This window comes from Streptomyces sp. NPDC050619 (assembly GCF_040654815.1).
Classification (GTDB): Bacteria; Actinomycetota; Actinomycetes; order Streptomycetales; family Streptomycetaceae; genus Streptomyces.
The window spans coordinates 227,496-282,312 of the sequence record NZ_JBFAIR010000004.1 but is presented as its reverse complement, the minus strand read 5'-3'; the positions used below and the strand labels follow the sequence as shown (position 1 = coordinate 282,312).

General features: G+C 69.9%; 55 protein-coding genes (1 of these 55 running past the window's edge). 33 read left to right on the top strand and 22 right to left on the bottom strand.

The features are described 5' to 3' along the window. Positions 1-10: 10 nt before the first annotated feature. Positions 11-427: an ATP-binding protein gene (locus AB0I77_RS09655; RefSeq protein WP_363281840.1), complete on the bottom strand. Its 417-nt coding sequence runs from the start codon at positions 425-427 to the stop codon at positions 11-13. Positions 428-562: 135 nt separating this feature from the next. Here AB0I77_RS09655 and AB0I77_RS09650 point away from each other — a divergent pair, with 135 nt between their 5' ends. Further along, positions 563-1,447 (top strand): helix-turn-helix transcriptional regulator, encoded by an 885-nt coding sequence (locus AB0I77_RS09650; protein WP_363281839.1) that lies wholly within the window; start codon positions 563-565, stop codon positions 1,445-1,447. An 11-nt stretch (positions 1,448-1,458) separates the two neighbouring features. Then, positions 1,459-1,674: a DUF397 domain-containing protein gene (locus tag AB0I77_RS09645; protein ID WP_363281838.1), complete on the top strand. Its 216-nt coding sequence runs from the start codon at positions 1,459-1,461 to the stop codon at positions 1,672-1,674. Positions 1,675-1,686: 12 nt separating this feature from the next. Here AB0I77_RS09645 and AB0I77_RS09640 read toward each other — a convergent pair whose 3' ends face one another. Further along, positions 1,687-2,172, bottom strand: coding sequence for a hypothetical protein (locus AB0I77_RS09640; RefSeq protein WP_363281837.1), 486 nt, complete (start codon positions 2,170-2,172; stop codon positions 1,687-1,689). Positions 2,173-2,315: 143 nt separating this feature from the next. On the opposite strand from AB0I77_RS09640, the gene AB0I77_RS09635 reads away from it, so the two are divergent. Further along, on the top strand, positions 2,316-2,678 hold the full coding sequence (locus tag AB0I77_RS09635; RefSeq protein WP_363281836.1) for a hypothetical protein: 363 nt from the start codon (positions 2,316-2,318) through the stop codon (positions 2,676-2,678). 96 nt (positions 2,679-2,774) lie between these two features. On the opposite strand, the gene AB0I77_RS09630 is transcribed toward AB0I77_RS09635, so the two are convergent. Then, positions 2,775-3,359, bottom strand: a complete 585-nt coding sequence (locus tag AB0I77_RS09630) for a Uma2 family endonuclease (RefSeq protein WP_363281835.1) — start codon at positions 3,357-3,359, stop codon at positions 2,775-2,777. A 97-nt stretch (positions 3,360-3,456) separates the two neighbouring features. Between AB0I77_RS09630 and AB0I77_RS09625 the strand changes: the two genes are divergently transcribed. Then, complete coding sequence (locus tag AB0I77_RS09625) at positions 3,457-3,714, top strand: hypothetical protein (RefSeq protein ID WP_363281834.1); 258 nt, start codon at positions 3,457-3,459, stop codon at positions 3,712-3,714. Then, the gene (locus AB0I77_RS09620; protein WP_363281833.1) at positions 3,711-4,091 is read left to right on the top strand and encodes a hypothetical protein; all 381 of its coding nucleotides are present in this window, start codon (positions 3,711-3,713) and stop codon (positions 4,089-4,091) included. Before AB0I77_RS09625 ends, AB0I77_RS09620 begins: the two co-directional genes overlap by 4 nt. Positions 4,092-4,268: 177 nt before the next feature. Here AB0I77_RS09620 and AB0I77_RS09615 read toward each other — a convergent pair whose 3' ends face one another. From AB0I77_RS09615 to AB0I77_RS09595, 5 genes are all read right to left on the bottom strand, one after another. After that, positions 4,269-5,315, bottom strand: a complete 1,047-nt coding sequence (locus AB0I77_RS09615) for a dipeptide ABC transporter ATP-binding protein (RefSeq protein ID WP_363281832.1) — start codon at positions 5,313-5,315, stop codon at positions 4,269-4,271. Between the two features lie 25 nt (positions 5,316-5,340). Next, the gene (locus tag AB0I77_RS09610) at positions 5,341-6,366 is read right to left on the bottom strand and encodes an ABC transporter ATP-binding protein (RefSeq protein ID WP_363281831.1); all 1,026 of its coding nucleotides are present in this window, start codon (positions 6,364-6,366) and stop codon (positions 5,341-5,343) included. Positions 6,367-6,375: 9 nt separating this feature from the next. Beyond that, positions 6,376-7,356 (bottom strand): ABC transporter permease subunit, encoded by a 981-nt coding sequence (locus tag AB0I77_RS09605; protein ID WP_363281830.1) that lies wholly within the window; start codon positions 7,354-7,356, stop codon positions 6,376-6,378. An 82-nt stretch (positions 7,357-7,438) separates the two neighbouring features. Next, positions 7,439-9,223 (bottom strand): ABC transporter substrate-binding protein, encoded by a 1,785-nt coding sequence (locus tag AB0I77_RS09600; protein WP_363281829.1) that lies wholly within the window; start codon positions 9,221-9,223, stop codon positions 7,439-7,441. 91 nt (positions 9,224-9,314) lie between these two features. After that, positions 9,315-10,343 carry an ABC transporter permease gene (locus tag AB0I77_RS09595; protein ID WP_363281828.1) on the bottom strand — a complete coding sequence of 343 codons (1,029 nt, stop codon included), beginning with the start codon at positions 10,341-10,343 and terminating at the stop codon, positions 9,315-9,317. 421 nt (positions 10,344-10,764) lie between these two features. Between AB0I77_RS09595 and AB0I77_RS09590 the strand changes: the two genes are divergently transcribed. Genes AB0I77_RS09590 through AB0I77_RS09570 form a run of 5 tightly spaced genes read left to right on the top strand, consistent with a single transcriptional unit; the run spans position 10,765 to position 16,281 of the window. Continuing rightward, positions 10,765-12,393 (top strand): ABC transporter substrate-binding protein, encoded by a 1,629-nt coding sequence (locus AB0I77_RS09590; RefSeq protein WP_363281827.1) that lies wholly within the window; start codon positions 10,765-10,767, stop codon positions 12,391-12,393. Between the two features lie 7 nt (positions 12,394-12,400). Beyond that, entirely contained in the window at positions 12,401-13,324 is a 924-nt protein-coding gene (locus AB0I77_RS09585) for an ABC transporter permease (RefSeq protein WP_363281826.1), read from the top strand. After that, positions 13,317-14,291 carry an ABC transporter permease gene (locus AB0I77_RS09580; RefSeq protein WP_363281825.1) on the top strand — a complete coding sequence of 325 codons (975 nt, stop codon included), beginning with the start codon at positions 13,317-13,319 and terminating at the stop codon, positions 14,289-14,291. Before AB0I77_RS09585 ends, AB0I77_RS09580 begins: the two co-directional genes overlap by 8 nt. Positions 14,292-14,300: 9 nt before the next feature. Further along, positions 14,301-15,275 carry an ABC transporter ATP-binding protein gene (locus tag AB0I77_RS09575; protein WP_363281824.1) on the top strand — a complete coding sequence of 325 codons (975 nt, stop codon included), beginning with the start codon at positions 14,301-14,303 and terminating at the stop codon, positions 15,273-15,275. Beyond that, on the top strand, positions 15,268-16,281 hold the full coding sequence (locus tag AB0I77_RS09570) for a dipeptide ABC transporter ATP-binding protein (protein WP_363281823.1): 1,014 nt from the start codon (positions 15,268-15,270) through the stop codon (positions 16,279-16,281). Before AB0I77_RS09575 ends, AB0I77_RS09570 begins: the two co-directional genes overlap by 8 nt. Positions 16,282-16,567: 286 nt before the next feature. On the opposite strand, the gene AB0I77_RS09565 is transcribed toward AB0I77_RS09570, so the two are convergent. Together AB0I77_RS09565 and AB0I77_RS09560 are read right to left on the bottom strand one after the other, a co-directional pair. Next, the gene (locus AB0I77_RS09565) at positions 16,568-17,974 is read right to left on the bottom strand and encodes an FG-GAP repeat protein (protein WP_363281822.1); all 1,407 of its coding nucleotides are present in this window, start codon (positions 17,972-17,974) and stop codon (positions 16,568-16,570) included. Between the two features lie 123 nt (positions 17,975-18,097). After that, the gene (locus AB0I77_RS09560; RefSeq protein WP_363281821.1) at positions 18,098-20,215 is read right to left on the bottom strand and encodes a prolyl oligopeptidase family serine peptidase; all 2,118 of its coding nucleotides are present in this window, start codon (positions 20,213-20,215) and stop codon (positions 18,098-18,100) included. A gap of 181 nt (positions 20,216-20,396) precedes the next feature. Between AB0I77_RS09560 and AB0I77_RS09555 the strand changes: the two genes are divergently transcribed. The 9 genes from AB0I77_RS09555 (at position 20,397) to AB0I77_RS09515 (ending at position 30,030) form a co-directional block, all read left to right on the top strand. Further along, positions 20,397-20,591: a hypothetical protein gene (locus AB0I77_RS09555; RefSeq protein WP_363281820.1), complete on the top strand. Its 195-nt coding sequence runs from the start codon at positions 20,397-20,399 to the stop codon at positions 20,589-20,591. Between the two features lie 148 nt (positions 20,592-20,739). Further along, positions 20,740-21,840 carry a hypothetical protein gene (locus AB0I77_RS09550; RefSeq protein ID WP_363281819.1) on the top strand — a complete coding sequence of 367 codons (1,101 nt, stop codon included), beginning with the start codon at positions 20,740-20,742 and terminating at the stop codon, positions 21,838-21,840. Between the two features lie 85 nt (positions 21,841-21,925). Then, the gene (gene mshB, locus AB0I77_RS09545) at positions 21,926-22,798 is read left to right on the top strand and encodes an N-acetyl-1-D-myo-inositol-2-amino-2-deoxy-alpha-D-glucopyranoside deacetylase (protein WP_363281818.1); all 873 of its coding nucleotides are present in this window, start codon (positions 21,926-21,928) and stop codon (positions 22,796-22,798) included. Further along, positions 22,795-23,208: a DUF6113 family protein gene (locus AB0I77_RS09540; protein ID WP_363281817.1), complete on the top strand. Its 414-nt coding sequence runs from the start codon at positions 22,795-22,797 to the stop codon at positions 23,206-23,208. Before mshB ends, AB0I77_RS09540 begins: the two co-directional genes overlap by 4 nt. A gap of 169 nt (positions 23,209-23,377) precedes the next feature. Further along, positions 23,378-26,503, top strand: a complete 3,126-nt coding sequence (locus AB0I77_RS09535; protein ID WP_363281816.1) for a hypothetical protein — start codon at positions 23,378-23,380, stop codon at positions 26,501-26,503. Positions 26,504-26,598: 95 nt separating this feature from the next. After that, positions 26,599-27,513, top strand: coding sequence for an ABC transporter ATP-binding protein (locus AB0I77_RS09530; RefSeq protein ID WP_363281815.1), 915 nt, complete (start codon positions 26,599-26,601; stop codon positions 27,511-27,513). Next, positions 27,510-28,250: an ABC transporter permease gene (locus AB0I77_RS09525; RefSeq protein WP_363281814.1), complete on the top strand. Its 741-nt coding sequence runs from the start codon at positions 27,510-27,512 to the stop codon at positions 28,248-28,250. The genes AB0I77_RS09530 and AB0I77_RS09525 overlap by 4 nt, the downstream gene beginning before the upstream one ends. Beyond that, complete coding sequence (locus tag AB0I77_RS09520; RefSeq protein ID WP_363281813.1) at positions 28,247-29,419, top strand: sensor histidine kinase; 1,173 nt, start codon at positions 28,247-28,249, stop codon at positions 29,417-29,419. The genes AB0I77_RS09525 and AB0I77_RS09520 overlap by 4 nt, the downstream gene beginning before the upstream one ends. Beyond that, positions 29,416-30,030 carry a response regulator transcription factor gene (locus tag AB0I77_RS09515; protein WP_363281812.1) on the top strand — a complete coding sequence of 205 codons (615 nt, stop codon included), beginning with the start codon at positions 29,416-29,418 and terminating at the stop codon, positions 30,028-30,030. Before AB0I77_RS09520 ends, AB0I77_RS09515 begins: the two co-directional genes overlap by 4 nt. Before the next feature lie 89 nt (positions 30,031-30,119). Here the strand turns inward: AB0I77_RS09515 and AB0I77_RS09510 are convergent, their stop codons facing one another. Both AB0I77_RS09510 and AB0I77_RS09505 read right to left on the bottom strand, forming a co-directional pair. Continuing rightward, positions 30,120-30,971: a transglutaminase-like domain-containing protein gene (locus AB0I77_RS09510; RefSeq protein ID WP_363281811.1), complete on the bottom strand. Its 852-nt coding sequence runs from the start codon at positions 30,969-30,971 to the stop codon at positions 30,120-30,122. Between the two features lie 29 nt (positions 30,972-31,000). Beyond that, on the bottom strand, positions 31,001-32,017 hold the full coding sequence (locus tag AB0I77_RS09505; protein WP_363282072.1) for a GNAT family N-acetyltransferase: 1,017 nt from the start codon (positions 32,015-32,017) through the stop codon (positions 31,001-31,003). 140 nt (positions 32,018-32,157) lie between these two features. Here AB0I77_RS09505 and fdxA point away from each other — a divergent pair, with 140 nt between their 5' ends. Continuing rightward, positions 32,158-32,478, top strand: coding sequence for a ferredoxin (gene fdxA, locus AB0I77_RS09500; protein WP_003985062.1), 321 nt, complete (start codon positions 32,158-32,160; stop codon positions 32,476-32,478). Between the two features lie 110 nt (positions 32,479-32,588). After that, entirely contained in the window at positions 32,589-33,683 is a 1,095-nt protein-coding gene (locus AB0I77_RS09495; protein WP_363281810.1) for a bifunctional succinyldiaminopimelate transaminase/glutamate-prephenate aminotransferase, read from the top strand. A gap of 74 nt (positions 33,684-33,757) precedes the next feature. Here AB0I77_RS09495 and AB0I77_RS09490 read toward each other — a convergent pair whose 3' ends face one another. Together AB0I77_RS09490 and AB0I77_RS09485 are read right to left on the bottom strand one after the other, a co-directional pair. After that, complete coding sequence (locus AB0I77_RS09490) at positions 33,758-34,207, bottom strand: ATP-binding protein (RefSeq protein ID WP_363281809.1); 450 nt, start codon at positions 34,205-34,207, stop codon at positions 33,758-33,760. A 328-nt stretch (positions 34,208-34,535) separates the two neighbouring features. Further along, on the bottom strand, positions 34,536-35,489 hold the full coding sequence (locus AB0I77_RS09485) for a heavy metal transporter (protein WP_363281808.1): 954 nt from the start codon (positions 35,487-35,489) through the stop codon (positions 34,536-34,538). 93 nt (positions 35,490-35,582) lie between these two features. On the opposite strand from AB0I77_RS09485, the gene dapE reads away from it, so the two are divergent. Beyond that, positions 35,583-36,662 carry a succinyl-diaminopimelate desuccinylase gene (gene dapE, locus AB0I77_RS09480; RefSeq protein WP_363281807.1) on the top strand — a complete coding sequence of 360 codons (1,080 nt, stop codon included), beginning with the start codon at positions 35,583-35,585 and terminating at the stop codon, positions 36,660-36,662. Positions 36,663-36,785: 123 nt separating this feature from the next. After that, positions 36,786-37,547, top strand: coding sequence for a TIGR00730 family Rossman fold protein (locus tag AB0I77_RS09475; protein ID WP_363281806.1), 762 nt, complete (start codon positions 36,786-36,788; stop codon positions 37,545-37,547). Between the two features lie 67 nt (positions 37,548-37,614). Here the strand turns inward: AB0I77_RS09475 and folP are convergent, their stop codons facing one another. Beyond that, positions 37,615-38,475: a dihydropteroate synthase gene (gene folP / locus AB0I77_RS09470; protein WP_363281805.1), complete on the bottom strand. Its 861-nt coding sequence runs from the start codon at positions 38,473-38,475 to the stop codon at positions 37,615-37,617. Positions 38,476-38,652: 177 nt separating this feature from the next. On the opposite strand from folP, the gene AB0I77_RS09465 reads away from it, so the two are divergent. Then, a complete protein-coding gene (locus AB0I77_RS09465) occupies positions 38,653-39,006 on the top strand; it encodes a DivIVA domain-containing protein (protein WP_363282071.1) in 354 nt (117 codons plus the stop codon). Continuing rightward, complete coding sequence (locus AB0I77_RS09460) at positions 39,003-39,587, top strand: DNA-3-methyladenine glycosylase I (RefSeq protein ID WP_363281804.1); 585 nt, start codon at positions 39,003-39,005, stop codon at positions 39,585-39,587. Before AB0I77_RS09465 ends, AB0I77_RS09460 begins: the two co-directional genes overlap by 4 nt. 30 nt (positions 39,588-39,617) lie before the next feature. Here AB0I77_RS09460 and AB0I77_RS09455 read toward each other — a convergent pair whose 3' ends face one another. After that, positions 39,618-40,421 (bottom strand): enoyl-CoA hydratase-related protein, encoded by an 804-nt coding sequence (locus AB0I77_RS09455; protein ID WP_363281803.1) that lies wholly within the window; start codon positions 40,419-40,421, stop codon positions 39,618-39,620. A gap of 388 nt (positions 40,422-40,809) precedes the next feature. On the opposite strand from AB0I77_RS09455, the gene AB0I77_RS09450 reads away from it, so the two are divergent. Then, positions 40,810-40,977, top strand: coding sequence for a DUF3117 domain-containing protein (locus tag AB0I77_RS09450; protein ID WP_003966491.1), 168 nt, complete (start codon positions 40,810-40,812; stop codon positions 40,975-40,977). Positions 40,978-41,141: 164 nt separating this feature from the next. Here AB0I77_RS09450 and AB0I77_RS09445 read toward each other — a convergent pair whose 3' ends face one another. Beyond that, positions 41,142-41,816, bottom strand: coding sequence for an O-methyltransferase (locus AB0I77_RS09445; RefSeq protein ID WP_363282070.1), 675 nt, complete (start codon positions 41,814-41,816; stop codon positions 41,142-41,144). Between the two features lie 188 nt (positions 41,817-42,004). Between AB0I77_RS09445 and sigE the strand changes: the two genes are divergently transcribed. The 5 genes from sigE to AB0I77_RS09420 all read left to right on the top strand — a co-directional run bounded on the left by sigE (position 42,005) and on the right by AB0I77_RS09420 (position 48,116). After that, entirely contained in the window at positions 42,005-42,778 is a 774-nt protein-coding gene (gene sigE, locus AB0I77_RS09440) for an RNA polymerase sigma factor SigE (RefSeq protein WP_363281802.1), read from the top strand. Further along, positions 42,775-43,749 carry a zf-HC2 domain-containing protein gene (locus AB0I77_RS09435; RefSeq protein ID WP_363281801.1) on the top strand — a complete coding sequence of 325 codons (975 nt, stop codon included), beginning with the start codon at positions 42,775-42,777 and terminating at the stop codon, positions 43,747-43,749. The genes sigE and AB0I77_RS09435 overlap by 4 nt, the downstream gene beginning before the upstream one ends. 662 nt (positions 43,750-44,411) lie before the next feature. Further along, a complete protein-coding gene (locus AB0I77_RS09430; protein ID WP_363282069.1) occupies positions 44,412-46,526 on the top strand; it encodes a trypsin-like peptidase domain-containing protein in 2,115 nt (704 codons plus the stop codon). A 216-nt stretch (positions 46,527-46,742) separates the two neighbouring features. Next, positions 46,743-47,189 carry a sec-independent translocase gene (locus AB0I77_RS09425; protein ID WP_363281800.1) on the top strand — a complete coding sequence of 149 codons (447 nt, stop codon included), beginning with the start codon at positions 46,743-46,745 and terminating at the stop codon, positions 47,187-47,189. 270 nt (positions 47,190-47,459) lie between these two features. Further along, positions 47,460-48,116, top strand: a complete 657-nt coding sequence (locus tag AB0I77_RS09420; RefSeq protein ID WP_363281799.1) for a hypothetical protein — start codon at positions 47,460-47,462, stop codon at positions 48,114-48,116. A 73-nt stretch (positions 48,117-48,189) separates the two neighbouring features. Here AB0I77_RS09420 and AB0I77_RS09415 read toward each other — a convergent pair whose 3' ends face one another. The 3 genes from AB0I77_RS09415 to AB0I77_RS09405 are packed head-to-tail and all read right to left on the bottom strand — an operon-like array spanning position 48,190 to position 51,274. Then, positions 48,190-49,323 carry an Mrp/NBP35 family ATP-binding protein gene (locus AB0I77_RS09415; protein ID WP_363281798.1) on the bottom strand — a complete coding sequence of 378 codons (1,134 nt, stop codon included), beginning with the start codon at positions 49,321-49,323 and terminating at the stop codon, positions 48,190-48,192. Between the two features lie 42 nt (positions 49,324-49,365). Continuing rightward, entirely contained in the window at positions 49,366-49,956 is a 591-nt protein-coding gene (locus AB0I77_RS09410) for a DUF1003 domain-containing protein (RefSeq protein WP_363281797.1), read from the bottom strand. After that, positions 49,946-51,274 carry a CBS domain-containing protein gene (locus AB0I77_RS09405; protein ID WP_363281796.1) on the bottom strand — a complete coding sequence of 443 codons (1,329 nt, stop codon included), beginning with the start codon at positions 51,272-51,274 and terminating at the stop codon, positions 49,946-49,948. The genes AB0I77_RS09410 and AB0I77_RS09405 overlap by 11 nt, the downstream gene beginning before the upstream one ends. Before the next feature lie 223 nt (positions 51,275-51,497). Here AB0I77_RS09405 and AB0I77_RS09400 point away from each other — a divergent pair, with 223 nt between their 5' ends. Continuing rightward, positions 51,498-52,247 (top strand): hypothetical protein, encoded by a 750-nt coding sequence (locus AB0I77_RS09400; protein ID WP_363281795.1) that lies wholly within the window; start codon positions 51,498-51,500, stop codon positions 52,245-52,247. A gap of 18 nt (positions 52,248-52,265) precedes the next feature. Here the strand turns inward: AB0I77_RS09400 and AB0I77_RS09395 are convergent, their stop codons facing one another. Beyond that, the gene (locus AB0I77_RS09395; protein ID WP_363281794.1) at positions 52,266-52,778 is read right to left on the bottom strand and encodes a hypothetical protein; all 513 of its coding nucleotides are present in this window, start codon (positions 52,776-52,778) and stop codon (positions 52,266-52,268) included. Positions 52,779-52,836: 58 nt separating this feature from the next. Next, complete coding sequence (locus AB0I77_RS09390) at positions 52,837-53,955, bottom strand: magnesium and cobalt transport protein CorA (protein WP_363281793.1); 1,119 nt, start codon at positions 53,953-53,955, stop codon at positions 52,837-52,839. A gap of 481 nt (positions 53,956-54,436) precedes the next feature. Here AB0I77_RS09390 and AB0I77_RS09385 point away from each other — a divergent pair, with 481 nt between their 5' ends. Continuing rightward, positions 54,437-54,817, top strand: partial view of a suppressor of fused domain protein gene (locus AB0I77_RS09385; protein ID WP_363281792.1) — the 5' portion only. Its footprint extends 204 nt past the window's final position; 381 of the gene's 585 nt are visible here — the first part of the coding sequence; its start codon is at positions 54,437-54,439; the stop codon falls past the right edge of the window.

The following is a 54,817-nucleotide window of genomic DNA, read 5'->3' as shown; positions in this document are numbered from 1 at the left end:
TGTGGACGGCTCACGCTTCGTCCCCGTTCGCTTTCGGCGCGACGCAGAACCACACCGCTTTGCCGTACGGGTAATCCCGTACGCCCCACCCGTCGGCGCACGCTTCGACGATGCCGAGCCCACGTCCGCGTTCGTCGTCGGTGGCGGGGGTGCGGGGTGTTGGTGTGCCGGGGGCGTGGTCCCAGACGGTGACCCGGAAGTCGTCCGGGGTGCGCTCCATGCTGACGTAGGTCTCCATGGCGGAGTGGCGGTAGGCGTTGGTGACGACTTCGGAGACCAGCAACTCGACTGTGTCGACGATGCAGTTGAGCTTCGCGGCGGCGAGGATGCTGCGGATGGTGGCTCGGACTACGCGGACGGCTCGGGGGTCGTGGGGGATGGTCAGGCCGTAGGTCCAGAGGGGGGTGGGGAGTTCGGGCGTGCGCATGTGGCAGCCTCCAGTTGTGTGCGTGCTGTGACTGGTGCCATACGTAAGGTAGCGAGTGATGTTGTGTATTTACAACCCTCTTGTTGAAGTGGGAGGTTGGGGGATACTGCTGAGTCGGAGAGTGAGGAGGGGCGCGTGGGGCTGAGGGTGAACCCGACGTACCGGCAGCGACGGTTCGGCGCCGAGGTGCGGACCATTCGTGAGCGCGCCGGATTGACCGCTGGTGAAGCGGCTGCGGTGATGAGGATGCAGGCATCGCACATCAGCAACGTGGAGACGGGCCGTACGTCGTTGTCGCCGGAGCGGTTGCGCTTACTGGCCGAAGCGTCGGCATGTAAAGACACAACCTACGTTGACGGGCTGGTGGACCTGGGGCATGCGTCAGGCAAGGGATGGTGGAGCGAGTACCGGGACCGCCTGCGCCCTTCCTTGCTGGACCTGGCGGAGCTGGAGGACGGCGCGCGCGACATCGTCTGCTACGAGCCGATGTTCATTCCGGGGCTGTTGCAGAGCGAGGAGTACGCGACCGCGGGCTATCGCGGCGGCTACACCGGGGCGTCCCACCCGGAACAGGACCTGGAGGTGGAGTTCCGGATGCGGCGTCAGACCGTACTGTCCGGCGAGAACGCACCCCGTCTGCACGCCGTGATCCATGAGGCTGCCCTGCACATGTCGTTCGGGGATCCGGCCATCAGGCGCGGCCAACTCGTACGGCTACTGGAGGTTGCGGAACTGCCCAACGTCACCCTCCAGATCCTCCCCTTCGACGGAGCTGTCGCGTTCGGTACGTCCTTCACGGTGCTGCGGCCACCTGTAAGGAAGTTGAGCACGGTGATCGTCGCGCACATCGAACGTTCTCTGTACCTGGGGGACGCCGACTCGCTCGCCAGGTACGACGACTGGTTCGCTAGGCTGTGCGAAGTGGCGCTGCCGCCGGTGAGCGGGGACAGTCGGCACAGCTCGCACACGATCAAAGACTCACGCGGGCTCATACAGCGCCTTCTGTACCCCTTGCTCTAGAGAAGGCGAGCATGTCGCAACTCGCATGGCAGAAGTCGACGTTCAGTGAACCAGGCTCCGACACCTGCGTTGAAGTCGCCCTAGACGACACCCGCACCGCCCACCTCCGCGAAAGCGACACCCCCGGCACCACCCTCACCTCCACCCCCTCCGCCCTCGCGGCGCTGTTCGACGGGATCAAAGGCGGGGCGTCGGCCGGGCGCGCCCGTGCGGAACTGCGGGAATGAAACGAACAGCCCCTAGCGTTCGCGTCGGATCAGTGAATCGTACGCACCGAAAGACGGAACCGGCTCCCAATTCGAGGAGACATCGACGCTGTGGCGGCTCTCTTTGGATTCTTCGTCGTCGGCCTCGACCGTACGCTGCATGACACCATCAGGGGTGAATTCGTACGTCTCCGTGCGGTCGGCGTCCGCGTATCCGCCTCGTTCCTGGGAGTCCCCGTAGGTATATGACGCCGCTGTTTCCAGAAACAGCGATCCGTTGATGAGTGTGAACGTGTAGTCGAGGGTGTCGCGGCCGTACTCGTCCATGAAGATGACTGAGGCGTAGCCGGTCTCCAGGCGGATTCCCACTCGTAGGGCTGGGGCGGAATTCTGCGCGGCGTGGGCGACAGCTGTGTACAACTGGCCGGAGGCATGCCGGGCCTGAGCCTGTTCGGGCGTCAGCGGGTCCATGGGGGTCTCGGTCAGGTTGTTCCACTGCTCGCAGTAGGTCCACATCATGGTCGCTTCAGACGCTAGCAACGCGACATGGGCAGACGCACGCTCGACCTCGCCAGCGCCTCCGTGGGAGGGGTCCCCGGACCGGCGGTTTAGAAATGCCGAGCGGGAATCCCCCCACGAACTCCAAACAGGAGGTCCACCTGATGAACACGGGTATGCGCCGACGAGCCGCGACCACTGCCACGACGCTGACCATGGCCGGCGCACTGGGCTTCGGCCTCATGACACCGGCGGCGTCTGCCGCCAACGGGCCCTGCTACGACGGGCGGTGCAAGACCACCGTGTCGGCGCCCAAGACCATCAAGGTCAACAGCCGCAAGTTCGGGTTCGGGACGCTGAAGATCACGAGCATCAGCTCCCGGTCCGTGAAGATGTCGGCCGCCGGCGGGAGCCTCACCGGCAGCACCAGCCCGGGCGGCACCGTCCAGTTCAACAACCTGAAGGTCTGGGTGAAGTCGGTCTCCGGTCGCAAGGCCAGCCTCCAGCTGTTCCCCACGCGCTACTGAGCCAGACGACCGGTCGGCACACCCCGGCGCGTTCGTCTCGCGCCGGGGTGTGCCATGTCCCGGACAGCCCGTCCCATAGGGCGGGACGCCGACCCGTCAGCGCGGCTCGTTCCCTGCCTTCCCGTAACGCCGGAAGGACGAGGTCTCCAGCGTCCACGGCCCGAACGGCACGTCGTCCCCGAAGATGTACGGGTCCTTGTGCTGGTAGCGGTCCTTGCAGAGGTCGGAGTGCACCTGGATGATTCCGGTGCGAGGGTCGACGATCAGGTAGTGGGCGATGCCCATGGCGGGGTACTCGGTGAGCTTCTCGCCGTAGTCGTTGTCGGGGTTGGACGGCGAGACGATCTCGATGACCGCGAGCACCCGCGTGGCGTCGACCGCGAGCCCCTCTTCATCGAGCACGTCCTCGGGAATCACGACGGCGTCCGGACGCCGCATCCGGCCGATCGCGGGATGCTCGATCTCGGGACCGTTCGCGCAGATGTAGCCGGGATGCGTGGTGAGGAGCTGCTCGTCCAGCTGGTTGCGGATACGGCGGACGGTGCCATGGCTGCGCTTCGAAGGGCTGATCATCGCGAGAAACGGCCCGGCTGGACCGATCTCGACGGTCCAGGCCCCTTCCAGATGCTCGGCATACGCCGTGAGCTCCTCGGCGATCGACCGCATCTTCGCGTAGTCCATGGCTTGAGGCTAATGAGAGGCCTGTTCCGGCGCCACGATTCCCAGGACGGGTACGGGTGCGTACCCGTACTCTGGGGTGATCGAAAGGAGCTCCACCATGCCCGACGCCAACATCCGCATCCCTGCCGAGGCGCGCGATCGGCTTGCCGAAATAGCGGCTGGTGAGGGCTTGTCGCTGCGTGCTTATCTGGCCCGGCTCGCGGACTCGCTGCTGACTCCCGCCGAGCGCGCCGAGCGCGCCGAGCAGGCTCGGGCGGTGTTGCGAGAGTGGAACGGCTATGACCCCAGTGAGAGCGAACAGGCCGAGTTGGACGAGGAGCTCGACCGTCGGCTGGCTGAGGCGGCCGGCCGGTGACCGACGCTGTCCACGTCATCTGCGACGACACGGCCCTGGTCGCCGCCGGGTCAGGCAATGTCCTGGCTTCGCGCCTGGTCCACCGCGCGCACGCCACGCAGGGATGGCTCCTGTACGCACCCACGTGTGCGCTGGTCGAGGCCGACCGGGCCCGGCCCGGAACGGCTGAGCACATCGTCGCCCTGCCCGGTGTCATCGTCCTGGATCTGGACCTGCCCGCTGCCCTCGGCGTTGCGCGTGACACCAGTTGGGCTCCGGCACACGTCGAGCACGCGGCTCAGCCGACGCCCGAGCGGCCGGACGGGGCGGTTGTCGCCACCGTCGCTCCGGAGAGGTGGAAGGGGCGGCCGGTGCGCGTCCTCGACCTGAATCCCTGAGTATCGCGATCCGCGCGGACAAACGTAGGAGTAAAGCGGACAAACGTAGGAGTAAAGACGAAGCCCGCACCCGGGGAGGGTGCGGGCTTCGTTCCCCTGGATCGGACGTTCATGAGCTCGGGTCAATGGGCCGAGAATGTCCGTTCCGAAGGAGGCGGCTGACGAAAAGGGGTGTTGTCAGGCCGCCGCCCGGGGGTCTTTGGAGAGACGGGTTGCGGGCACGGTGCCCGCCGTCTCCGGATAATGGCATGCGGTCAGATGGCCGGGCCTGTTGCCCTCGACCTGGAGCAGGGGCGGGGCCTCAGCCGCGCACTTGTCGGTCGCCTTCCAGCAGCGGGTGCGGAAGCGGCAGCCCGACGGCGGGTTCAGCGGGGAGGGCACGTCGCCGGTGAGCCGGATGCGCTCGCGGGCCGGGGTGTCGTCCGCCGTCGCCTCGGGTACGGCGGACAGCAGCGCCCGTGTGTAGGGGTGGCGCGGATTGCCGTACAGGTCGTCGCGGTCGGCGATCTCGACGATCTTGCCGAGGTACATCACCGCCACGCGTTGCGAGAAGTGGCGGACCACCGCCAGGTCGTGGGCGATGAAGACGAAGGCGATGCCGAGTTCCCGCTGCACCTTCTGGAGCAGGTTCACCACCTGCGCCTGGATCGAGACGTCCAGCGCCGACACCGGCTCGTCCGCCACGATCAGCTTCGGTTCCAGGGCCAACGCACGGGCCACACCGATGCGCTGGCGCTGGCCGCCGGAGAACTCGTGCGGGAAGCGGTTGTAGTGCTCCGGGTTGAGGCCCACGGTCTCCAGCAGTTCGCGGACCCGCTTCTCGAAACCACCGGCCGGCTCGATGCCGTTGATCTCCATCGGGCCAGAGATGATCTTGCCGACCGTCTGACGTGGATTCAGGGACGCGTACGGGTCCTGGAAGATCATCTGGATCTCCGAGCGGACCGGCGCCAGCTGCTTGCGTGAGGCGTGGCTGATGTCCTGGCCGCGATACGTGATCGTGCCGGCCGTCGGTTCCACGAGCCGGGTGATCAGGCGGCCCGTCGTCGACTTGCCGCAGCCCGACTCGCCGACCAGGCCCAGGGCCTCGCCCTCGGCGACCTGGAAGTCGAGGCCGTCGACCGCCTGGACGGCGCCGACCGTGCGCCGGATCGGGAAGCCGCCCTTGACCGGGAAGTGTTTGGTCAGGCCGGTGACGTCCAGGAGGGGGGTGGTGCTGCTCATGGTGTGAAGTCCCGTCTCGTGTCCGTCAGTGGGTCCGCGCCGCGGCGTAGTCGGCGAAGAGCTCGCCCTTCTGCTCCGAGGTCAGATGACACGCGGAGCCCCGCCCGTCGGTGACCTCCAGCACCGGCCGCTCGGTCGAGCAGCGCCCGTCCGTGACCTTCTCCGCGAAGGCGCACCGGGGATGGAAGCGGCAGCCCGACGGCGGATTCAGCAGCGACGGCGGCGAGCCCGGGATCGGCGACAGCGGCACGTCCACCGGGCCCTCCAGGTTCGGCATCGAACCCAGCAGACCGAGCGTGTACGGGTGGTCCGGCGTGCGCAGGACCTCCTTCTTGGTGCCCCGCTCCACGCACCGGCCGCCGTACATCACCAGCACGTCGTCGGCGATGTCGGCGATCACGCCGAGGTCGTGCGTGATGAAGATGATCGCCGTGCCGAACTCCTGCTGGAGGTCCTTGAGCAGGTCCATGATCTGGGCCTGCACGGTGACGTCCAGAGCCGTGGTCGGCTCGTCCGCGATCAGCAGCTCCGGGTCGCACACCAGCGCCATCGCGATCATCGCGCGCTGGCGCATACCGCCGGAGAACTGGTGCGGGTAGTCGTCGACCCGCATGTCCGGCTGCGGGATGCCCACCCGGCGCAGCATCTCGACGGCTCGCGCCTTCGCCTCCTTCTTGGAGGCGCCGGTGTGCTTGCGGTACGTCTCGGCGATCTGCGCGCCGATGGTGTGGTACGGCGACAGCGAGGCCAGCGCGTCCTGGAAGATCATGGACATCTTGTTGCCGCGCAGCCGCTCCAGCTCCCGCTCGGTGGCGGTGATCAGCTCCTTGCCGTCGAGCAGGACCTCGCCGTCGAGGGTGGTGCTGCGCGGGTCGTGCAGGCCCAGGATCGCCATGTTGGTGACGGACTTGCCGGAGCCCGACTCGCCCACGATGCCGAGGGTCTTGCCCTGCTCCACGTCGAAGGAGAGCCCGTCGACCGCTTTGACGACACCGTCCTCGGTGGAGAAGTGCACCTTCAGGTCGCGGACGGAGAGGAAGGGTGTGCTCATGGTCTCTCCTTAAGCGATGCGCACGCGCGGGTCGATGAGGGCGTACAGGGCGTCGACGACGATGTTGAAGACGACGATCGCGGCCGCGGCGACCAGGACGACGCCGAGCAGCATCGGCAGGTCGTTGGTGCTGACGGCCTTCACGGAGAGCATGCCGAGGCCCTGGAGGCTGAAGGTCGACTCGGTGATGATCGCGCCGCCGAGCAGCACGCCGAGGTCGAGGCCGAAGATGGTGACGATCGGGCCCATGGCCCCGCGCCAGGCGAACCGGAAGAAGACCGTCCGGCGGGACAGGCCCTTGGCCCGCGCGGTGCGCACATAGTCCTCGCTGAGCGCCTCCACCATCTGGGAGCGCGTCATACGGGTGTAGTTGGCGGTCCAGATCAGCGACAGCACGAGCCACGGCACCAGGAGGCCCTGGGCCCACTTGGCCGGGTCGTCCGTGAACGGCGTGTAGCTGGCGCGGTCCAGCACGTGCCACTGGTCGACCAGCACGTATGTGGCGAGGACACCGACGACGTAGATCTGCATCGAGGACGCGATCAGCGAGGCCGAACTGGCGATCTTGTCCACGGCCTTGCCCTGCTTGACGGCGGCCAGCATGCCGGTGCCGATGCCGAAGGCCAGGAACACCACGGAGCTGCCGATGGCCAGCGAGATCGTGGTCGGGAAGCGGTCCAGGATGGTGGACAGCACCGGCTCGCGGCTCTGGAACGAGTAGCCGAGGCACGGCGCGTCGCACCGCCCGAACGAGGTGTAGTCCCGCCCCACGAACAGGCCCTTGAGCCACTCCCAGTACTGCACGGGGAGCGGGTGGTCGATCCCCAGGTTCTTCCGCACCAGTGCCAGGGTCTCGGGGGTGCAGACCTTGCCGCAGGCGATACGGGCGGGGTCGCGCGGAGCGGCGTAGAACAGGACGAACACCAGCGCGCTGATGATCAGCAGGATCACCGCGGCGCCGAGGGTCCGGCGGACGAGGAAGCGGAACATGGCAGTTGGGTTTTCCTGACGGGATGCCGTAGGGGGTCAGACGGCGGGGCGGCACCAGGGCCGCCCCGCCTGGGGCCGTACGTCAGGCCTTGACGAAGGTCTTGTACAGCAGCGTCGCCGAGAAATTCGGGTCGAACTGGGCGCCGCCGACCTTGGTGCCGTAGACGTAGTAGCGACGCTGGAGTGTCTCCGGGATGGTCGGAGCCACTTCCTCCACGATCCGCTTGTCCAGAGCGGCCCAGGCCGCGCCCGCCTTCTCCTGGTCGGGGATGACCGCGTTCTTCTTGATGCTCTCGTTGATCCAGCTGACGTTGGTCTGCGACACGTTGTTCATGCCGTTGCCGATGGCCCCGCCGTCGAACAGCGGCTGCATCACCGTGTAGGCGGTCGGCCAGTCCGGGGACCAGCCGAACCACATCACGTCGAAGCTGTTGTCGATCTGCTGGATCTGGTCGTAGTACGACGTGGAGTCGATCGGCTTGATGATCGGAGTGAAGCCGGCCGCCTTCAGCGCGTTCTCGATGACGACCTTGGTCTTGTTGTAGGTCGGGTCCTGCGGGAAGGCGTAGACGATCTTCACGCCCTCCTTGCCGGCCTCCTTCAGCAGCTTCTTCGCGGCGGCCGGGTCGCCCTGCGGCGTCTTCAGCTTGCCGTACACGTCGATCTTCTTGTAGCCGATGATGTCGGGGCTGAGGATCGAGGTGGCGAAGTCGCCGGCGGACGGGCCCCCGTAGACCTGCCGGATCTGCTGGAGCGGCCAGGCGTGGATGAGGGCCTGGCGGACCCTCAGGTCGGTGACGCGCGTGGTGTTGATCGCGTAGTAGTAGGTGCCGGTGAGCAGGCCGTTGAAGCTGCGCTTCTTCAGCTCGGGGTCGGTGAGCACCTTCTGGATGCGCTCGGCGGGCACGCCCTTGTAGATCGAGACCGCGTACGCGTCGTTGCCCTGCGAGGCGATGAGACGGTCCACGGAGTCCAGGGTCTCGATGCCGAAGTCGAACTCGAAGCCGTCCGGGTAGGCGTTGCGGATCGAGTCGGTCTTCGGGTCCCAGTACTTGTTGCGGGTCAGCAGCATCGACTTGTCGGTCGTGTGCGCCTTGATCTTGTACGGGCCGCAGGCCGCCGGCTTCTTGTCGTACTTCTCCTTGGTGTCCAGCTTCGGGGACACCGCGGCGTACGAGTGCATCGCCAGCGTGAAGTTGAAGTCCGGCTTGGCTTCCTTCAGGTTGAAGGTGATCGTCTTCTTCGCCTTGTCGGTGACGATCGAGTCCAGGTGCTTGCCGCCGTACGGACCCTCGTACGCGTCACGCCACTTGCCGCCCGCACCGGTCAGCGCCATCTGGACGTAGTTGGCGCCCTCGGTGATGAACGGCGCCCAGGCGCGCTCGATGCCGTGGCGGACGTCCTCGACGGTCAGCTCGCTGCCGTCCTCCCACTTCAGACCGTCCTTCAGGGTGAAGGTCCAGGTCTTGTTGCCGTTGGAGGCGGTGCCGGCGTCGGTGGCCAGGTCGCCGACGAGCTTCTGCTTGCCGGCCGAGTCGATCTTGTAGCTGGTCAGGCAGCGGTGCAGGAGCAGGGCGACCGTGGAGTTGTACGAGTAGTAGATGCGCTGCGGGTCGAGGTGCGAGAAGTCGTCCGGGGCCAGGCCGTAGATCGTGCCGCCCTTCTTGGCGCCCGCGATCTCCGGCGCCGCGCCGGCGGAGTCGGCCGCGGTGCCGACGGTCACCTTGGCACCGGTGTACTCCGTGGCGCCGCCGCTCGGGGTGCCGCTGTCACCGCCCGCGTCGCCGCTGCTGCACGCGGACAGCAGCGTCGAGCCCGCGGCCGCGACCGTCGTTGCGATGACGAAGTTTCTCCGGGATAGAGACATGGCTGACCCGATTTCTCTGGGAGGGGAAGGTACGTGGTGCGCTCCGGCCGGGCCCCGTCGCCCGGGTCGGAGTGGGGGACTTTGGGGGACTTCAGCGCTTGGTCTTGGGGTCCAGTGCGTCGCGGACCGAGTCACCGAGAAGGTTGAAGGCGACGACGAAGAGCACCATCGACAGGCCCGGGAAGAGCATGAAGGTGATGTCGTCCTGGTAGACCTTGGCGCCGTTCTGGATCATCACACCCCAGTCCGGGGTGGGATCCGTGAGACCTACGCCGAGGAAGGCGAGCCCCGCCTCGGCCGTGACGTACGCCGGCAGCAGGAGCGTCGACTGGATGAGGATCGGCGTCCACAGGTTGGGCAGCAGCTCTTTGAAGATGATCCGCGCCGGTGAGGCGCCGGTGACCTTGGCCGCCTCCACGAACTCCCGTTCGCGCAGGGCGAGTACCTCGCCGCGCAGCAGCCGGGCGATGGAGGCCCACCCGAAGGCCGTCATCACGAGGATGAGGCTGGTGACGGTGAGCCAGACCGGGGTGTTCTCCTCCGGCGACACGAAGATCGCCAGGACCACCGGCCAGAACGCGATGAAGAACAGGGTCTGCGGGAAGGCCAGCAGGACGTCGATCACGCGGCCGACAAGGTAGTCCGTCTTGCCGCCGAGGTAGCCGGCGGTGATGCCGACGACCACGCCGAGCAGAGTCGTCAGCAGGGCGGCCGCGGACGCGATCAGCAGCGAGTTGCGGATGCCGTACAGGAGGAACGTGAAGACGTCCCGCCCGAGCTGCGGCTCGATGCCGAACCAGAACTCGGAACTGATGCCGCCGTTGGGCTTGATCGGGTAGTTGAACTCGTTGAGCAGGCCCGGGGTGTTCATGCCGTACAGGGTGTACGGATCCTTGCCGTACAGCTTGGCGATCAGCGGGGCGCCGAGGCCGATGACGAAGAAGAAGATCACCACGTAGGCGGATATGACGCCCGTCCGGTCGCGCTTGAAACGGGTCCAGGCGAGCCGTCCAGGTGACCGGCTGTCGCTGCCTTTCAAGGCCGAGGACTTCGCCGGTACCGCGCTGTCCTCGTCGATCACCTCGAGCGGGGCGGCCGGGGAAGGGGTTGGGGGGGTCATGATGCTCCGTGCCCTGTGGGTCATCGCTCCGCAGGGCGCTCCCTACGGGCTACGGCGGACTTTTTCAACGCAATTCACTCAAGGTCAATAAAATCTGAGGCGGCTTGGTCCTCTCTTTAACTTTTTTACCTGTGCATGACCTGTCCGTAGCTACGCGTGTAGCACCCCGTAATAGACCCGTGTCTTACATCCGACCAACGGGACCAATCGGTCAATGGGTTCGTTATGCGGATGCCTCCGTCTCGGAATGTGTACACCCTGAGGTCGATTCCAACGTTTCGGTATCGGATGGCGAAGATCCATTGTGCCCCCTGGTGAAGATCTACTGCGTTCGGGCGTGTACGTGTGCGGCATGCGCTGATTGCCCCGATATTTGCCGATAACGGATCGGCGGCACAGCGCAGTCAAGAGGAGGCACTCCATGCGTGGAGCCAGGCACGCCAGATGGGCCGCGTGCGCGGCGGCGGCAGCCCTCGCGGCGACGGCCTGCGGGGGCGGGAGCGACAGTGGCGGCAGCGAGACGGGCGCGGTGCTCAGCTCCTCGTGGACCGATCCGCAGAACCCGCTCGAACCGTCCAACACCAACGAGGTGCAGGGCGGCAAGGTGCTCGACATGATCTTCCGCGGTCTCAAGCGGTACGACCCGAAGACCGGCGCCGCCGGCGACATGCTCGCCGAGAAGATCGAGACCTCCGACTCGCGGAACTTCACCATCACCATCAAGGACGGCTGGACCTTCAGCAACGGGGAGAAGGTCACCGCCAAGTCCTTCGTCGACGCCTGGAACTACGGCGCGAGCCTGAAGCACCATCAGAAGAACGCCTACTTCTTCGCGTACATCGAGGGCTACGACCAGGTTCATCCGGTGTCCGGCAAACAGAGCGCCAACGCGATGACGGGGCTGAAGGTCATCGACGACAGGACCTTCACGGTCAAGCTCAGCCAGAAGTTCTCGTCCTTCCCCGACACCCTCGGCTACAACGCCTTCGTCCCGCTGCCCCAGGCGTTCTACGACGACCACGCCGGCTGGCTGAAGAAGCCCGTCGGCAACGGCCCTTACGCCGTGGAGTCGTACACCAAGGGCTCCCAGATGGCCCTGAAGAAGTGGGACGGCTACCCGGGCCCGGACAAGGCCCAGAACGACGGAGTCACCCTCAAGGTCTACACCGACAACAACACCGCCTACACCGACCTGATGGCGGGCAACCTCGACCTGGCCGACGACGTGCCGGCCGCGCAGCTGGGGAACGTCCGGAGCGACCTCGGCGACCGGTACCTCAACACCCCCGCCGGGATCACCCAGACGCTCGCCTTCCCGTTCCACGACAAGAACTGGAACAAGCCCGGCTCGGACAAGGTCCGCAAGGGCCTGTCCAGGGCGATCGACCGCGAGCAGATCACCGAGACCATCTTCCGGAAGACCCGCACCCCCGCCACCGACTGGACCTCCCCGGTCCTCGGCGCGGAGGGCGGCTACAAGGAGGGGCTGTGCGGTGAGTGGTGCGAGTACGACCCGGCCGAGGCCAAGAAGCTGATCGCTCAGGGCGGCGGACTGCCCGGCGGGCAGATCAAGATCACGTACAACGCGGACAGCGGCTCCCACAAGCTGTGGGTCGACGCCGTCTGCAACTCCATCAACAACGCCCTGGACAAGGACAACGCCTGCGTCGGCAACCCGTTCGGCACCTTCGCCGACTTCCGTAACCAGACCACGAAGCAGAAGGTCTCGGGTCCCTTCCGGGCCGGTTGGCAGATGGACTACCCGCTGATCCAGAACTTCCTCCAGCCGCTCTACTACACCAACGCCTCCTCCAACGACGGCAAATGGTCCGACAAGGAGTTCGACAAGCTCGTCGACCAGGCGAACGCCGAGACCGACAGCGCCAAGGCCATCGCCCTCTTCCAGCAGGCCGAGGAGGTCGTCCGGGACAACATGGCCGCCATCCCGCTCTGGTACCAGAACGGCAGCGCCGGCTGGTCGGACCGCCTCTCGAACGTCGCGCTCAACCCGTTCAGCGTCCCCGTCTACAACGAGATCAAGGTCGGCTGAGCCCGGCATGGGACGGTACGTCGCCCGGCGTCTGCTCCAGATGATCCCGGTGTTCATCGGCTCCACGCTGCTGATCTTCCTGATGGTGAACGTGATGGGCGACCCCGTCGCGGGCCTGTGCGGGGACCGGCAGTGCGACCCGGCGACCGCGGCCCAGCTCAGGAAGGAGTTCGGCCTCGACAAGCCCGTGTGGCAGCAATACCTGACCTACATGGGCAACCTCTTCACCGGCGACTTCGGCACCGCCTTCAACGGCCAGGAGGTCACCGAGCTGATGTCGACGGCGTTCCCCGTCACCATCCGGCTGACGATCGTCGCCATCCTCTTCGAGATCGTCATCGGCATCTCGCTGGGCGTCGTCACGGGGCTGCGGCGCGGGCGGCCGGTGGACACCTCAGTCCTGATGACCACCCTCGTCGTGATCTCCGTCCCCACCTTCGTCACCGGCCTGCTGCTCCAGCTACTGCTCGGCGTGAAGTGGGGCTGGATCAAACCGTCCGTCTCCCCGGAAGCCACCTTCGGCGAGCTCGTCCTCCCCGGGCTCGTCCTCGCCTCGGTCTCGCTCGCCTATGTCACACGCCTGACCCGCACCTCCATCGCGGAGAACAGGCGGTCCGACTACGTCCGTACGGCGGTGGCGAAGGGGCTGCCCCGTCACCGGGTGATCACCCGGCACCTGCTGCGCAACTCGCTCATCCCCGTGGTCACCTTCATCGGCACCGACATCGGCGCCCTGATGGGCGGTGCGATCGTCACCGAGCGCATCTTCAACATCCACGGCGTCGGCTACCAGCTTTACCAGGGCATCCTGCGCCAGAACACCCAGACCGTCGTCGGCTTCGTGACGGTCCTGGTCCTGGTGTTCCTGGTCGCCAACCTGCTCGTCGACCTCCTGTACGCCGTACTCGACCCCAGGATCCGCTATGCCTGAGCAGCCCCAGGAACCCGAGGGCGCGATCGCCGTGACCGGCATGGGCGGCGGCGCGATGGACCTCGCCACGAGTGAGGGCGAGCCCCTGCGGAAGCGCCCCGGCGGCCCGGGACCGAAGGAGAAGCCACGCTCCCTCTGGTCCGACGCCTGGCTCGACCTGCGCCGCAACCCCGTCTTCATCGTCTCCGGCCTGGTGATCCTCTTCCTGGTCGTCATCTCGATCTGGCCGCCGCTGATCGCCTCCGGCAGCCCGCTCAAGTGCGACCTCGCCAAGGCCCAGGAGGGCTCCCAGCCCGGTGCGCCGTTCGGCTACGACGGCCAGGGCTGCGACGTCTACACCCGTACCGTCTACGGCGCCCGTACCTCCGTCACGGTCGGCGTCTGCGCCACGCTCGGGGTCTCGCTCCTCGGCTCGGTGCTCGGCGGGCTCGCCGGGTTCTTCGGCGGGCTCTTGGACTCGTTCCTGTCCCGGATCACGGACGTCTTCTTCGCGATCCCGGTCGTGCTCGGCGGCCTGGTCCTGCTGTCCGTCGTCACCAGCAACACCGTCTGGCCGGTCATCGGGTTCATGGTGCTGCTCGGCTGGCCGCAGATCTCCCGCATCGCCCGCGGCTCCGTCATCACCGCCAAGCAGAACGACTACGTGCAGGCCGCGCGGGCGCTGGGCGCCTCCAACTCCCGGATCCTGCTCCGGCACATCATGCCCAACGCCATCGCGCCGGTGATCGTCGTGGCGACCATCGCGCTCGGTACGTACATCGCGCTGGAGGCGACCTTGTCGTACCTCGGCGTCGGGCTGAAGCCGCCGACGGTCAGCTGGGGGATCGACATCTCCTCGGCGTCCGCCTACGTCCGGCAGGCCCCGCACATGCTGCTCTGGCCGGCCGGGGCGCTCGCGCTCACCGTGCTCGCGTTCATCATGCTCGGCGACGCGGTGCGCGACGCCCTCGACCCGAAGCTGAGGTGAGCCGCCGCCATGCTGCTCGAAGTGCGTGACCTGCACGTGGAGTTCCGGACCCGGGACGGGGTCGCCAAGGCCGTCAACGGCGTGCACTACGGCGTGGACGCGGGCGAGACCCTCGCCGTGCTCGGCGAGTCCGGCTCCGGCAAGTCGGTGACTGCCCAGGCGGTGATGGGGATCCTCGACATGCCGCCGGGGCGGATCACCGGCGGCGAGATCCTCTTCCAGGGCCAGGACCTGCTGAAGCTGAAGGAGGAGGAACGGCGGAAGGTCCGGGGCGCCGAGATGGCGATGATCTTCCAGGACGCGCTGTCGTCGTTGAATCCCGTGCTCTGTGTGGGCGACCAGCTCGGCGAGATGTTCGTGGTCCACCGGGGCATGTCGAAGAAGGACGCGCGGGCGAAGTCCGTGGAGCTCATGGACCGGGTCCGTATCCCCGGCGCCAGGGCGCGGGTGCGCGACTACCCCCACCAGTTCTCCGGCGGGATGCGCCAGCGCATCATGATCGCGATGGCGCTGGCCCTCGAACCGGCGCTGATCATCGCCGACGAACCGACGACAGCCCTGGACGTGACAGTCCAGGCCCAGGTCATGGACCTGCTGGCCGAGTTGCAGCGGGAGTACCACATGGGGCTGATCCTCATCACCCACGACCTGGGCGTGGTCGCGGACGTGGCGGACCGGATCGCCGTCATGTACGCGGGCCGGATCGTCGAGTCGGCGCCGGTGCACGACATCTACAAGGCGCCGGCCCATCCGTACACGCGCGGTCTGCTGGACTCCATCCCGCGCCTGGACCAGAAGGGCCAGGAGCTCTACGCCATCAAGGGCCTGCCGCCCAACCTCACGGACATCCCGCCCGGCTGCCCCTTCAACCCCCGCTGCCCGATGGCCCAGGACGTGTGCCGCACCGACGTACCGCCCCTCTACGAGGTGTCGCAGGACCGGGGCAGCGCCTGCCACTCCTGGCGGGAGTGCCTTCATGGCTGAGCCGATTCTGGAGGTCAGCGGGCTGGTCAAGCACTACCCGCTCACCACGGGCCTCCTCTTCAAGAAGCAGGTCGGCGCGGTGAAGGCGGTCGACGGCGTCGACTTCACCCTCGGCCGGGGCGAAACCCTGGGCATCGTCGGCGAGTCCGGCTGCGGCAAGTCGACGGTCGCCAAGCTGCTGGTCAACCTGGAGCAGCCGACGGCCGGCTCCATCAAGTACAAGGGCGAGGAGATCGGCGGGCTGTCCGGCCGCGCCCTGAAGGCCGTACGGCGCAACATCCAGATGGTCTTCCAGGACCCGTACACCTCGCTCAACCCCCGGATGACGGTGGGCGACATCATCGGGGAGCCGTACGACATCCACCCCGAGGTGGCCCCGAAGGGCGACCGGCGCAGGAGGGTTCAGGACCTCCTGGATGTCGTAGGCCTCAACCCGGAGTACATCAACCGCTATCCGCACCAGTTCTCCGGCGGCCAGCGCCAACGCATCGGCATCGCCCGGGGGTTGGCGCTGCGCCCGGAGGTGATCGTCGCCGACGAACCGGTCTCGGCCCTCGACGTCTCGGTCCAGGCCCAGGTCATCAACCTGATGGCGAGCCTCCAGGACGAGTTCGACCTCAGTTACGTCTTCATCGCGCACGACCTGTCGATCGTGCGGCACATCTCGGACCGGGTCGGGGTGATGTACCTGGGCCGGATCGTCGAAATCGGCAAGGACGCCGAGATCTACGACCATCCGACCCACCCCTATACCCAGGCGCTGCTCTCCGCGGTCCCCGTGCCCGACCCGCAGGCCCGCGAACACCGGGAGCGGATCATCCTCGTGGGTGACGTGCCGTCCCCCACGAACATCCCGTCCGGCTGCCGCTTCCGCACCCGCTGCTGGAAGGCCGAGGAGCGCTGCGCGCTGGAGGTACCGGCGTTGGCGGTCCCGGCGGAGTTCCGGTTCGCCACCGGGCCTGCGGCGCACGACTCGGCCTGTCACTTCGCCGAGCGGTCGGCGTAGTCGTCGGCATAGCCGTACAAATGTGCATCAACCGCGTTAACAAGCAGGCAACTCAGCTGACCCGATCTCGATATACGGACGCGTCACTCTCTACAACGTACGGCCGTGCGGGTGCCGTAAACGGGCCGGAGCGCGCCATGTCGCTCCGGCCCGTTGCCCCCTCTTTGCGCCTAAACCGGCGCCGCTCTCGCGGACCTGGCTGGTGCTTCGTCGTGGTTCCTCAATTAATGGTTGCGGTGCTCTGTGGAATGTCGCTGCCGAGCCCCATGCGAGAGCGCACCGGCTGTCAGCGATCGAAAGCCGAGCCGAAGCGGGCGCCCGGCACAGGTGCGGCGAGTGTGCCCGGTCCGAAGACCAGTGACCCCGTCGCGGTGATGCCGGAGGCCGTGCCGGGGAAGACCCACACCGCCCCGGTGCCGCTGTTCTCGTCCGGTGCCGAGACGGCGACGTAGCCGCCGACGACCGTGGTGCGGCTGCCGAACCGGTCACCGTTCTCCGCCGCACCGGGAACTCCGGCCGTGTTCTGGCTGAGGACCTGGACCCTGGAGCCGACGAGACCCGCCGCACTCCCCCTGAGGACGGCGAAGGTGCCCGCGTCGGTGCGGCCGGCGTGGTCCTCGCCGGGGATGCCGGTGACGACGTCGGCGTAACCGTCGCCGGTGACGTCGCCGACGGAGACATCGGTGCCGAAGCGGTCGCCGCTCTCCCCCGTCCCGGGGACGCCGGAGGTGTTCTGGCCGATCAGCGCGGCCCTGGGGGCGAGCCCGTTCGCCGTGCCGCGCACCACGCCCACGAGACCGCCGCCCGCCGCCGAGCTGCGGCCGAACACGACGTCCTGCCGGCCGTCGCCGTCGATGTCGCCGAAGGCGATGCTGTCCGCGGACACGGTGTCGGGGGAGGCGATGGTCGGGCCTGTCACCAGGCCGTTCTCGGTGCCCTTCAGCAGTTGCAGCTTGGGCGGCTCGATCGTCCCTCCGTTGTCCGAGTCCCACGAACCGCTGCTGATCACCAGGTCGGTGGTGTCGTCGCCGTCCACATCGCCCGCTCGCATCGCGTAGATACGGACGTCCGCGTCGACGAGGGGGCCGGTGCGGGCCGCTCCGCCGGTACGGCTGATGGGCCCGTAGTGCATCTGATACGCCGTCGCCAGGTCCAGGTGCCCGTCCCCGTCGAAGTCACCGGTCTGGGACTCCGTCCGGCCCTGGCCGACGGTGGTGGCGGTGATGAGCCCGCCCACACTTCCCCACAGGACGGTGTACAGGCCGACGTCACGTGTGCTGCCGATGTCCTCGCCCGGGGCTCCGACCACCAGGTCGGTGAAACCGTCGTCGTCCAGGTCGGCCGCCGTGAGCTGGCCGCCGAAGCGGTCACCCGCCTCCGCCGTGCCGGGTACCCCGTAACGGTGCTGGCTGATCACCTGGCGCTTGACGCCGTTGGGGCCCTCCGCCATGCCGTAGACGACGGAGAAGTACCCGGCGCCCTTCTTGCCGTTGACCGTGCCGCCCGGGGCGGCGATCGCCATGTCGGGGTATCCGTCGCCGTCGAAGTCGGCCCGCGCGGACGTCGTGGCGCCGGTGGCGAGGGTGCCCGCGGGGGCTTCCTCGGCGTAGGACACGGCGGGGGCCGCCCCCGTCACGGCGATGACGGCGGCGGCGACAGAGGCGGCGGACAGCTGGAATCTCCGGGAGGACAAGGCGAACCCCTTGGGATCGAAGGCGGTTGGCCGCGCTTCTCACATGTCGGCCATGCTCGGCAGACAAAAAGACCCGCACGGGGTGACAAAGGTTGTACGCCGCCCATTCACCCGGGGTTCATGTCAGGCGAGCCCCAATGAACGCTTCAGAAAGTCCACTTGGAGCAACAGCAGGTTCTCCGCGACCTGTTCCTGCGGGGTCATGTGCGTGACCCCCGACAGCGGCAGCACCTCGTGCGGGCGGCCCGCGGCCAGGAGCGCGGAGGAAAGACGCAGGGCGTGGGCGAACACGACGTTGTCGTCGGCCGTGCCGTGCACGACCATCAGCGGCCGGTGCGGTTCGGCGGGTGCGGACAGGCCGTCATCCGTGACCAGCGAGCTCTTCGCGTACGACGCCGGGTCCGCGGCCGGGTCGCCCAGGTAGCGCTCCGTGTAGTGGGTGTCGTACAGCCGCCAGTCCGTGACCGGGGCGCCCGCGATGCCCGCGTGGAAGACGTCCGGACGGCGCAGCACCGCGAGGCCGGCCAGCCAGCCGCCGTACGACCAGCCGCGGATCGCCACCCGGGAGAGGTCGAGGGGGTGCCGCTCGGCGAGGTCGTGGAGTGCGTCGACCTGGTCCTCCAGGGACACCGTGAAGTCGTGGTGGACCGCCTTCTCCCAGGCGGGGGAGCGGCCGGGAGTGCCGCGGCCGTCGGCGACGAGCACCGCGAAACCCTGGTCGGCGAACCACTGCGAGGTGAGGTGCGCGTTGTGCGCGGCGATCACGCGCGGGCCGTGCGGACCGCCGTACGGATCAAGGAGAACCGGAAGGGGAGTGTCGCCGTGGTAGTCCGTAGGCATAAGCAGGGCGCACGGGATTCGGCGTGCGCCCCCCTCGGTGAGCGTCACGCGCGGGGACAAACCGGGATCTTCGGCGTACGACGTGACAGCCGCCGCCGGCTTTCCCTCGCGCAGCACGCGCACCTGGGCCCCGGGCCGGTCGAGCGCGGAGGACACCAGCACGGTCACGCCGCCGGCGCGGACCGCCGAGTGCACGCCGGGCTCCTGTGAGAGGCGCTCCAGGCCGAGCTCGTTGACCCGGTAGACGTGCACCTCGCCGGTTTCCGGGGTCTCGGCCTCCTCGCCGGCCGACGCCGAGACCAGCACGTCGTCGTCGGAGACGTCCAGCACCGCACGGACGTGCAACTGGGGTCCGGTCAGCGGGCGTTCGCCGACCGCGAGGACCCGCGCGCCGCCCTCGTCGGCGATGCGCACGAGCTGTCCGGAGGGGCTCCAGCACGGCACCCCAGGGAAAAGATCAAGCCAAATTGGATCTTCGTCCGCGTGCACCATCCGGGTCGCGCCGGTCTCCTGATCGACGGCCAGGAACAGCTGACTGCGCTGGTCGCGCGCCTGTACGAGCAGCAACGGCGCACCCGCCGCTGACCAGTGCACATGCGCGAGGTAGGGGTAACGCGCCCGGTCCCAGACGACCTCCGTGCGCACCCCGTCCAGGCCGATCACGGACAGCTGTACGTCCGCGTTGTCGGTGCCCGCCGCCGGATACGGCACGTGTTGTGGATCACGCTCGGGCTGGGCCGGGTCGGAGATCCACCACCGCCGCACCGGCGTGTCGTCCACGCGCGCCACCAGCAGCCGGTCCGACTCCGGCGACCACCAGAAGCCGCGTGAGCGGCCCATCTCCTCGGCCGCGATGAACTCGGCCAGACCGTAGGTGACCTGCTCCGACTCGGGCTCCGCCAGCGCCAGATCGCCCTCGCCCTCGGCGCCCACGACCCGCAGGGCGCCCTGGGCGACGTACGCGACGAGCCGTCCGTCGGGCGAGGGGCGGGGGTCGATCACCGGCCCGGGGACGGGGAGTTCGCGTGCCGTGCCCGCCCGCAGTTCGGCCGCGAAAAGCCGCCCCGACAAGGCGAAAGAAGCCAACTCGACGGCGGTGTCGGTGGCGTAGCCGACGATGCCGGCACCACCCTCGCGGCTGCGTTCCCGGCGCGCGCGTTCCTCGGGCGAGAGGTGCTCCGCGGCGCCGCCGAGGAGGGCGCGCGGGTCGGCGGCGACGCGCTCCCCGCCGTCCGTCATGTCGAGCACCCAGAGCGAATTGGCCCGGTCCGTACCGGAGTCGGAGCGCAGGAACAGGACACGGGAACCGTCCGGCGCCACGGTGAACGCGCGCGGCGCGCCGAGCGTGAACCGCTGGGTGCGGGCGTGCCGACGGGGGAAAGAGTCAGGCTCGGTCTTCATGACCCGACCATATTGGCCATGCGCCCCCTTGTGCGGCCGTGCGCCGATCGATGCGCGCGGACGGATAGTTATGATCACTAGCGCATAGTGGGTATGAACCTGCTGGCTGCTGCTGTATGGATTTATCTGCCCCCTTAGTCCGAACCCCCGTGCTCCTGTGGATCTTTGGAGGTGAGCCGCCGTGGCACTCTCGATTTCGGCGGTGGTGCTGCTGGCGATCATCGTCTTCCTGTTGATCAAGAAATCAGGACTGAAGGGCGGGCACGCGGTCGTGTGCGTCCTGCTCGGCTTCTACCTCGCGTCCTCGACGGTCGCTCCGACGATCAGTGAGTTGACGACGAACATCGCGGGGATGATCAGCAGTATCAAGTTCTGACCCGCGTCCGGCCTCTGACCGAGCTGTTCGGCTGACGTACGCGCTGCCGTCCCATACGCTCTGCTGTCGCCATATCTGGCACACGGAACGAACAGAGGGGGCAAGGCGGGTGTCCGACAGATCCGACAGTCCGTCCGAAGAGTCGAGATTGCCCGACGAGGTGTGGGAGCGATTCGTCCAGGACAGCGAGCGCGACATCCGTGGCTCGGCGCCGAAGGAACCGTCCGCGCGGGCCCGCATGGTCACCGAGCGGCTGCGGCAGCAGGAGGCGCGGGGGGAGGCGCCCGAGGGATGGCGTACCGGGCCCACCAGGCAGGACCTGGAGAGGCGGGCGACCCGCCGTCGGCGACGGTGGGCGATCCTCGGCGTGCCCGTCGCGATCGCCGTGGCCGTCGTCGCACTGAAACCGTCGCTGCTGCCCGGCGACCCCTTCGGCACGGGCGGACCGGACCCGGCCGCCGCGTCCCCGCTGCCCGCGGAGACCGCCGCCCCGACCGCCCCGCCCGCGGCGGGGGATCTCGAAACCCCCACCCTGGACAGGCCGTTCGCGGGTTCCCCGGCCCTGCGGTGGGCCGACGGCGAGGCCGGCATCGTCCTGCCGAAGGCGACCCCGGTCGGCACGCTCTCCAAAGCACAGGTCGAACAAGCCCTGCGGCAGACCAAGCGGCTGCTGGTCGAAGCGAACCTCGCCCCCGACACACTGCGCGGCGAACGCCCCGACACGGCGCTCGGCGTGATCGAGCCCCGGCAGACCGACCTCCTCGACCAGTTGAACACCGCGCTGCGCACGCCGGACGAGCGGCACGATCCGCTGACGATGTTCAGCCGCTTCGACCCCGCCGAGGCACGACTGACCGGCGACGTGGTCAAGACGCGCGGCCGCATGACGTTCAAGGCCGGTGAGCACGCCTCCGTGGTCGTCCACGCGGACTACACCTTCGTCTACCCGCTCGTCCGGACCGACGGTTCCACCGAGGTCACCCGCACGATCGTGCGCCGTGTCCTCGACGCCGAACTCTCCGACCCGGCCCAGTACCAGGTCACCCCGGGCAAGATCACCGTCCTGCGCTACGACCAGGAGATCGGCAACTCGGCCTGCGAGGTCTACGACGGCTACCTCCACCCCGACTTCTCGACCACCGGGCCCACGGGCGCCCCGGCGACCGGCCCGACGACGGACCCGTACGACCGGAGCCAGGACGTCGACGCGGACGGCCAGGAGGAGTGCGGCGTGGTGTCCCGGGTCTGAGGGGGCCACGGCCTGGCGGGAACCCAGGAGCCCACGTCCTGAACGCCCCGCACAGGGGAGCACGGCCGCCTCGTAGGGTGACCCCATGACGGAACTGCCCGACCGGCGTCTGCTCCTGGTGCACGCGCACCCGGACGACGAGTCGATCAACAACGGCGCGACCATGGCCAAGTACGCGGCCGAGGGTGCCCGGGTGACTCTGGTCACCTGCACCCTCGGTGAGCGGGGTGAGGTCATTCCGCCCGGTTTGCGGCAGCTCACCGGCGCCGCCCTCGGCGAGTACCGGCTGCGGGAGCTCACGGCCGCGATGGGGGAGCTGGGCGTCGAGGACTTCCGGCTGCTCGGCGGCCCGGGCCGGTTCCAGGACTCCGGGATGATGGGCCTCCCCGACAACGACGAGCCTGCCTGCTTCTGGCAGGCGGACGTCGATGAGGCGGCTCGGCTGCTCGTCGAGGTCATCCGCGAGGTACGGCCCCAGGTCCTCGTCACCTACGACCCCGACGGCGGCTACGGCCACCCCGACCACATCCAGGCCCACCGCGTGGCCATGCGTGCCGTCGAGCTGGCCGCCGAAGCAGGGTGCGAGATCGCCAAGGTCTACTGGAACCGCGTGCCGCGCTCCGCCGCCGAGGAAGCCTTCGCGCGGCTTCAGCGGGAGCTGTCCGGCCTCCGCTTCGGCAAGACGGCCGTCATCGACGACGTACCGGGTGTGGTCGACGACGAGGACGTCACCACCGAGATCGAGGGCACCGCGTACGCCGCCGCGAAAGCCGCCGCGATGCGCGCCCACGCCACCCAGATCGACGTGGCCGAGCCCTACTTCGCGCTCTCCAACGAGCTCGCGCAGCCCGTCTTCACGACCGAGTACTACGAGTTGGTGCGCGGCGAGCGTGCCGGGGCGAGAGAGACGGATCTCTTCGCCGGCATCGGATTCGCCGGGATCGGAGACGTGTCATGAGCGACCGGACGACGTCCGCGCTGGCCCAGCCCATGCAACGCCCCTCCCTCGGACGGGCCGCCGCCTACCTCGGCCTCTTCGTCCTCGGCGCGGTGGTCGGTGTGGCCGGGGCGCTGGTGCAGTCCGGCTGGTTCCCGGGCGGGCTGCTGCTCGCGCTGGCGGGCGAGGCCGGGCTGTGTCTGGGCGGCGGGCGGGCCGTCGGCAGCCGGGGCGGGGCCGTCGCGCCCGCCGGCGGCTGGATGCTGGCGGTCATCCTGCTCACCGCCAGCCGCCCGGAAGGCGACTTCGTCTTCGCCGCGGGAAGCGGCTCCTATCTCTTCCTGCTCGGCGGTATGGCTGTGGCTGTGATCTGCGCCACCCTTGGCCGAGGGCGGCAACCAAGTGGCGACGGCGCCCGACTTGGCAAGTGACGTACCACTTCGCCGTACCGCGTCCTTACCGAGTCCGTGCGAGTCCCGTGTGGGTTTCCCCAGCGGTCGTGGGATACGCGCCAGGCATGGCCAGTATGGTGGTGCGCGCCGCCGAGTCGCCCGAGAGAGGTCGTAACGCGGGCGGCGGAGCCAACCGGGAGAACCTGCCTTGAGTCGTGAAACTGACAGTCCGTCCTCCGGGCCCAACGGGCGCGGCGGAGCCGCCTACCCCTCGGGCACGCCGCCGTACGGCACCCCCACGGCTTCCGACGGCGGTCCGGACGCGGGCCGTTCGGCCGCGCAGCCGGAGGAACGCAAGACCGAGACCACGCTGACGACCCGGATCCGGATCAACATCCCCGGATCGCGGCCCATTCCGCCGGTCGTCGTGCGCCAGCCCGTCGGCGACGCCGAGGGCTCCGACGACAGAGGTACGGACGCCGAGGCGCAGGTGCGTGGTGCCGCCACGTCTCCGGGTGCCGTCGCGTCCCCGGGCGCCGCGGAGCCTCCCGCCGAACCCGCGCCGACCGCCGGGGACAGGACGGGCGAGAAGGCGAGCGACTGGTTCGCGCCCCGCAAGTCCGGCCCGAGCAAGGGCGGCCAGGGCAACGGCTCCACCAACGGGGCAGGTCTGCCCGGTAGTTCGGGTGCGGGTGCCGGTGGCACACGGCCCCCCAGTGGTGCCCGCCCCGGCGGTGTGGTCGGTTCCATGAACGTGCCGGGCGGCTCCCGCCCCGGCGGTACGAACGGCGCCGGCCTCTCCGGTGCCACGGGCGGCCCCGTGGCCCCCGGGCACGGCGGCGGCACGGGCTCCTTCGACGTCACCGAGGCCCTCGCCGCGGGCCCACTGGGCAACGGCTCCCGCCCCGGCACGAACCCCGGCGAACCACGTCGGGACGAGCTGCCGTACTTCGCCGGGAACGGCGACGGGCCTCAGGGCGGCCCGGCGAGCAGCGGCGAGAGCGGTTATGGCGGCGAGAGCGGTCACGGCGGTCCGGGCGGTGAGAGCGGCTATGGCGGCGAGAGCGGTTATGGCGGTCCGGGCGGTGAGAGCGGTTATGGCGGCGAGAGCGGTTATGGCGGTCCGGGCGGCGAGAGCGGCTATGGCGACCAGAGCGGTTATGGCGGTCCGGGCGGCGAGAGCGGCTACGGCGACCAGAGCGGTTACGGCGGCCAAGGCGGACCCAACGGGCAGGGCGGACCCAGCGCTTTCAGCGGGCCGAACGGCCATCGCGGACCGGGTGGACCTGGCGGACCTGGTGGGTCGCGGGGCCCCGCGGGCCCGACCGCGGGGCCAGTCACCGGCGACGGGCCGATGGTGCCGCCTGCCGGCACCGGGGCCGACGGTCTGGGCGGTCCCGAGAACTTCGGCCGCTCCGAGAACTTCGGCGGGGCCGAGAGCTTGGGCGGTCCTGAGAACTTCGGGGGGTCGATCGGCTCCGGCTCCGGCGGTCCCGAGAGTTTCGGTGGGTCGAACGGCTTCAGCGGACCTGCCGGTCCCGGGGGTATGTCGGGTCCCTCGGGTCTTGGCGGGCCTGATGGTCTCGGTGGGCCTGGTGGCTCCGGTGCTTACCGTGATCATGGTGACTCAGGAACGCTTGGTGGCTCCGGTGTTTATGGGGATCGGGGGGACTCCGGGACCCTTGGTGGCTCCGGCGTCTTTGTCGATCATGGTGACGCCGCGACATACGGCGGCTCCGGTGGCCACGCCGGCCCTGCTGGACCTGGCACGCACGGCGGTCCCAATTCCCCAGGTAGGCCCGCCGGCCCCGGAGCCCCCGGCCAGCAAGGTGGCCAGGGCGGTCCGAGTGGCCAGAGCAACTCAGTAGCTCCAAGCGGCCTGAGCGGTCCAAACGGTCCAGAGGGTCCGGGTAGCTCCCCTCGCCCCGGCGGCTCGAACGGCCCCGGAAGCCCCACCGGAACGCCCAGCCCCACCGGAATCGGCAGTCACAGCGGAACCCAAAGCCCTCCTCGCCCCGGCACTCACACCGGACCCCAAAACCCCGGCCCCGGCATGTCCCCCGGCCCAGCCACTCACACCACCCGCACCCCCGCCGGAGGCACAGGCACCGGCACAGGCCCGGGCGGCGGCATGAGTGACGACACCGCGATCCTCACCCCGCAGAAGCCGGCCCCCGAACCCGGCACCCACGCCTTCGGCGGTGCCGCGGACAACGTGTCCGGGCACACCGTCACCAGCGGTATCCCCGTCGTGCCGTCCGACCGCAGCACCGCGGGAAACGCGGCATTCGGGCCGGGCTCGCCCGCCGACGGACCGTTGCCGCACACGCCCCCGAAGCTGCCCGAACCGGTCGCGCAGGACGTGCCCGCGGCCCCCGCGCCCAAGAAGAAGAAGGGGCGCAGCAAGCTGGGGCTGCTCACCGGCGGTGTGATCGTCGTCGCCGCCGGTGCCTACGGCGCCGGGCTGCTCATGAACCACTCCGACGTGCCCAAGGGCACCACGGTGCTCGGCGTCGACATCGGCGGCGGCACCCGCGACGACGCCGTCGTGAAGCTCAACAAGGCCTTCGACTCCCGGGTGAACAAGGACCTGAAGCTCTCGGTGGACGGCAAGACCGTCACGCTGAAGCCGGAGCAGGCGGGGCTCCAGTTCGACATGCAGTCCACGGTCAGCACGGCCGCGCACAGCGACTACAACCCGGTCTCCGTGATCGGTTCGCTCTTCGGCAACCACCGGATAGTCGACCCGGTCATGCCGGTCGACGAGGAGAAGCTGCACGCCGAACTCCAGGACGCCGCCGGCGGCACCGGCTCGGCGACCGACGGCACGATCAAGTTCGAGGACGGCAAGGCCGTCGCCGTGTACGGCAAGGCGGGCAAGGCCATCAACGTCGACCAGTCGACCGCGGCGGTAGAGGAGGCGTACCGCGCCCAGGTGGAGACCGGCACGGCCTCCGCGGTGTCGCTCCCGACGACCACCAAGCAGCCGACGATCTCCAACGCCGAGGTCGACCGGATGATGAAGGAGTTCGCGGAGCCCGCGATGTCCCAGAACGCCATCGTGCAGACCGACGCGGCGCACAGCATCCCGTTCGGCGCGCTGTCACTGCCGAAGATCCTCGGCTTCAAGGCCATCGACGGCAAGCTCGTGGAGACGTACAACCTCGAGGCGCTCAAGGCGGCGTACGGCGACACCTTCGACGGCGTGCAGATCGACGGCGCGAGCGGGAAGCGGGACGTCCTGCCGCAGGACGTCGCCTCGGCGCTGGGCAAGGCTCTGCGCGGCAAGACCACGGCGGAGCGCACCGCGGTCATCGACACCAGCCCGAGCTGACCCGCACGGAGTGCCGCACGACATGACATCCGTCATGCGGCACTCCGGACGAGCGACACTGCCCGCGCCCGCACCCCCGCGGCCACCATGGCCGTATGACTACGACGACAGCCTCGGTGGTCGCGTTCGACCAGGTGAGCAAGGCATACGGCGCCGTCCGGGCCGTGGACGGACTGTCCCTGACGCTGCGCCCGGGGGAGACCGTGGCCCTGCTGGGTCCCAACGGCGCCGGCAAATCGACCACCCTCGACCTGCTGCTCGGCCTCAAGCAGGCCGACAGCGGCACCGTCCGCCTCCTCGGCACCAGTCCGCGGGAGGCGATCGTCGCCGGGCGCGTGGGTGCCATGCTGCAGAGCGGCGGGTTGATGGACGAGGTGACGGTCGCGGAGCTGGTGCGGTTGGCCTGCGCGCTGCACCCGAAGGCGTACCAGCCCTCCGACGTCCTGTCCCGCGCCGGCATCGTGAAGATCGCCGACCGCAAGGTCAACAAGCTCTCCGGCGGCCAGGCCCAGCGGGTCCGCTTCGCGCTCGCCACCGCGGGTGACAGCGACCTCATCGTCCTGGACGAGCCGACCACCGGCATGGACGTCACCACCCGCCAGGCGTTCTGGGCCACCATGCGCGAGCAGGCCGACCAGGGGCGGACCGTCCTCTTCGCCACCCACTACCTCGAAGAGGCCGACGCCATCGCCGACCGCGTGCTGGTCCTGCACCGCGGCCGCCTGCTGGCCGACGGCACGGCCGCCGAGATCAAGGCGAAGGCGGGAGCGCGCAGGATCTCCTTCGACCTGGAGGGCGGGATCGACGAGGCGCCCCTGCGGTCGCTCCCCTTCCTGACCTCGATCGACGTGTCCGGCCACACCGTCCGCATCCAGTCCTCCGACGCCGACGCGACCGTCCACGCCCTGTACGGCCTCGGCGCCTACCCCCGCAACCTCGAAGTCGCCGGGCTCGGCCTGGAGCAGGCCTTCGTCGCCATCACCGCCGCCGAGGAGGCGAAGGCCAAGTGAACAGCCTCATCAAGCTGGAACTCACCCGCGCCCTGCGCAACCGCAAGTTCCTGTTCTTCTCCGTGATCTACCCGTCGGTCCTGTTCCTGATCATCGCGGGCAACGCCGACAGCATGACGAAAGTCGCGGGCACCGGCCTCACCCTCCCGACGTACATGATGGTCTCGATGGCCTCCTTCGGCGCCCTCACCGCCGTCCTCATGGGCAACAGCGAGCGCATCGCCAAGGAGCGCGAGAGCGGCTGGGTACGGCAGCTGCGGCTGACCCCGCTGCCGGGCCGCGGCTACGTCCTCGCGAAGACCGCGAGCGCCGCCGTGGTCAGCCTGCCGTCCATCGTGATCGTCTTCGTCGTCGCCGCGGCCGTGAAGGACGTACGTCTGGACGCCTGGCAGTGGCTCGCCCTCACCGGGGCGATCTGGGCCGGCAGCCTGGTCTTCGCCGCGCTCGGCGTCGCCATCGGCTACATCGCGAGCGGGGACGCGGTCCGCCCGATCACGATGCTCACCTACTTCGGCCTGTCGATGCTCGGCGGTCTGTGGATGCCGACGACGACCTTCCCCGCCTGGTTGCAGGACATCGCCGAGTGGCTGCCCACGCACGCGTACGCTGCCCTGGGGCAGGCCATCGAGCAGAGCCAGGCCCCGCACGCCAAGGACGTCGCCCTGCTGGCCGCCTTCTTCGTCCTGTTCGCGGGCGGCGCGGCCTGGCTCTACCGGAAGGACACGCTGAAGGCGTGAGCGGCAGCGGCGGCGGTATCGGCATCGGGCAGCGCCCGCAGAACCGCACACAGCGGGTGCTCAAGCTCCTGTGGACCGGTATCTGGCTCGCCTATCTCAGCGCGCCCGTCACCGACCTGCTGCACGGCGGGCACAGCGACGGCGTCCGGATCCTCGGCTGGCTCGGCCTGGTGGCCTTCGTCTCCTGGTACTTCGCCCTGATCTTCCGCACCGGACGCGGCAGAACCACTGCCGTGGTGCTCGGTTCGCTGGCCGTCCTCGCGGCGCAGTCGACCGTCCTCGCCCTCAGCCTCGGACGGGAGTGGCTCGTCCTGTTCGTGTACGTGTGCGTGGGCTCCGGGGCGGCCCTTCCGATGCGGCTGGCACGGCTGGCCATCCCGCTCGTGGCCGCCCTGCTGTCGGCGACCGCCCTGGCCGTACCGGACGGGACGGAGTACCTGGCCTCGCTGCTCCTCCCGGCCCTCCTCGGCGGGTTCTCCATGACCGGCGTACGCGAACTCATCCAGACCACCATCGCGTTGCGCGAGGCCCGCGCCACCGTCGCCCAGCTCGCCGCCAACGAGGAACGTCTGCGCCTCGCCCGCGACCTGCACGACCTGCTGGGGCATTCGCTGTCGTTGATCACGCTGAAGAGCGAGCTGGCCGGCCGTATGCTCCCCGGCCACCCGGACAAGGCGGCCCAGCAGGTCAGCGACATCGAACAGGTCAGCCGCCAGGCCCTCGTCGACGTCCGCGAGGCGGTCACCGGCTACCGCCGCCCGCGCCTGCCCGCGGAACTCGCGGGCGCCCAGGTCGCCTTGACGGCGGCGGGCGTCACGGCCGAACTGCCCACCGAGCCCGACCTCACCAGCGTCTCCGAGGACAGCGAGTCCGCCCTCGCCTGGGCGCTGCGCGAGGCCGTCACCAACGTCGTACGGCACAGCGGCGCCCGACGCTGCACGGTGGACCTCACCCGCCGCCAGACCCTGGACGGCCCGGTCCTCGAACTCACCGTCGAGGACGACGGCTCCGGCGGCTCGGACACCGGCCCCGGCAACGGCCTCACCGGCCTCACCGAACGCCTGCACAAGGCCGGAGGCTCCCTGGAGGCGGGCCCGGTCCGGCACGGCTTCCGCCTGGTCGCCCGCGTGCCCTCCGGTTCCTGTGCCGACGTAGGATCCGGCTCATGACCCGCACGATCAAGGTCCTCCTCGCCGAGGACCAGTCGATGGTCCGCGAGGCCCTGGCCGCCCTGCTCGGCCTGGAGGACGACATCGAGGTCGTCGCCCAGGTCGCGCGCGGCGACGAGGTGTTGCCGGCGGCCCGCGCCCACGACGTGGACGTGGCCCTCCTGGACATCGAGATGCCGGGCGCGACAGGCATCGAGGCGGCGGCCCAGATGCGCAAGGAACTCCCGGCGGTGAAGCTGGTCGTCCTCACCACCTTCGGCCGCCCCGGCTACCTCCGCAGCGCCATGGAGGCAGGCGCCGACGCCTTCCTCGTCAAGGACGCCCCCGCCGCCCAACTCGCCGAAGCGGTACGCAAGGTACTGGCCGGCGAACGCGTCATCGACCCCACCCTGGCGGCAACGGCACTGGCAGAGGGCGCGAACCCTTTGACGGACAGGGAGCGCGAGGTACTCCGCGCGGCAGCGAACGGCTCCACCAACGCGGAACTGGCAGCAGCCCTGCACCTCTCCCAGGGCACGGTCCGCAACTACCTCTCGACAGCCATCCAAAAACTGGCGGCACGGAACAGGGCGGAGGCGGTACGGATCGCTAGAGAGAAGGGCTGGCTGTAACCCCCTAGGGGCGCGGGGAACTGCGCGACCAGCCACAACGCACCAGCACACGCACGACGACAGAACCCTTACGGCGTCTGGGCGATCCCTCAGTTCAACATCGCCCGAGCCGCCCGGGCCTGCCCCCGCACCCGCTCCGCGGCCGACTCATCCACACCCCCCACCACCTCCGCATACGCCTCCAACTCATCAGCCCCCGCCGAAAAATCCCCCCGCTGCACCAACAACTGCGCCCGCTCATACCGCAACCGAGCCGCATGCGAAGGCAACAGCAACGACAACTCAACAGCCCACAACGCCACATCCGACCGCTCCGGCCGAGCCGCCGCCCACGCCCGGATGTTGTTCAGAATCCGCGCCACCACCTCCAACGGATCCGCAGGACCAAGCATCGACGGATGCAGGGACGCCCCCGTGGCCCCCGCCACCAACACCTCCGCATCGCCCCCGCTCAGCACCCGCCCCCCGTCGAACGGATCGGCCAGCACCTGTTCCTCCAGCGCCCCGAACCCGACCACGAAGTGCCCCGGCAGAGCCACCCCGTACACATGCGCCCCCGCCCGCCGCGCGACCTCCATCCACACCACCGACAACATGATCGGCAGCCCGCGCCGCCGCCGCAGCACCTCGTGCAGCAAGGACGACTCGAGCCGTTGATAGTCCGCGGCGGAGCCGCGAAAACCACACCGGTCGCCGAGCAGCTCGCGCAGCGACACCGCCCAGGAGCGCGGCCCGCCGGGCCGGAACGGCAGCTGTCCGGCCAGCCGGTCCAGCTCGATCTGTGCGGCGTCCAGGCCGGCCTCGTCCAGCGCCCCGTCCGCCTCCGCGCCCACCAGCAGACACAGCGCGGACAGATCGGGCCGTTCGGAGCGTGCCTCTTCGGCGAACCGCCGCCGCAGTTCGGCGGAGCGTTCGGGCGGTGGGGGATAGGGGGGACGCATAGCTGGGTCGTGCCCTTTCGTGGCGATCGCTACCGGCCGCCGCCGGATGTTCCCGGCTCGCGGTAGTGGTGGTACGCGTGATGCGCGGCAAACCCCATCCCGGCGTACAGCCCCCGCGCCCCCGCGTTGTCCGTCTCGACCTGAAGCCACCCGGCCGAGGCGCCCTCGTCGAGGGCCCGCCGGGCGAGCGCGGTCATCACGGCGGAGGCCAGCCCTTGGCGCCGTAGCGCGGGATCCACCTCGACGGCGGCGAAGCCGGCCCACCGCCCGTCGACGACACAGCGCCCGATGGCGGCAGGCGCACCCTCGCCGGACAGCGCGGCAACCGTGGCGAACCACACCGAAGGCCCGCTCTTCAGCACCTTCAGGGCCACCTCGCTCATGCCCTTGCGCTGGTAGCGCGCCAGCCAGCCCTCATCGGCCTCCCGGGACAGCACCACCCGAGCCGATTCCTCCCGGTCGGCGATCGGCGCCAGCGCCCCGGTCCACATCTCGGCGCTCACCTCCCGCGTCCAGCCCCGCCGCTCCAGCTCCATGCACAGCGGTTCCTGGGTGCCCTCGGCCCCGGTCGCGGTCTGCACATAGGCGGGCAGACCACGGTCGCCGTACCAGCGTCGTACGACGGTCAGGGCCTCGTCGAGCGGAAGGCCGGGGTCGCCCAGCGGCAGGACGGAGTTGGCCCGCCGGGTGAATCCGGACGCGGCCCGCAGTTCCCACTCGCCCAGCCGCTCGCTCTCCACCGGCCGCCAGGCCCGCGAGGCGATATGCGCCAGTTCCTCGTACGAGGCCGAGGGGCCGCGCCGCCTGGCGGGAGCGGGCGGGATGAGCTTGCCCGCGACCAGCGCGGATTCCGGTATCCGGACGCTCTCTCCGTCGCGTCGTGTGATCGTGAGCACACCGTCGTCCCATGATGTGAGAACACCCACCGTGTCGGTGAACTTCTCCGTCATGCTCCCAGGTTCCCCCATGCGCCGTACGGAGACCCGTTTGCCCACGTCAGCGGCGGTTACACGGACCACAAGACGTCCGGTCGCGGAGATTTCCACAGGTCGGTTCACCCCTCCTGTTCGGATCATGCCCAAGAACGGAGATACTAGAGGCGGGCATCGACGACGCCGCGCTCCCGCGCGCCAGGCGGCGGAGCCTGAGGAGGCCCGCCAGCGCCCTATCGAGGAGGAACGACAGCGTGACCTACGTCATCGCGCAGCCTTGTGTCGACGTCAAGGACAAGGCGTGCATCGAGGAGTGCCCGGTCGACTGCATCTACGAGGGCTCCCGGTCCTTGTACATCCACCCGGACGAATGCGTCGACTGTGGTGCCTGTGAGCCGGTATGCCCGGTCGAGGCGATCTTCTACGAGGACGACACTCCCGAGGAGTGGAAGGACTATTACAAGGCTAACGTCGAGTTCTTCGACGAGCTCGGCTCCCCCGGCGGCGCCAGCAAGCTCGGCCTGATCGAGCGGGACCACCCCTTCATCGCCGCGCTGCCGCCGCAGAACGGCTGAGAGCGGCCCGCGCCACCCGCGCCGCCTCGGTCCCGTACGGTCTGATCGTGTTGATCTTGATCGCCGTACGGGACCGGGGCGTTTGCCGTACCAGAAAGTGAGCCAGACCCGTGTCCGCAGTCTCCGACCGTCTCCCCACCTTCCCCTGGGACAAGCTGGCGCCGTACAAGGCGACGGCGGCCGCGCACCCGGGCGGCATCGTCGACCTGTCCGTCGGCACCCCGGTCGACCCGGTCCCCGAGCTCGTGCAGAAAGCGCTGATCGCCGCCGCGGACTCCCCGGGCTATCCGACCGTCTGGGGCACGCCCGAGCTGCGTGACGCGATCACGGGCTGGCTGGAGCGCCGCCTGGGCGCCCGCGAGGTCACCCACCGGCACGTCCTGCCGATCGTGGGCTCCAAGGAACTGGTCGCCTGGCTGCCGACCCAGTTGGGCCTCGGCCCCGGCGACCGGGTCGCTTACCCGCGCCTGGCCTACCCGACGTACGAGGTCGGCGCCCGCCTGGCCCACGCCGAATACGAGGTCTACGGCGACCCGACCGAACTTGACCCGACGGGCCTGAAGCTGCTCTGGCTGAACTCCCCGTCCAACCCCACCGGCCAGGTCCTCTCGCAGGCCGAACTCACCCGGATCGTCGCCTGGGCCCGCGAGCACGGCGTCCTGCTCTTCTCCGACGAGTGCTACCTGGAGCTGGGCTGGGAGGCGGACCCGGTCTCCGTCCTGCACCCCGAGGTGAACGGCGGATCGTACGACGGCATCGTCGCCGTCCACTCCCTCTCCAAGCGCTCCAACCTGGCGGGCTACCGCGCGGCGTTCCTGGCCGGCGACCCGGCCGTCCTCGCCCCGCTCCTGGAGATCCGCAAGCACGGCGGCATGATGACCCCGGCGCCCACGCAGGCGGCGGTGGTGGCGGCCCTGGGCGACGACACCCACGTCCGCGAACAGCGCGAGCGGTACGCGGCTCGCCGCGCGCTCCTGCGCGAGGCCCTGCTCTCGCACGGCTTCCGCATCGAACACAGCGAGGCGAGCCTCTACCTCTGGGCGACCCGCGACGAGTCCTGCTGGGCCACGGTGGCCCACCTGGCCGAGCTGGGCGTCCTGGTGGCGCCGGGCGACTTCTACGGTGAGGCGGGGGAGAAGTTCGTACGGGTGGCTCTCACGGCGACGGACGAGCGGGTGCGGGCGGCGGCAGAGCGTCTGAAGTAACCGCTGGGGGGGTGTACACAAAGAGACGGGGTCCAGGAACATCCTGGACCCCGTCTCCGGCTCTGGCCGGGTAATCAGCTGAGCGGCAGCCCCTTCGTCGGCAGGGTCTCCGCCCCCGGCAGCCCGCCCTTGGTCAGCGAGTCCGTCGGCAGGCCGCCCTTCGTCGCCGTCGACGCGGTGTCACCGAGGACGTCACCGGCGGAGCCGGCCGCCTCGCCCGCGACCTTCTGCGCCGCGGGCGCCGCCTTCTTCACGGCCTTGCCACCGGTCTTGCCCGCGGCGGGCACGGCCTTCTTGACCGCCTTGCCGCCGGTCTCGCCGGCGGTGCCGGTCAGGTTCTGAGCCGCACCGTCGACGGTGTTGCCGACGTTCGCCCCGTCCAGGGCGGTCAGCCCGCTGAGGTTCGGCGTGGCCGGCAGCTCGGGGGCCGCGCTGGCGGAGCCGGCCGCACCGACCCCGGCAGCCGCTCCCGCAGCGACGAGCAGCGCGGCACGGGCGATCCGTCGGGTCAGGGGGAGGGACATGTTGCTCCTTCAATCGGCAGTTGATCGTCCGGGCTCGGACGCAGTGACTACCGCTCGAAGGCAGCGAAGGTTGCGGCGGCGCAACGTAAAGAGTTGGCAATGCGTCGCATTATCGCCTACGGATAAAAACGGGCAAAAAGCTCCCGGTCCGAAAGTCTGCCGAATCCTTACAGCCCTTTGTTCTCAAGGGGTTTGGCGGATGCGAGGGTGACCGGGCGAAAACCTGCTCACACGACCGCCCGCGCCTGACCTACGTAACCCTTCCGGGTGAGCTCTCGTACTACTGCCCGGTCTGCTGCCCGGTCTGCTGCCCGGTCTGCTGCGCGGCCTACGGCGCGGTGACGATGCGGACGGCGTCCGTGTCCTTCTCCGCCGCCGTGGCGCCGCCCGTCGCGCGCCACTGGCTGTCGGTGTTCCCGGCGGTCCACACCCGCCCGGCGTACGAGACGCGCTGGATGTGCAGCGAGGAGGCGTTGGCCACGGCCCAGTGCGCCAGCTGCCAGCCGCGCTGCCGCAGGCTGCGGCCGGAGCCCGCGCTCGTGGTGGTGGTCACGGGCAGTGTCACCGTCCGTCCGTCACCGGCGGAAGGCGCCGGCGTCGGGGTCGCCTCGGCGCCCACCACCGCCGAGGCCGGCTCCAGCACGTCCCGTCCGAAGTCCCGTACGAGCGCGGAGCGAACCGCGTCGGGACCCGCGGCCTGCGTGACTGCCTGACGCCCGTCGCAGGTCAGCGTGGCCGCCGACTGGCCGGTGAGGGCGGCGGCGAGCAGCCCGGCGTCGGCCTCGTGCTTGGCGTACGCCGCCGGAAAGCCGCTGCGCTGCACCCGCTGCGCGGCGACGGTCAGGGGCAGCTTCATGTAGTCGGGCACCTTGGCCAGGTGCTTGTAGAAGATGTCCGCCGCGTACGTCGGGTCCATGATCTCCTTCGGCGTGCCCCAGCCCTGCGAGGGCCGCTGCTGGAACAGGCCGAGTGAGTCGCGGTCGCCGTGGTCGATGTTGCGCAGCCCGGACTCCTGGATCGAGGTGGCCAGCGCGATCGCCACGGCCCGCTCGGGCATCCCGCGCCCGGTGCCGACGGCCGCGATCGTCGCCGCGTTCACCGCCTGCTCCGGCGAGAACTCGTACGTCGCTCCGGCGCGGTTGCCCGAGACGACCTTGCAGCCCGGCGCGCCCCCGCCTCCGGTGACGTACTGGACCACGAGATAGCCGGCGACGGCGCACAGGACCACGAAGGCCGCCCCTAAACGGAAGAGGCGGCCGCGACGCTGGGGAGAACGGGACATCTCTGGCACCCGCACAACATACTGGAGAGTACGGAGTCCGGGTGTGCCGAGCGGGAAAGTGGGTAGGCGCGCTGGGGCGTTAGGGTCGGCACTATGGCCGACACCCCACTTGACCTCACGCTGGATGCCGCGCGGCTCACCGCGCAGCTCGTCGACTTCCCCTCCGAGAGCGGCAGCGAGAAGCCGCTCGCGGACGCGATCGAGACCGCGCTGCGCGCCCTGCCGCACCTGAGGGTCGACCGGTACGGGAACAACGTCGTGGCCCGGACGAACCTGGGCCGCCCGCAACGCGTCATCCTCGCCGGTCACATCGACACCGTGCCCATCGCGGGCAATGTCCCCTCCCGGCTCGACGACGAGGGCGTGCTGTGGGGATGCGGCACCTGCGACATGAAGTCGGGGGTGGCGGTGCAGCTGCGCATCGCGGCGACCGTACCGGCCCCCAACCGCGACCTGACCTTCGTCTTCTACGACAACGAAGAGGTCGCCGCGGACCTGAATGGCCTGAAGCATGTGGTCGCGGCCCACCCGGAGTGGCTGGAGGGCGACTTCGCGGTCCTGCTGGAGCCGACGGACGGTCAGGTGGAGGGCGGCTGCCAGGGCACGCTCAGGGTCTTCCTTAAGTTCACGGGGGAGCGGGCGCACTCCGCGCGCGCGTGGATGGGCGCCAACGCGATCCACGCCGCCTCCCCGGCCCTCGCCAAGCTCGCCGCGTACGTGCCGCGCACACCGGTCGTCGACGGCCTCCAGTTCCACGAGGGCCTCAACGCCGTACGCGTCGAAGGGGGCGTCGCCACCAACGTCATCCCCGACGCCTGCACCCTCGTCGTCAACTTCCGCTACGCGCCCGACCGCAGCGAGGCGGAGGCGGAGGCGTTCGTGCGCGAGTACTTCGCGGACTGCGGCGTCGACGAGTTCGTCGTCGACGACCACACCGGCGGTGCCCGGCCCGGCCTGACCCACCCGGCCGCGCAGGCCTTCATGGCGGCCGTCGGCGGCGAGGCCCGCCCCAAGTTCGGCTGGACGGACGTCGCCCGCTTCAGCGCGCTGGGCGTGCCCGCGGTGAACTACGGCCCCGGGGCCCAGCTCCTCGCCCACAAGGTGGACGAGCGGGTGAAGGCCTCGTCGATCCCGGAGGCGGAGGAGCGGCTGAAGGCGTGGCTGACGGCGTGACGGGGTGAAGTGAGGCGGGGACGTGCTCATTGGCGCTTCATGGCGGACATGCCAAGGTCCCCCGTCTGTAACCGGCGTAGATCTACGCTGAGGTGGAAAGTCCTGCAAGCGGAGGGAGCGCACATGGCGGCCACCGGCAACCCCGAGGGCAAGAAGCAGCCACCGGAGGAGCAGCGCCTGGGACCGGTCCTCCGGAGGCGAGGACAGGTCCAGGCGAGCACGACCGACCAGCGACTGCTGGACGCGGGCGGCCCCTCGGACTGGGTCCACACCGACCCCTGGCGGGTGCTCCGCATCCAGTCGGAGTTCATCGAGGGCTTCGGCACGCTCGCCGAACTCCCGCCCGCGATCAGCGTGTTCGGCTCGGCGCGGACACCGCAGGACTCACCGGAGTACGAGGCCGGGGTGCGGTTGGGCCGAGGCCTGGTCGAGGCGGGCTTCGCCGTCATCACCGGCGGCGGCCCGGGCGCCATGGAGGCCGCCAACAAGGGCGCGTGCGAGGCGAACGGCATCTCCGTCGGGCTGGGCATCGAGCTCCCCTTCGAGCAGGGGCTGAACCCCTACGTCGACATCGGCCTCAACTTCCGCTACTTCTTCGTCCGCAAGATGATGTTCGTGAAGTACGCGCAGGGTTTCGTGGTCCTGCCGGGCGGCCTCGGCACCCTGGACGAACTCTTCGAGGCACTGACCCTGGTCCAGACCCAGAAGGTCACTCGCTTCCCGATCGTCCTCTTCGGTACGGAGTACTGGGGCGGCCTCGTCGACTGGCTGAAGAACACGCTGATCGCACAGGGCAAGGCGTCGGAGAAGGACCTGCTGCTGTTCCACATCACGGACGACGTGGACGAGGCGGTGGCGTTGGTGTCGAAGGAGGCGGGCCGCTAGCTCTCGAGGGTGGGCGTAGGCCGGGGTACCAGGGGGCGGAGCCCTCTGGTACGGCACGGCGACCGGCCTATGCCAGCCCCCGTCGCGCCACCGCCGGCGGACGGTGCCCGGCGATCGACGCCACCATGTCCAGCACCTGCCGGGACTCCGCCACCTCGTGCACCCGGTACACCTGGGCACCGAGCCACGCGGACACGGCCGTCGTAGCGAGCGTCCCCACCACCCGCTCCTTCACGGGCTTGTCCAGCGTCTCGCCCACGAAGTCCTTGTTGGACAGCGACACCAGCACCGGCCACCCCGTCGCCACCATCTCGCCCAGCCGCCGCGTCGCCTCCAGACTGTGCCGCGTGTTCTTCCCGAAGTCGTGCCCGGGATCGATCATCACGGACTCCCGCGGCACCCCCAACGACACCGCCCGCTCGGCCAGCCCCACCGTCACCCGCAGAATGTCGGCCATGACGTCGTCGTACGCCACCCGATGCGGTCGCGTACGAGGCTCGGCCCCGCCCGCGTGCGTACACACCAGCCCCACCCCGTACCGCGCCGCGACCTCCGCCAGCCGGGGGTCGACCCCGCCCCACGCGTCGTTCAGCAGATCCGCCCCGGCCTCGCACACCGCCTCGCCGACCTCGGCCCGCCAGGTGTCCACGCTGATGACGACCTCCGGGAAGCGCCGGCGCACCTCGGCCACGAAGCCGACCGTCCGCCGCGCCTCCTCCTCGGCGGTCACCTCTTCGCCCGGTCCGGCCTTCACTCCGCCGATGTCGACGATGGCCGCGCCCTCCGCCACCGCCTGCTCCACGCGCGCGAGGGCCGGCTCGTCGCGGAACGTCGCCCCCTGGTCGTAGAAGGAGTCCGGGGTCCGGTTCACGATCGCCATGATCACCGGCTCGTGCGTGTCGAATTCACGCCTGCCCAGCCTGAGCATCCCCTGTGACCTCTCCTAGTTCGTCCTGGGTTCGTCCTGGCAACCGACCGCCTGCGACCCTAAGTGTCAGACTCGCATGGCACGATCGGACCCTGACACATTCGACGCCGACCACTTTCTTCGACGCCGAGCACTTCGACACCGAGCACACAGAGCGTGGGGACCTCAGCGATGGTTATGTTCTTGTTCCTGGTCATCGCGCTGGCCGTGGTGGTCGCCGCGGTGACGCTCGCCGTGGTGGGCGGCGGCGAGGGCGACGGCCCGCTGCCGGAGGCCGCCCCCGAGCGGCTGTGCGACTTCCTGCCCCCGGACCGCCCGCTGAACCGCGCGGACGTCGACAGCCTGCGCTTCCCGCTCGCCGCCCGCGGCTACCGCATGGCGGACGTCGACGACGCCCTCGGCCGCCTCGGTGCCGAACTCTCCGAGCGCGACGCCCGTATCGCCGACCTGGAGTCCGCGCTGGCCGGCGCGCGGGCGGCCATCAGCCACGTCTCGATGGAGAAGCACGCCCGGCCCAAGGAGCAGCAGTGACCGAGGGTGCCGCCCTGGCCGGTCCGGACGGCGCCCTGCGCTGCCCCTGGGCCCTGTCCACCGCGGACTACGTGTCGTATCACGACGAGGAGTGGGGCCGCCCGGTCCACGGCGACGACGCCCTCTTCGAGCGACTCAGCCTGGAGGCCTTCCAGTCCGGCCTGTCCTGGATCACGATCCTGCGTCGCCGCCCCGGTTTCCGTGCCGCCTTCGCCGACTTCAAGATCGGCGCGGTCGCCGCCTTCACCGACGACGACCGCGAACGCCTCCTCGCCGACGCTGGCATCATCCGCAACAGGGCCAAGATCGACGCGACCCTCGCCAACGCGCGCGTGCTGGCCGACTGGGCCCCGGGCGAGCTGGACGAGTTCATCTGGTCCCACGCCCCCGACCCGGCCGCCCGCCCCGTCCCGAAGACCCTGGCCGACGTCCCGGCGGTCACCCCCGAGTCGACGGCCCTGTCCAAGGCCCTCAAGAAGCGGGGCCTGCGCTTCGTCGGTCCGACGACGGCGTACGCGCTGATGCAGGCGTGCGGTCTGGTCGACGATCATCTTCAGACCTGCGTGGCGAGGCGGGGCTGAGGCCCGTTGACCTGAGCCCCGTTGACTGCCTCACCGCCCCAGATACTTCGGCTGCTCCTTGTTCACGAACGCGCGCACGGCGATCGAGTGGTCCTCGGAAGAACCCGCCCGCGTCTGTAGCTCGTCCTCCTTGTCCAGGGTCTGGGTCAGGGAGTGGGACAGTCCGTAGGCCATCGCCTCCTTGATCGCCCCGTACGCCACCGTCGGCCCCTGGGCCAGCGCCCGCGCCACCTTCTCCGCCTCGGCGCGCAGGTCGGCCGCCGGTACGACCCGGTTCGCGATCCCCAGCTCGTAGGCCTCCTGCGCCTTGACGCTTCGCGGGAAGAACAGCAGGTCGGCCGCCCGGCCGGGGCCCACGACCCGCGGCAGCGTCCAGGAGACGCCGGAGTCGGCGGTCAGCGCCACCCCGGCGAACGAGGTGTTGAAGGCGGCCGTGTCCGCCACGACCCGGTAGTCCGCGGCCAGCGCGAAACCGAACCCGGCCCCGGCCGCGACCCCGTTCACCCCGGCCACCACGGGCTTGGGCATCTCCGTCAGTGCCCGCAGGATCGGGTTGTAGTGCTCCCCCACCGTGCTCATGGTGTGCCTCGAGCCGGTCTCCTGGTCCTCGGCCAGCAGTCCGATGTGCTCCTTGAGGTCCTGCCCCACGCAGAACGCCCGCTCCCCGGCGGCGGTCAGCAGCACCGCCCGCACGGTGTCGTCCGCCGCCGCGGCCCGCACCACGTCCCGGAGGACGATCTTGGTCGCGATGTTCAGGGCGTTCATCGCCTCGGGGCGGTTCAGCGTGATCGTCGCGAGTCCGTCGCTCACCTCGTACAGCACGGTGTCGGCCATGGTGTGTCCCTCCGGTGTCGCGGCTCGGACGTACCCGTCGGTACGTCCCGGTGTCCATCGCACTTTCCGAAGGACAGCATGGCGGAGATCACCGTCGAGGGACCGCATCGGACGTGTGACCTGCGTCAAAGAATTCGGGACCACATCCGGTCGGCGGATGTCCGTGCGGCGGCGCAGTATCGCAGTCACATCGGCGAATTGAGTGGTTTTGCTCGCGCGCGTTGCCCAAGCGATGCCGACTGATGTTGGTCATCGGGTCCTGAGATGCGGGATAATGGCTGGGAAGCAATGTGTTCGATGCCGGTGTCGCGTGACCCATGCCAGGGCGCGCGTGCCCTCCAGGGCCGTCGGCTTTGGCGATGAGCTGGTTTCAGGAAGGGGAACGAGCATGGCGGCCATGAAGCCGCGGACGGGCGATGGCCCGCTCGAGGTGACCAAGGAGGGGCGGGGCATTGTCATGCGCGTTCCGCTCGAAGGCGGCGGTCGGCTCGTCGTCGAGCTGACCCCTGATGAGGCCGACGCGCTCGGTGACGCCCTCAAGAAGGTCGTCGGCTGACGCGAAGGCGACCAAATCCCTTTCAACAACCCCGGCACCGCTACGGTGCCGGGGTTGTTCCATGTCCTGGGGATACGGCGTTCTGAGATACGGCCTGGGGCTACGGCTCTTACCTGTGCCTTGTTCGAACAGTCACGGCACGTGAACCGGGGGTCATCACGCGGTCAGCGCTTGACCGCGCACAGCAGTCCGTCACCCACCGGGAGCAACGACGGCATCAGATCCTGGGTCTCGCGCACCGCGCGCAGCAACTCGCGCAGCCGGAGGACCTCCGTGGGCTGCGGGCCGGAGTCGACCGTACGGCCGTTCGCGAAGACACCTTCGAAGACGACGAGCCCCCCGGGGCGCAGCAGGCGCAACGATTCAGCGAGGTAGTCCATGACCTCTTGCCGGTCCCCGTCGCAGAAGACGAGGTCGTAGCCGGCGTCCGCGAGGCGGGGCAGTACGTCCAGGGCGCGGCCCGGGATGAAACGGGCCCGGTTGCTGGCGAAGCCGCAGGCCCGGAAGGCCTGGCGGGCGAACTGCTGGTGCTCCGGTTCGGGGTCGACGGTGGTCAGGACGCCGTCCGGGCGCATGCCGTGCAGCAGATGGATCCCGGAGACGCCGGTCCCGGTGCCGATCTCCGCGATCGCCTTGGCGCCCACGGTGGCAGCGAGCAACCGCAGCGCCGCGCCCGTGCCGGGCGACACCGAGCGCAGCCCCGCCTCACGGGCCCGGTCCCTGGCCCAGTGCAGCGCTTCGTCCTCGGCGACATAGGCGTCGGCGAACGCCCAGCTTGTCTGCCGGTTGCCGGTAATGACCCTCTCCTGTCCCCGTGGTTGCCTCGGGCGTGACTGTATCCGTTGGTGCCGGGAACCCGCAGATGGGACCGGGCGTTTAGAGGGGTGGGAGAAAGAGCGGGGGGACACGGTTGGATCACGAAGTGGGGCAGGGGTTCGAGCAACTGCTGACGCAGCCGCACGAGCCGGACCAGCCCAGATCAATTTCTCGTAAAACCGCTTATCCGGAGCTAACGGGCGAGGTGGCTATGGTAGGGGCTCCACTGGACACCACCAGAGCCGACAGGGGAGGTGCGGCCGCGCCCGTAGACCGGGGAGGAGTGCTGCGGCGCTTTCTCGGGTCGGCAGGTAGGCCGAAATCCGTGAACAACACCGCTGCTGACCACAGCCACGCCGCTGAATACGCCCAGACCGCGACCTTCTCCACCGACGCGGACGGGCAGGCGTGGACTCCGCCCACGTGGGAGGAGATCGTCAGCACGCACAGCGGCCGGGTGTACCGCCTGGCGTATCGCCTCACCGGCAACCAGCACGACGCCGAGGATCTCACGCAGGAGGTCTTCGTCCGCGTCTTCCGCTCCTTGTCGACGTATACGCCGGGCACCTTCGAGGGCTGGCTGCACCGCATCACGACCAACCTCTTCCTGGACATGGTCCGCCGCAAGCAGCGCATCCGCTTCGACGCCCTCGGCGAGGACGCGGCGGAGCGCCTGCCCAGCCGCGAGCCATCACCCCAGCAGATCTTCAACGACGCGCACTTCGACGCCGATGTCCAGCAGGCCCTCGACACGCTGGCGCCCGAGTTCCGCGCCGCGGTCGTCCTGTGCGACATCGAAGGACTCTCGTACGAGGAGATCGCCGCCACCCTGGGCGTCAAGCTCGGCACCGTCCGGTCCCGGATCCACCGCGGCCGCTCACAGCTGCGCAAGGCGCTCGCGCACCGTTCGCCGGAGGCCCGGGCCGAGCGCCGCTCCTTCATGGCCCGTGTTCCCGCGCTGGGGGGAGGGGGCGCGACCGCGTGAGTGGATCACGTCCTACCCCGTCTGAACAGCATCTGGGAGACCGACTCGCCGCCCTGGTGGACGGAGAGCTCGGTCATGAGTCGCGCGACCGCGTCCTTGCGCATCTGGCCACGTGTGCCAAGTGCAAGGCGGAGGCCGACGCGCAACGCCGATTGAAGAACGTCTTCGCGGAGGCCGCCCCGCCTCCGCCCTCCGAGAGCTTCCTGGCCCGACTCCAGGGGCTGCCCGCGGGAGACGAGCAGGACGACGACAGCGACGGCTCGCCGTTCGGCGGAGCGGGATTCGCCGGCGGACTGACCGGACGGTCCGGGGCCGGCGGGGTCTTCGGCCTGAAGCGCGGCGAGCGTTTCGAGTTCAGCTATGTCCCGGCCCGTCCGCATGCCTCCGCGCCTGAGCCGTCGGCGGCCCGCGGCTTCCGGATCCATGACGTCAGCCGTCACGAGGCCGAGCGGTCGCGGGGAATGCGGTTCGCGTTTGCCGCCGCCGGGGCGGTGTCCCTGGCCGCGATCGCGCTGGGCGGGGTCACCACCGGGACGCAGGCCGACCCGGCCGCGGACGCGCGGGGCGGAACCGGTACCGGCAGCAATGTGACGCCGGCGCGCACATCGGGCACGGGAGCCGCCACGGCGCCCGAGAACCAGCGACGCCGTGGCGTGGGCCCGCTGCTCGCGCAGGGCCAGAGCCAAGGGGCGCTCGGTGCCACCCCGGCCGCCACGACCGAGGTGTCCGCACCGCTGCTGCCCGGGGTGCCGGCGTCGGCCGCGAACCAGGAGGTCCACCACTCCCTGACCGCGCCCGTGATGGCCGGTGCGGCAGCCATGTCCCCGCTGATACGTCCGCTCAGTGCCACCCCGCCGCTCGCCCTGACCGCGTGGTCCACGACCCCGGACCCCGCCCCCGGCCAACTGGCCATCGCCCCCGGCTCGACCTCCGCGCCGTCCTCCTCCACGTCCGCCGGCACCGCCCGCTGACCGGTCTCTGCGCGGCGTTGCACGAACCTGGTTGAATCCAGGGAAGTTGACGAACCGCGGCCACCGCCGAAGAGCCGTGGTGCCGCGGCGGCTGTGGGGAGAGCATGAACGAGGGGAAGCCCCCGAAGGGGGACGGGGCTGCGCCGACGCCCGATGACGTGACGCCGGGCGAGGCGGATGCCGGCGGGGCCGGCGCCCACGCCGAGGACTCCGAAGGCGACTTCGCACTGAGGGCTCCGCAGGACAGGGCCGCTACGCAGGACGACTTCGAACTGGCCCGCCCTGTGACGGAAGCGGGGGCTGCGCCGATGCGGGGGGCTGCGGTGGCGGTGGCTGGTGTGGGGGGCGAGGTTTTTGTGGAGGGGGAGGTTTTCGTGGAGGGGGTGTTGTCTGCGGAGGGGGAGGCCTTGGTGGAGGGGAGGTCGTCCGCGGAGGGGGAGCCGTTCGTGGAGGGGAGGTCGTCCGCGGAGGGGGAGCCGTTCGTGGAGGGGAGGTCGTCCGCGGAGGGGGAGCCTTTCCTGGAGGGGAGGTCATCCGCGGAGGGAGAGTCATCCGTGGAGGGGGATGTTGGTGCGGAGGCTGAGGTGGCGCCTGCCGCTGAGCGTCCCGGCGAGGCGGCCGCCCCGCATTCCTTCGGGCCCGCAGACGAGCGTCCCAGGCCCCTGCACGACCCCGACCCCTACAGCACCCCGCCGTACGGCGAGCCGGGCCCCTGGGCCCCGGCTCCGCCGGTGCAGCACCCGGGGGCGGGGGCCATCCGCGCCCAGGGCGCGGTGGTACCGCCGCCTCTGCCGCACGGTACGGGGGCGGTCAGTTCTGTGCAGGGGGCGGCGATTCCGACGCCGCCTCTGCCGCATGGCACGCCCACCCCGTCGGCGATTTCCGGGGCGCCCATCGCCCCGCCGAGCCATCACCCCAACGACTCTGCCCCCACACCACCGCCCACCGGGCCGTTGCCAGCTGCCGGCCCGCCCGCCGCACCGCCCGACGGGCCTTTGCCGCCCGCCGCACCGCCCGACGGGCCTTTGCCGCCCGCCGCGCCGCCGAGCGGACTTCACCCGGGCGCCGCACTTGCCAGCGAGCCCTCGTCGGCTGTGGCATCGTCTGGCGGGCTGTTCCCGGCTGAAGCGCCGCCTGGCGGACCCGCCGCACCCCTCAGCGCGCCCCGCCCGCCCGCCGCACCGCCCGGCAAGCCGCATCCAGCCGCCGCACTTCCCAGCGAGCACCTGCCGGCTGCGGCTCCGACTGGCGAGCCGTTCTCGGCTGCCGCACCCCCCAGCGAGCCTTATCCAGCCATCGCGCCGCCCGGCGGACCTTTGTCGGCTGACGCACCGTTCAGCGGACACTTCGCAGCCGTCGCGCCGGCGGGCGGACCCCGTCCGCCCGCCGCACCCTCCAGCGAGCCCCTCCCTGCCGCCCCGGCGGTACCTCCTGGCACGCCTGCTTCTTCCGCCACGCATGCATTGCCGGCCCCCGCCTCCGCCGTCCCCGCCGCCATCCCGGCCGAGGCCTCCGCCTCCGCGTCGTCTGGCACAGCCGCCCTCACCTCATCCGCCCCCTCCGGCGCGCCCCACCCCAACCCCTGGCAGAACTACGACCCCTGGGCCCCGCTCCCCGCACCCCTCCAGCAGACCGGAGCGGTCGTCGTCGGTGCGGAGCGGCGGCGTAAGCGGGTGAAGTCGGGGCTTGTCGTCGGGGCCTTGTTGTTGGCGATCGGGGCCGGGGGCGTCGGAGGTGTCGTAGGGGCGTATCTGGAGCGCCACGGTGGGGTCGGGGATGTGGAGTTGCCGCAGGCCGGGGCGGAGCCGGTGGGGCGGGCTCCGGGCAGTGTGGCCGGGATTGCCGCGCGGGCCCTGCCCAGCGTGGTGACGCTGCATGTGACCGGCTCCGAGGAGCAGGGCACCGGCACCGGGTTCGTGCTCGACGACCAGGGGCACATCCTCACCAACAACCACGTCGTCGAACCCGCCGGTTCCGGCGGCGAGATATCCGTGACCTTCCACAGCGGGGACACCGCCAAGGCCACCGTCGTCGGCCGGGACAGCGGCTACGACCTCGCCGTCGTCAAGGTGCATGACGTGCGCGGGCTGACCCCCCTGCCCCTCGGTAACTCCGACAACGCCCAGGTCGGCGACCCCGTCGTCGCCATCGGCGCCCCCTTCGACCTGGCGGGCACCGTCACCTCCGGCATCATCAGCGCCAAGGAGCGGCCCATCACGGCCGGCGGCGAGAGCGGGAACGCGAGTGACGTGTCGTACGTGGACGCCTTGCAGACCGACGCGCCGATAAATCCCGGCAACTCCGGCGGGCCGCTCCTCGACTCCCGGGCCCGCGTCATCGGCATCAACTCCGCCATCCGCTCGGCCGACGACGGCTCGGACTCCGGCGGCGGCCAGTCCGGCTCCATCGGCCTCGGTTTCGCCATCCCGATCAACCAGGGCAAACGCGTCGCCGAGGAACTGATCAACACCGGCAAGGCCACCCACCCCGTCATCGGCGTCACCCTCGACATGGACTACACGGGCGACGGCGCCCGCGTCGGCGCGAAGGGCAGCGACGGCGGACCCGCGGTCACCTCCGGCGGTCCCGGCGACCGGGCCGGCATCGAGGCGGGTGACGTCATCACCGAGGTCGACGGCCAGCGCATCCACTCCGGCGAGGAACTCATCGTCAAGACCCGCGCCCACCGCCCCGGCGACCGCCTCGAACTCACCCTGGAGCGCGACGGCAAGGAGAGGGAGATCTCGCTGGTCCTCGGCTCCTCCGACGGCAGCTGATACTCACAGAAACATCACAGACCGGGATGCCGTCGCCGCTCCGTCAACGCCCCCACAAGGCAAACAACCGGAAAACCCCACCCATACCCGCATTCTGAGGGCCCGGGACAGTACCGGTCGCACGGGATCGCCGGGTACCGTGGACCCGGCCCGGACCACGGAAGACCGCACAGACCACCGAGGGCCGAGGACCGAGGACATCGCAAGGAGCTTCAGGTGTTCAATGACATAGGACCACTCGAGGTGGTGACGCTCGTCGTCCTCGCCGTGCTCGTTTTCGGTCCGGAAAAGCTCCCGAAGGTCATCCAGGACGCGATGCGGACGATCCGCAAGATCCGTGAGTTCTCGGAGAGCGCCAAGCAGGACATCCGGCAGGAACTGGGCCCGGAGTTCAAGGACTTCGAGTTCGAGGATCTCAACCCCAAGACGTTCATCCGCAAGCAGCTGGACAACGACGAACTGGGCATCAAGGAGATCCGCAACGGCTTCGACCTGAAGAAGGAGATGGCCGAGGTCACGGACGCTGTCCACAGCCGGGACACCGAGTCGTCGTCCCCCTCGTCCCCGTCGTCCCCCTCGTCCTCCGGCGGCACCGTCGACATGACGAAGAAGCCCGAGAAGCCGGACGACGACCGCCCGCCCTTCGACGCGGACGCCACCTGAGCCGCCGGTGGCGTAGGCAGTCGTACGTGACGCGTTTCATACGCTCATGCGCCCCGTACGGCCTGAACGTGCCCTCTGCGGCCCTGAAGGCGCCCTCTACGGCCTGAACGCGCCCCTTGGACGCTCCGCGCGCCCCTCGCTTTCCCGGCTGCTCGCAGCGGTATGGCTATGCTGCCGAGTTGTTGTGCGGGCCGTACGTGAACCAGCAACGCCGCCCGAAGGGGGGCGGGACCGTTTCGGCCCGACGAGAGCGAGGAGGCGTCCGGGCACATGGAGACGACGAGTCGGGCAGTCGCGAACGCGCCAGCCGCGGAGGGCGGACAACAGGTCCCCTCCGCCCGGCGTACGGTCGACGGCTACCTGCTGGCGCCCTTCCCGTGGTACGGCCTCGACGAGGCCTTCACGGGGCCGCGTTGGCTGATGCAGGTCGGTACGGCGGCGGACGGTGCCGTCGAGCACGGTTCGATCGGGCACGGTGACGAGCCCTCCGTACGGAACGAAGGTACGGAGGACAAGGAGAAGTTCGCGGTGGTGGTGACCGTCGCGGCCAATCCCGTGCGGCGCAGCGCGGACGGCACGGGGCTTCTGGAGGCCACCTCGGTGTCCTCGGCGGCCTGGCTCGCGGGGGTGGGGCTGCTGTCCTTCACCTGGCCCGGGCAGATGGACCACACCCTGCGCGACGACTGGCTGGAGCAGCAGACGGAGACGGCCTGGGCCCTCGCGGACGACCTGGACGGCGACGACTGGTCGACGCTGTCCCTGCCCGTGGACGGGGTGCCGACGCCCTTCCACTACCGCGAGTCAGAGTTCGGCTGGGTACTGGCCGGGTCGACTCAGGAGGGCGTGCACGTGGGGGCGTACGGGAGGGGCATGAGTGCGTACGGGCTGGGCTTCGCCATGATCAAGGACATCTCGGTCTACGCGTAGCCAGTGGTACGACGATGGGGGCGCCGTCTCACGGACGGCGCCCCCATCGTCGTACCAAAGCGGTGTACGAAAGCTAGAACTTGTTCCGCGGAGTGATCCCCAGCGACAGCCCCGAAAGCCCCCGCTGACGTCCCCCCAGCTTCCCCGCGATCGTCCGCAGGGCGGAACCCGCCGCGGAGTCCGGGTCGGTGAGGACCACGGGCTTGCCCTCGTCGCCGCCCTCGCGGAGGCGGACGTCGATGGGGATGCTGCCGAGGACCGGGACGTTCGTGCCGGTGGTGCGGGTCAGGCCCTCCGCCACCGACTGGCCGCCGCCGGTGCCGAAGACGTCGACCATCTCGCCGCAGTGGGGGCACGGGAGACCGGACATGTTCTCCACCACGCCAACGATCTTCTGGTGCGTCTGGACCGCGATGGAACCCGCCCGCTCGGCCACCTCCGCCGCCGCCTGCTGAGGCGTGGTGACCACCAGGATCTCCGCGTTCGGGACCAGCTGGGCCACCGAGATGGCGATGTCGCCGGTGCCCGGCGGCAGGTCGAGGAGCAGCACGTCCAGGTCGCCCCAGTACACGTCCGCCAGGAACTGCTGGAGCGCGCGGTGCAGCATCGGGCCGCGCCACACCACCGGGGTGTTGCCCGGGGTGAACATGCCGATCGAGATGACCTTCACGCCGTGCGCGGACGGCGGCATGATCATGTTCTCGACCTGGGTGGGAAGGCCGTCGGCGCCCAGCATGCGCGGCACGCTGTGACCGTAGATGTCGGCGTCGACGACCCCGACCTTCAGGCCGTCCGCCGCCATCGCCGCCGCCAGATTCACCGTCACCGAGGACTTGCCGACGCCGCCCTTGCCGGAGGCGACCGCGTACACGCGCGTCAGCGAGCCCGGTTTCGCGAAGGGGACCTCGCGCTCGGTCTGGCCGCCGCGCAGCGCGCTCGCCAGTTCCTTGCGCTGCTCGTCGCTCATCACGTCCAGGGTCACGTCGACGCGGGTGACGCCGTCGACCGCCGAGACCGCATCCGTCACACGCTGCGTGATCGTCTCGCGCATGGGGCAGCCGGAGATCGTCAGGTACACGGTGACCGCGACCGCTCCGTCCGCACCGATGTCCACCGACTTGACCATTCCGAGTTCGGTGATGGGTCGGTTGATCTCGGGGTCGTTCACCGTCGACAGTGCTTCACGCACCGCGTCTTCCGTAGCCATAGGACGATGGTACGGCGCCGCGCGGGGGCGCCGGAAAGCCCGTCACCGGTCGTCTACGTCACGTGCCCTCGACCGTTCTGCCGGGAATACGACATGCCCGTCGCGCCGCTCGTCCAGTTCCTTCACGAAGTCCTGCATCTCCGAGCGGATCCAGTCGCGGGTGGCGACCTCCCCGAGGCCGATCCGCAGGGCGGCGATCTCGCGGGTCAGGTACTCGGTGTCCGCGATCGACCGCTCGTTCTGCTTGCGGTCCTGGGCGAGGTCGACCCGGGCGCGGTCGTCCTGCCGGTTCTGCGCGAGCAGGATCAGGGGGGCCGCGTAGGAGGCCTGGAGCGAGAGCATCAGCGTCAGGAAGATGAAGGGGTAGTGGTCGAAGCGCAGGTCGTACGGTGCGAACACGTTCCACAGCACCCACGCGATGATGACGACCGTCATCCAGACGAGGAACCGCCCGGTGCCGATGAAGCGGGCCACGCGCTCCGACAGCCGCCCGAAGGCCTCCGGGTCCCATTCGGGCAGGATCCGGCGCCGGGGCGGCCGTGGCTGGTCCAGGCGGGGGGTGTGGGGGCGCGTGGCCGCGGTCGCCCCGGCGAGGGTGCGCTCGCGTGTACCGGTCTCGCGCTCAGGCGCCATGAGAAGCCACCCCCCGGTCCTGCCCGGGCTCCTGCTCTTCCTGCTCCTGCCCTTCGGCTTCGTTCTCGAGGTGGAACTCGGTCTCCCGCCAGTCCTCCGGCAGCATGTGGTCCAGTACGTCGTCCACGGTCACCGCGCCCAGCAGCGATCCGGCCTCGTCCACGACGGGCGCCGCGACCATGTCGTACGTCGCGAAGAACCCGGCGACCAGCGGCAGCGCCGCCCCCGGCGCGAGGTATTGCAGGTCGTCGTCGAGGATCGAGCTGACCAGGGTGTACGGGGGATCGCGCAGCAGCCGCTGGAAGTGGACCGTGCCGAGGTACTTGCCGGTAGGGGTCTCGTCGGGCGGCCGGCAGACGTAGACCTGGGCGGCGAGGGCGGGGGACAGGTCGGCGTTGCGGACGCGGGCGAGGGCGTCGGCGACGGTGGCGTCCGGCCGCAGCACGATCGGCTCGGTGGTCATGAGCCCGCCCGCCGTGTGCTCCTCGTACGCCAGCAGGCGCCGCATGTCGGCCGCGTCGGCGGGCTGCATCAGGCTCAGCAGCCGCTCCTGGTCCTCCTCGGGGAGCTCGGAGAGCAGGTCGGCCGCGTCGTCCGGGTCCATGGCCTCGAGGATGTCGGCGGCGCGGTCCTCCTTCAGCTTGCCGAGGATCTCGATCTGGTCGTCCTCCGGCAGCTCTTCGAGTACGTCGGCGAGGCGGTCGTCGTCGAGGGCGGCGGCGACCTCGGCACGCCGCTTGGGCGACAGATGGTGCAGCACGTTCGCCAGGTCGGCGGGGCGCAGCTGCTCGAAGGTGGCGAGCAGGCTCTCGGCGCCCTGTCCCTGCTCCTCCAGGGAGAAGCCGGTGACGGCGGACCACTCGACGGTGAGCGTCTCGCCCTTGCGCCGGAAGGCGCCGCCCTTGCCGCCCTTGCGGACGAAGACGCGGTCGATCTCCCAGTCCCGGCGGGCCGGCAGCTGCTGCACCGACAGGTCCAGGACCGTGACGTCCGCGCCGGTCTCGGCTAGGGTGACGCGCCGGTCGAGGAGCTCGCCGAAGACGAGCCGCTCGGTGGGCCGTTGCTCGAAGCGGCGGACGTTGAGGACACCGGTGGTGATGACCTGTCCGGACTCGATGCTCGTGACCCGGGTCATGGGCAGGAAGATGCGGCGGCGCGTGGCCAGTTCGACGACCAGCCCGAGCACCCGCGGCGGCCGGCGCCTGACGCGGAGCATGACGACCAGGTCGCGCACACGGCCGACCTGGTCGCCGGTCGGGTCGAAGACGGCGACGCCGGCGAGGTGCGAGACGAAGATCCGGGGGGCGCCCGCTGCCATGGCTGTGCTTCCTTTTCGTGCGGGGTTCGTCAGAAGTCGCGTCCTGGGTCGCTGGCCGGGTCTCTTATCCGAATTGCCCGCTCGGGTGGGCTTCAGGCTAGCCCGTCCCGATCGGATACGCCCTGGTGAGCGGTCCGGACGGACTGGCTCCGCCCGGGCTGCCGGACCCCGGTACGCTGCCGTACGCCGCTGAAGGACCCACGTCAGAAAGGCAGCCCCAGCTGTGACTGCGATTCCCCGGCGCCGTACCGGCAGGGCCGCACTGGCGGGCGCGGTGTGCGCCCTGGCTGTGACGGGCACGGCCCTGACGGGATGCAGCGAGGACCCGGACGCGGGCACCAACGGGGTCGGCAAGCTGCCGGCCGACCAGATCCAGTCCAGGACCCGTGCGGCCGCCGAGTCCGCCGATGCCGTACGCCTCTCCGGAAACGTGGTCACCAGTGGACGCACATACAAACTCGACATGAGCCTCAAGTCCGGCGGGGCGTCCGGCTCGGTCACCGCGGAGGGCGCCACCTTCCAGCTGCTGCGGATCGGCGAGCAGCTGTTCCTCAAGGCCGACTCGGACTTCTGGACGCACGCGGACGGCGAGGGCGACGGCTCCGACGCGGCGGCCGCCGGCAAGCTCGACGGCAAGTTCGTGAAGGTCCCGCAGGGCGACCCCTCGTACAAGAAGTTCAGCGGTTTCACGGACATGGACGTCCTCCTCGAGGGTCTGCTGACGCTGCACGGCTCGCTGGACACGGACGGCCGCCACCAGCAGGCGGGCGTGCGCACCGTCCGCATCACCGGCGACGACGGCTCCGGCGGCACGCTGGACGTGTCCCTGGAAGGCAAGGCGTATCCGCTCCGGCTGGTGCGGGCGGGGGGCGCCGGGACCCTGACCTTCTCGGCCTGGGGCAAGGACTTCACCCTGACCGAACCGGAGAAGGACGAGACGGTGGACTACGGCAAGCAGCTGCCGACCTCGTAGGAGCTACGGGGGTCGGGGTTACCGCCGCTTGCGCTTCTTCATGAGCAGACGGTGCAGCCCGGCCGGGATCGGCTCGCGCGTCGTGGCCGGCGTCGGCAGCGGAGCCGCGGCCAGGTCGCCGTCGGGCAGCGGTGCCGTGGTCCCCGTCGGCTCCAGGCGCAGCACCCGGCACTCGCGGGCCCAGCGCTCCGGCATGGCCTCGCCGTCGGGGGCGTTGAGCCGCTTGCCCTTGAGTTCCGCGACCGTCGCCTCCCACTCGGGGGAGCGGGGGGCCAGCTCCACGACCTTCGCCGTCCAGGAGAGCAGCCGGCCGCCCTTGTCCTTGCTGCGGACCGTGACCTCGGCGGCGGCCCCGTCGGCCAGCCCCGGCAGCGGCTGTTCGCCCGGCCCGTCGCCGACCAGACAGGCCGCGCCCTCGTGCCACACATGCCACAGGGCGCGAGCCGGACCGCCGGGTCCGGTGACCCAGACGAGGCCGGACTTCTTCGTGGCCTCCTCGACGAGGGCCTGGTCGAGCAGCTCGCTTGTCATGGGCTCAGCCTATCCACGCGCCTTCGCCTATCCAGGTGCCGCTGTCCGGGTGCCGTCTTCACAGCCAGCCGTTGCGCTTGAGCGTGCGGTGGATGCCGAGACACAGGACCACCGTGATGCCCATGATCACCGGGTAGCCGTACCGCCAGTGCAACTCCGGCATGTTGTCGAAGTTCATGCCGTACACCCCGCAGACCATCGTCGGTACGGCGATGATCGCGGCCCACGAGGTGATCTTCCGCATGTCCTCGTTCTGTGCGACGGACGCCTGCGCGAGGTTAGCCTGGAGGATCGAGTTGAGCAGCTCGTCGAAGCCGATGACCTGCTCCTGGACGCGGGCGAGGTGGTCGGCGACGTCCCGGAAGTACTTCTGGATGTCCGGGTCGATCAGCCGCATCGGGCGCTCGCTCAGCAGTTGCATGGGCCGCAGCAGCGGCGAGACGGCCCGCTTGAACTCCAGGACCTCGCGCTTGAGTTGGTAGATCCGCGCCGAGTCGACACCGCGCGAGACCCCGCCCCCGCGCCCCGGCGAGAAGACCTCCGTCTCCACCTCGTCGATGTCGTCCTGTACGGCGTCGGCGACCGCGATGTAGCCGTCGACGACGTGGTCGGCGATCGAGTGCAGCACCGACGAGGGGCCCTTGGCGAGCAGCTCGGGGTCGTCCTGGAGCCGGTGCCGCAGCGCCCGCAGCGAGCCCTGGCCGCCGTGCCGGACGGTGATGAAGAAGTCCCGGCCGGTGAAGCACATCACCTCACCGGTCTCGACGATCTCGCTGTTGTCGGTGAGCTGGTCGTGCTCGATGTAGTGGATGGTCTTGAAGACGGTGAACAGGGAGTCGTCGTACCGCTCCAGCTTGGGCCGCTGGTGGGCCTGGACCGCGTCCTCCACGGCCAGCGGGTGGAGCCCGAACTCACTGGCGATACCGGAGAATTCGGCCTCGGTCGGCTCGTGCAGACCGATCCACACGAAGCCCCCGTCCCGGCGCACCAGGCGCATCGCCTCGTGCGGAGTCAGCGGCTTCGGCGTCTCGACGCGGGCGCCGTCGCGGTAGACGGCGCAGTCGACGACGGCGGAGGGCGTCGAGGGGTCGCGGGTGGTGTCGTAGGCGCCGGTCTCCTTGCGCAGCGAGACGCGGGACGGGCGGACGGCAGCACGCAGGTCGCGGATCATCGACATGGCAGGCTCCTTCGTGACAGGCAACGAAAGGCCGCCGACGACGGATGGAACTACCCGGAATGGGGACGTCCTGACTGCGGATGTTTGGCACGTCCACAAAGCGGGGAGCACCGCACCGTCGCGGTGGCGAGCTTCGCTACTGATACAGCTGTGGGCACAGCTCAGACAGATCAGGCAAAGGGAAACGAAGCGCTCTTCCGCGGTGAGGCGAGTGCGAGAGGTGGCGGCCAGCCAGAGCCAGAACAGCTAGAGCCAGAGCTGCTACATCAGCGGCGGGAAGAGCGGGTGCTACTGCACGGTCGACTTCGGTCCATTGCAGCCCCACCTCCTCCGGCCGGTCCCTCGTAAGGGAGTTCCATCGGCGTCGGGGCTTGATCGCGACGCTTCTGCGTGCTGCCCCGAACCACTGGGCAAGAGTAACAGCCGACCGAAGTGTCAAGGCGCTCGTTTGCCCGGTACTGACGAGTTCTATGCTCGCGGCATGGCTGATGTTCTTCCTCTGGTCGAGGCCCGGTTGCGCAGCGCGCTGGGCGAGCCGGACGCCCGCGCGGCGGTCACGTTCCTGGGCACGGACCGCGTCGAGGTGCTCCGCTTCCAGGAGGGCGACATCGCCCGCTACGCCACGCTCGGCATGTCGGCCCAGCCGATGGCCGACCCCACGGCGGTGATCGCCGACCCGGTCAAGGGCCCGCGGGCCGAGCTGGTCCTTTCCGTGCGTTCCGGCCTCGCCGAGACCGACAAGGTGCTGCGTCCACTCGCGGTGCTCGCCGCGTCTCCGCAGGTCGAGGGCCTGATCGTGGCCCCCGGGGCCTCGCTCGACGTCGGGGAGCCGCTGTGGCCGGGCGCCCCCTTCACCTCGGTC

What these genes read in the sequence shown, in the direction of transcription:
- AB0I77_RS09655 (WP_363281840.1), bottom strand. Translation starts at nt 427, where the DNA reads ATGCGCACGCCCGAACTCCCCACCCCCCTCTGGACCTACGGCCTGACC.
- AB0I77_RS09645 (WP_363281838.1), top strand. Translation starts at nt 1,459, where the DNA reads ATGTCGCAACTCGCATGGCAGAAGTCGACGTTCAGTGAACCAGGCTCC.
- AB0I77_RS09640 (WP_363281837.1), bottom strand. Translation starts at nt 2,172, where the DNA reads ATGATGTGGACCTACTGCGAGCAGTGGAACAACCTGACCGAGACCCCC.
- AB0I77_RS09635 (WP_363281836.1), top strand. Translation starts at nt 2,316, where the DNA reads ATGAACACGGGTATGCGCCGACGAGCCGCGACCACTGCCACGACGCTG.
- AB0I77_RS09630 (WP_363281835.1), bottom strand. Translation starts at nt 3,359, where the DNA reads ATGGACTACGCGAAGATGCGGTCGATCGCCGAGGAGCTCACGGCGTAT.
- AB0I77_RS09625 (WP_363281834.1), top strand. Translation starts at nt 3,457, where the DNA reads ATGCCCGACGCCAACATCCGCATCCCTGCCGAGGCGCGCGATCGGCTT.
- AB0I77_RS09615 (WP_363281832.1), bottom strand. Translation starts at nt 5,315, where the DNA reads ATGAGCAGCACCACCCCCCTCCTGGACGTCACCGGCCTGACCAAACAC.
- AB0I77_RS09610 (WP_363281831.1), bottom strand. Translation starts at nt 6,366, where the DNA reads ATGAGCACACCCTTCCTCTCCGTCCGCGACCTGAAGGTGCACTTCTCC.
- AB0I77_RS09605 (WP_363281830.1), bottom strand. Translation starts at nt 7,356, where the DNA reads ATGTTCCGCTTCCTCGTCCGCCGGACCCTCGGCGCCGCGGTGATCCTG.
- AB0I77_RS09600 (WP_363281829.1), bottom strand. Translation starts at nt 9,223, where the DNA reads ATGTCTCTATCCCGGAGAAACTTCGTCATCGCAACGACGGTCGCGGCC.
- AB0I77_RS09595 (WP_363281828.1), bottom strand. Translation starts at nt 10,343, where the DNA reads ATGACCCCCCCAACCCCTTCCCCGGCCGCCCCGCTCGAGGTGATCGAC.
- AB0I77_RS09590 (WP_363281827.1), top strand. Translation starts at nt 10,765, where the DNA reads ATGCGTGGAGCCAGGCACGCCAGATGGGCCGCGTGCGCGGCGGCGGCA.
- AB0I77_RS09585 (WP_363281826.1), top strand. Translation starts at nt 12,401, where the DNA reads ATGGGACGGTACGTCGCCCGGCGTCTGCTCCAGATGATCCCGGTGTTC.
- AB0I77_RS09580 (WP_363281825.1), top strand. Translation starts at nt 13,317, where the DNA reads ATGCCTGAGCAGCCCCAGGAACCCGAGGGCGCGATCGCCGTGACCGGC.
- AB0I77_RS09575 (WP_363281824.1), top strand. Translation starts at nt 14,301, where the DNA reads ATGCTGCTCGAAGTGCGTGACCTGCACGTGGAGTTCCGGACCCGGGAC.
- AB0I77_RS09570 (WP_363281823.1), top strand. Translation starts at nt 15,268, where the DNA reads ATGGCTGAGCCGATTCTGGAGGTCAGCGGGCTGGTCAAGCACTACCCG.
- AB0I77_RS09560 (WP_363281821.1), bottom strand. Translation starts at nt 20,215, where the DNA reads ATGAAGACCGAGCCTGACTCTTTCCCCCGTCGGCACGCCCGCACCCAG.
- mshB (WP_363281818.1), top strand. Translation starts at nt 21,926, where the DNA reads ATGACGGAACTGCCCGACCGGCGTCTGCTCCTGGTGCACGCGCACCCG.
- AB0I77_RS09540 (WP_363281817.1), top strand. Translation starts at nt 22,795, where the DNA reads ATGAGCGACCGGACGACGTCCGCGCTGGCCCAGCCCATGCAACGCCCC.
- AB0I77_RS09530 (WP_363281815.1), top strand. Translation starts at nt 26,599, where the DNA reads ATGACTACGACGACAGCCTCGGTGGTCGCGTTCGACCAGGTGAGCAAG.
- AB0I77_RS09515 (WP_363281812.1), top strand. Translation starts at nt 29,416, where the DNA reads ATGACCCGCACGATCAAGGTCCTCCTCGCCGAGGACCAGTCGATGGTC.
- AB0I77_RS09510 (WP_363281811.1), bottom strand. Translation starts at nt 30,971, where the DNA reads ATGCGTCCCCCCTATCCCCCACCGCCCGAACGCTCCGCCGAACTGCGG.
- AB0I77_RS09490 (WP_363281809.1), bottom strand. Translation starts at nt 34,207, where the DNA reads ATGTCCCTCCCCCTGACCCGACGGATCGCCCGTGCCGCGCTGCTCGTC.
- AB0I77_RS09485 (WP_363281808.1), bottom strand. Translation starts at nt 35,489, where the DNA reads ATGTCCCGTTCTCCCCAGCGTCGCGGCCGCCTCTTCCGTTTAGGGGCG.
- dapE (WP_363281807.1), top strand. Translation starts at nt 35,583, where the DNA reads ATGGCCGACACCCCACTTGACCTCACGCTGGATGCCGCGCGGCTCACC.
- AB0I77_RS09475 (WP_363281806.1), top strand. Translation starts at nt 36,786, where the DNA reads ATGGCGGCCACCGGCAACCCCGAGGGCAAGAAGCAGCCACCGGAGGAG.
- folP (WP_363281805.1), bottom strand. Translation starts at nt 38,475, where the DNA reads ATGCTCAGGCTGGGCAGGCGTGAATTCGACACGCACGAGCCGGTGATC.
- AB0I77_RS09465 (WP_363282071.1), top strand. Translation starts at nt 38,653, where the DNA reads ATGTTCTTGTTCCTGGTCATCGCGCTGGCCGTGGTGGTCGCCGCGGTG.
- AB0I77_RS09455 (WP_363281803.1), bottom strand. Translation starts at nt 40,421, where the DNA reads ATGGCCGACACCGTGCTGTACGAGGTGAGCGACGGACTCGCGACGATC.
- AB0I77_RS09450 (WP_003966491.1), top strand. Translation starts at nt 40,810, where the DNA reads ATGGCGGCCATGAAGCCGCGGACGGGCGATGGCCCGCTCGAGGTGACC.
- sigE (WP_363281802.1), top strand. Translation starts at nt 42,005, where the DNA reads ATGGTAGGGGCTCCACTGGACACCACCAGAGCCGACAGGGGAGGTGCG.
- AB0I77_RS09420 (WP_363281799.1), top strand. Translation starts at nt 47,460, where the DNA reads ATGGAGACGACGAGTCGGGCAGTCGCGAACGCGCCAGCCGCGGAGGGC.
- AB0I77_RS09415 (WP_363281798.1), bottom strand. Translation starts at nt 49,323, where the DNA reads ATGGCTACGGAAGACGCGGTGCGTGAAGCACTGTCGACGGTGAACGAC.
- AB0I77_RS09410 (WP_363281797.1), bottom strand. Translation starts at nt 49,956, where the DNA reads ATGGCGCCTGAGCGCGAGACCGGTACACGCGAGCGCACCCTCGCCGGG.
- AB0I77_RS09405 (WP_363281796.1), bottom strand. Translation starts at nt 51,274, where the DNA reads ATGGCAGCGGGCGCCCCCCGGATCTTCGTCTCGCACCTCGCCGGCGTC.
- AB0I77_RS09395 (WP_363281794.1), bottom strand. Translation starts at nt 52,778, where the DNA reads ATGACAAGCGAGCTGCTCGACCAGGCCCTCGTCGAGGAGGCCACGAAG.
- AB0I77_RS09390 (WP_363281793.1), bottom strand. Translation starts at nt 53,955, where the DNA reads ATGTCGATGATCCGCGACCTGCGTGCTGCCGTCCGCCCGTCCCGCGTC.